Genomic DNA, 56,089 nt, shown 5'->3' with positions numbered 1-56,089 from the left:
ACGGCTTTCGTCTTCAAGATTCAGGCCAATATGGACCCCAATCACCGCGACCGCATCGCCTTTGCCCGTATCTGCTCCGGCAAGCTGGAGCGTGGCATGAAGGCGCGCCTGTCGCGCACCGGCAAGCAGATGGGACTCACCGCGCCGCAATTCTTCTTCGCCTCGCAGCGCCAGCTGGCTGATACGGCCTTTGCGGGTGATGTGGTCGGCATTCCCAACCACGGCACGCTGCGCATTGGTGATACGCTGACCGAGGGTGAAAACCTCGTCTTCCAGGGCGTTCCGAACTTCTCGCCGGAAATCCTGCGCCGCGTGCGGCTGGAAGATGCGATGAAAGCGAAGAAGCTGAAGGAGGCCCTGCAGCAGATGGCGGAAGAGGGCGTCGTACAGCTCTTCTCGCCGGAAGACGGCTCGCCGGCTATCGTCGGTGTCGTTGGCGCGCTTCAGCTTGATGTGTTGAAGGAACGGCTGATGGGCGAATACGGCCTGCCGGTCTCCTTCGAAATGTCGCGCTTTTCCGTCTGCCGCTGGATTTCCTCCGATCAGCCAGCGGAAATGGACAAGTTCCTCAACGTCAAGCGCGGCGATATCGCCCGCGATCTGGATGGCGATCCGGTGTTTCTGGCGCAGGACGCCTTCTCATTGCGCTATGAGTCCGAGCGTTTTCCGGCGATCAAGATGGTCGCGATCAAGGAATATCACGTCGCCAAGGCGGCGTGATATCAGCCGGATTGCACTTTGAATGCCAAGGGCTTAGTTTCCCGGTGAAACGGGAAACTGGTCCGGCATCATGACGCTTTCAGGCAAACATATTCTCCTCATCATCTCCGGCGGCATCGCGGCCTATAAGAGCCTCGATCTTATCCGCCGCCTGAAAGAGCGCGGCGCGAAGGTGACGCCGGTCATGACGAAGGGCGCGCAGGAGTTCGTCACGCCGCTGGCCGTTGGCGTGCTGTCGGCCACCCACGTTTTCACGGAGCTTTTTTCCAGACAGGACGAGCAGGATGTCGGCCATATCAGGCTGGCGCGTGACTGCGACATCGTGCTGGTCGCGCCCGCCACTGCCGATTTGATGGCCAAGATGGCGCATGGCCTGGCAGACGATCTTGCCTCCACCATTCTTCTTGCGACGGATCGCAAGGTGTTGGTGGCTCCGGCAATGAACCCGAAAATGTGGACGGCGAAACCGACGCTGCGTAATGTCGAAACGCTGAAAAAAGACGGCGTGTGTTTCATAGGCCCCATGGCTGGTGAGATGGCGGAGAAGGGTGAGGCAGGTTTTGGCCGTATGGCCGAGCCATTGCAGATCGTCGAAGCCGTTGCCGCACTGCTGGATGAGGGGCCAAAGCCGCTGAAGGGCAGAACGGCCATCGTGACCTCCGGTCCCACGCATGAACCGATTGACCCGGTGCGCTACATCGCCAACCGCTCCTCGGGCAAGCAGGGCCATGCCATTGCGGCGGCTCTGGCTGAGCTGGGGGCAGAGGTCACGCTGGTCTCAGGGCCTGTCACCATCGCCGATCCCGCCGGGGTCACGACGATCCATGTCGAGCGCGCCGAAGAGATGCGCGATGCGGTAATTTCGCGGCTTCCGGTGGATATCGCCGTTATGGTCGCCGCCGTCGCCGACTGGCGGGTGACAGGTTCATCGCAACAGAAGATCAAGAAGCAGCCTGGCGATGCGCCGCCCGCGCTGCAATTGACGGAAAACCCCGATATTCTCAAAACCGTTGGTCACCACGAAAAGCGCCCGAAGATTGTGGTGGGCTTCGCCGCTGAAACGCAGGATGTCGAGAAGAACGGCCGGGCCAAGCTGGAGCGCAAGGGCGCTGATTATATTGTCGCCAATGATGTCTCGGCTGAAACCGGCATCATGGGTGGAGACCGCAACAGCGTGAAGATCATCTCGGCGGAGGGCGTCGAGGCCTGGCCGGATCTCGACAAGGCCGACGTCGCCAAACGTCTGGCTGCCCTTATCGCGGAGAAGCTCGCATGAGCCTGTTTGATCGCAAGACCTTTGACAAGGTACTCGGTGGTTGGCCGGGCGTACGTTTTGTCGATCAATGGGACTCTCACGTCGCCAAGGTGGGCGACAAGGTCTTTGCCGTGCTGGGTGAGCGGGAGGACTGGCGTCTGGTGGTGAAATGTTCGGAGGAAAGCTTCGAAATCCTCACCTCGCTGGAAGGCATCCGTCAGGCGCCTTATTTCGCCAAACGCAAATGGATATCGATCGGTGACCACTCACCGCTCGAGCGAGAGGAGCTGGAGCATTATGTGCGTCGCTCCTATGAACTTGTTGCGGCCGGCCTGACAAAGAAACTGCGCGCTGAACTAGGCATATTCTTCGACTAGAGCATTCTCGCGTTTCGGAGAAAAGCGGAAATGCTCCAACGTCACATGCCGGGCGTTTCGCCTGAATCGCCTTTCGTGTTTCGACCGATGATCTGGCGAACGCCCTCCTTGGTGAAGGGCTGAAAAAGCTGGGGCAGAAAGCCCTTCGCAATTTGCCCCTTGATGCCGATATTGGTGGAGGATGGGCGATCGGGATTGAAATAGCTGCCGAACAGCTGGTCGAATATGACGAGATTCTCGCCGTAATTGGTGTTTCCCTCGGGAAGCTCCTTGGAATGGTGCCAGCGGTGCAGCCGCGGTGTGCTGAACACATAGTCCAGCGGGCCGGTTTTCATATCGACATTGCAATGGGTCAGAATGCCGATGAAGGCGGTAACGGCGCCAAGCCACCAGAAAACGTGCAAGGGTGCGCCCATCAAATAGAGCGGAAGCTGACTGAGCGCGATCTTGAAGAGCGAGTCCGCCACATGAAAACGGCCGGTATTGACCACCCATAGCCGGACAACGCTGTGATGCAGGGCATGGAAACGCCAGAAGAACACGGTCTCATGCGCGATACGGTGCGCCCAGTAGAGGCCGAATTCAGCGATGGTGACCGCAAGTGCGACCTGAATGATCATCGGCAGATCGGAAGGCCACAGATTGAAGCGCATGGCTGCAAGCGGTTGCAGCACGTTGGCGGTCAACATCGGAAAGATTGCTCCCGCAACGGCGGCAAGCTGGACAAGGCCCTTGGTCAACAGGGTGTGGCCAATGCTGGTCGCGGTTTCACCATCGCCCTGAAGCCACTGAACCTCATAGGGGATATAACGTTCCAGGAGAAACAGGCTTAACACCGCGCCCGCATAGACGCAGAGGAACGCCATGATGGGGTGGCTGCTGTTGAAGGCGAAATAGGAGCCGGCAAGGCCGAAGAAAAACACCATGGGCCACGAACAATAGGAAAGGGCCTGTTTTACTGCCTGAGTTTTTGCCATGAATTTCAGTTCCCGTCCGGCAATCATCTATCATTCAACCAGCGACGCAACTCTCCGCAGGATCGCGGTTGCCCGTCGCTGATGCGCCCGTCCCTGCATGGATCGGTGCGCAGGGGCCGCATAGGCCGATAATAATCCCATTCCCTGCGACCATATCTGTCGCTGCGTCGCAATTCCCGTTTCAGCTCGTCGCAACTGCGCGGTATGCCATCGTTTATGCTGCCGTCCGTGCAGGGGTCGTAGACCCTGTGTTGCGCCATTGCTTCCGGCACTGCGACCGGTTGAAGACTGAAGAATAGCGAACCAACCAGAAGTGTTAACAATCGCATCGGCCACCTGTTTCGTTTAGAAGATCAGGCCACTATTCTTCATTAGATTGCATGAGCATGGCATGCGGTCGTCACGTCGGCTTAATAGGCGTTTTTTGGTAACTGAGGCGCCTAGCCGTGACGCCGGGTACCTCCATTGCGGATATGTCTTAGCTGATTCGGATGGCAATATAGAGAAGCGTCAGCGCAATCACCCAGAGCGCAATCCGCCCCCATTTGGTATGGCGCGCTTCCGCCTTGCCGATAGCTTCGGCTGTCTGGGCATCGAAACGCAGGCCGTTCTCGCTCATATACATCAGCTCTGAATGCAGCTTTTCCGTCTTGGCGGCGATCTCAGGTGCCGCTTCAGCAAGCTTTAGAGCAGCCTTCATGCCGTCTTTCAGATCGGTGACGATGCGCTTCGGACCGAGATTGTCCCTGATCCAGCCGCCGACGACCGGATCGGCCGCCTTCCACATGTTGAAGCGCGGGTTGAGCATGCGTGATACGCCTTCCACCACCACCATGGTCTTTTGCAGCATGACCAGTTCCGGCCGCGTTTCCATATCGAAAAGCTCGGTCACTTCGAACAGCAGGGTCAACAGCTTGCCCATGGAGATCGTCTCGGCCGGCTGGCCATGGATCGGCTCGCCAATGGCGCGGATCGCCTGCGCGAAGCTCGCTTTATCGTGATGGCCCGGCACATAACCGGCCTCGAAATGCACCTCCGCCACCCGCATGTAATCGCGCGTGATAAAGCCGTAGAGGATTTCGGCGAGGAAGCGGCGTTCCTTTTTGCCGAGGCGTCCGGCAATGCCCATATCCACGGCGACGATCATGCCCTTGTCATCGACGAAGAGATTGCCGGGATGCATGTCGGCATGGAAAAAGCCGTCGCGCAGCGTATGCCGCAGGAAGGACTGGATCAGCGTATCGGCAAGCTCGTTCAGGTCGTGTCCCGCGGCCTTCAACCCTTCGATATCCGACATCTTGACGCCGTCGATCCACTCCATGGTGACGACATCGCGCCCGGTGCGTTCCCAGTCGACTTCCGGAACACGGAAGCCGGGGTCGTCCCTGGTGTTTTCGGCAAGTTCGGAAAGGGCTGCCGCCTCGAGCCGCAGATCCATCTCGATCTTGGTTGTCTGCTCCAGCGTGCGTGTCACCTCGACGGGCCGCAGACGGCGGGCTGAACGGACAAAGCGCTGCTGCAGGTCGGCGATCAGATACATCGCCTCCAGATCGTTCTGGAAACGCTGGCGCACGCCGGGACGAATGACCTTGACGGCCACCTTGCGTGGTCCCTTCGGCGTATCCACCATTGCCGGATGAACCTGGGCGATGGAGGCAGCCGCGATCGGATCGCCGAATTCCCTATAGAGGTCAGAAACCGTGCGTCCGAGCGAACCTTCGATATTTGCCTTCGCCGCTGCGGCCGGGAAAAACGCCATGCGATCCTGAAGGCTTGCAAGATCGTCGGCGAAATCGGCGCCCACCACATCCGGGCGGGTAGCCAGAAACTGGCCCATCTTCACATAAGACGGTCCAAGCCGCTCGACGGCCGTTGCCAGCCGGTCGCTACGCTGCGCCCGTTTGGCCTTGCTGCGGGCGAAGGGCTTCAGGAGTGCCTTCAGCGCCTGCGCCGGGGCAGGCAGATCGTCGGACGGCAGCGCCAGCACGACGCCTTCGCGCACGAGAACCCAGCCAACCCTTGCGAGGCGGAAATATGCGCCCAGAGTGCTCATGCTTATGCCTGTCTCCTGCTTCTGCTGGCCATGCTCTTAAAGCTTCCAGCCGGAATGCAGGGCGGCGATGCCGCCGGTGTAGTTGGTGTAGGACACACGGGAGAAGCCGGCGGTGCGGATCATCGCCGCGAAATCCTCCTGATTGGGGAATTTGCGGATCGACTCGACCAGATATTGATAGGGTTCGGCGTCGCCGGTGATCATCTTGCCGAACTGCGGAATGGCATTGAACGACCAGGCGTCATAGACGCGATCGAGCAGCGGCATTTCGACTTCTGAAAATTCCAGTACCAGCAACCGTCCGCCGCGTTTCAGCACGCGATGGGCTTCCTTCAGCGCGACATCGATGCGCGGCACATTGCGAATGCCGAATGCGACCGTATAGGCGTCGAATGTATTCGCCTCGAAGGGCAGTTCTTCGGCATTGGCCTCAACGAAGGTCAGATTGTCGGAAAGCTTCTTTTTTGCCGCGCGTTCCTCGCCGACCGCCAGCATCGAGCCGTTGATGTCGAGAACGGTGGCGTGCGCCAGACGGTTGGAGGCCTCCACAATGCGAAACGCGATGTCGCCGGTGCCACCCGCCACGTCCAGAACCCTGTAGGAGGCATCCTTGCGCGGCGAAAGCGAAGAGACCATAGCGTCCTTCCACAGCCGGTGCAGGCCCGCCGACATCACGTCGTTCATGATGTCATAGCGCTTGGCCACCTTGTGGAAGACCTCGTTGACCAGCCCCTGCTTTTTGCCTTCGTCCACCTTGTGGAAGCCATAGGACGTTTCCATGCCGCCTTCTGCGGTCGTACGGGCGTCGGTCATCGTCTGTCTCCATATTATTGCGTGGCGGACCATAGCGGAAACGCCATGGCGACGCTATCTGTTGCCGCATCGCCTGGGCGCGACATTTCGCGTGCATTGTATAGACCACATGGTCCTAACGATAAACTGCCGGATAAGCCAGATGCCAGAATTGCCAGAAGTCGAAACTGTCAGACGCGGCCTCGCCCCCGCCATGGAAGGGGCAAGGGTTCGCAAACTCCACCTTGGCCGCCCCGATCTGCGTTTTCCGTTCCCCGAGGATTTCGCGGCGCTGATCGAAGGCAAAGCGATCATATCGCTTGGACGCCGGGCGAAATATCTTTTGATCGAACTGGAGGACGGGCTGACGATCATCGCCCATCTCGGCATGTCCGGCTCGTTCCGTATCGAGGCGGAGGCGGATGAGGCCGGCAATACACCCGGCGCGTTTCATCATGCCCGCTCAAAGGATGGCAAGCACGACCATGTCGTCTTTCATCTGGATAAAGGAGAAGAGCGCGTCTGCGTCATCTATAATGATCCGCGCCGTTTCGGCTTCATGCATCTGGTGGAGCGCAACAAGCTCGATCTCTATCCGGCTTTTGCGGAGCTTGGGCCGGAGCCAACAGGCAATGCATTGAGCGCCGATTATCTGGCGAGCCGGTTTGAGGGCAAGAGCCAACCCTTGAAAGGCACGCTGCTGGATCAGAAGGTCATTGCCGGCCTCGGCAATATCTATGTCTGTGAGGCGCTGTGGCGCGCTCATCTTTCTCCTTTGCGGGCAGCGGGAACGCTGGTGACGACATCAGGCAAACCCAAAGCGCAGCTCACCGATCTCACGGAAAAAATCCGTGACGTGATCGCGGATGCGATCGCCGCCGGCGGCTCCTCACTGCGCGACCATATACAGACGGACGGAACACTCGGTTATTTCCAGCATTCCTTTTCGGTTTACGATCAGGAAGGCCAGCCTTGCCGGACACCCGGCTGCGGGGGTACGGTTGAGAGAGTGGTACAGGCCGGTCGTTCGACCTTTTATTGCGCCGCCTGCCAGAAGTGACTGAGCCAAGAGTAATGGGCCGGAATAACGGAGAAGGGGAGATTGCCGTGGATTATGAAACGATACTGGTCGAAAAGCGTGATGAGGTGGGAGTCATCACGCTCAACCGCCCCAAGGCGCTCAACGCCCTTAACTCGGTGCTCCTGAAAGAGCTGCGGCACATTCTCTCTTCATTCTCCACCGATGATTCCATCGGTGCGATCATCATTACCGGCTCGGAAAAGGCATTTGCCGCAGGCGCCGACATCAAGGAGATGCAGGGGCTGGATTTTGTCGACGCCTATGTCGGTGATTTTCTCGGTGGCTGGGACGAGGTCGCGTCGACGAGGAAGCCGGTCATCGCCGCCGTTTCCGGTTTTGCGCTCGGTGGCGGCTGCGAGCTGGCGATGATGTGCGATTTCATCATCGCTTCGGAAACGGCGAAGTTCGGCCAGCCGGAGATCACCCTCGGCGTCATTCCGGGCATGGGTGGCTCCCAGCGGCTGACGCGGGCGGTGGGCAAGGCAAAGGCCATGGATCTGGTTCTGACCGGCCGCATGATGGATGCGGCAGAGGCCGAGCGTGCCGGCCTCGTCTCGCGCATCGTGCCCTCCGCAAATCTGATGGAGGAGGCGGTAGAGGCTGCGACCCGCATCGCCTCGCTGTCGCGTGCCTCGGTTCTTATGGCCAAGGAAAGCGTCAATCGCTCCTTCGAGGTGTCGCTCGCGGAAGGCCTGAGATATGAAAGGCGCTCATTTCAGTCTCTCTTTGCAACGGCGGATCAGAAGGAGGGCATGGCGGCCTTCATCGAAAAACGCAAACCGGTTTTCCGGAATCGCTAGGGGCATCGGACCGAAAAGTGTAACGCGGTTTTCGGATCATCCGATGCCTGAATAAAAATTAGAGCGGCGGAAGGATTACGTTTTTGTCTCCGCGGCTCTAAGGAGTCGGAATATCGGCGTTTTCCGCCATTTGCGCGTTGACGGGCGTGCGCTTTAGCGGTATATGCCCGCCCACGGTTAAGGAAAGCCATCCGGCTTGTCCGAAATTACTCCCGCATTCTTGGGTTAAGTGAGGTCGTCGAACGACCCGATCCTCTGGTTGCGGAATTTGGTTTGAATTCGAAGAGAGGCATACATGGCCAATACAACTTCGGCGAAAAAGGCGACCCGCAAGATCGCTCGCCGTACCGCAGTCAACAAGGCTCGCCGTTCGCGCGTTCGCGGCTTCATTCGCAAGGTCGAGGAAGCAATCGCTTCCGGCGATCTGGCTGTTGCCACCGAAGCTCTGAAGGCTGCTCAGCCCGAGATCCAGCGCGCAGCAACCCGCGGCGTTCTGCACGGCAACACCGCATCCCGCAAGGTGTCGCGTCTCGCTCAGCGCGTTAAGGCTCTTTCGGCCTAATCCGGCTAATCACAAATAACTATTCAAAAAGCCTGGTCTTTTGACCGGGCTTTTTGTGATTCTAACCGCCTGTTAATCATTCCTGCCGTAACGTGACAAACGCGTGTCAGATGGACGACAGGAAATATTAAATAAAAACAATGGCTTGCCGGAGGTCTCTCGGAAAATGGGAAGCTTTCTCTACGGAAGTCGTGACGAGTTTTGAGTCAAGAAGATTTTTATTTTTTTGCCAAAACAGGCTCTCTAAAATTGCCAAAATTGAATCTCATTGATTCATAAGCGATTCTGCTTCGGGCCTTGCCCGTGATGCAAAACGGCCTTTGTGAGTCAATGGCCGATCTGAGTTTTTGCAGAAAAAACGCCATTGATCTCTCCCCACGATCCTGCCTAAATGCATTCCAACAAGGGGTGCGGATCTCAGTCCACAGATTATCTCGATGATCGTATCGACGATATTCACCTTCTTGCTGGCGGGTCTTTCGAGGTCCGTTTTCTCAGGTCATGGAGCTTTTTGCGCCGTTTCGGTCTCGGAACGGGCAGGGGTTTTTTGTCCTCAAGCATACGCCTTAGGGTTGTGGCGAAAGGAGCGTCTTTAGCGTGTCGCAGGCCTCTCCATGAGGGGGAGGGAAATGGGATAACCGGCTCGCAAACAAGTAGTAGCCTTTGATGCTCTTTCGAGGGGAGCGCTGAAGGCAGGAATAATACGAGGGGGATCTCTGGCGATCGATTTTTGATCGTCAGGCTATGATTGGCAATTTGAAAGGCGGCAATATGCAATTGAATTTGGCGATGGGTGCGGTGGCTGATGGGGACCGCGCACCGAAGGCATGTGATGCAGCTTGCTCTGATGCGGCAGGGGACAAATCGGCAATGAAGCACGATGCGCTGTTTGAGCGTTTTAGCGCGCGGCTCAAGGCACAGGTTGGTCCGGAAGTCTATGCAAGCTGGTTTGCACGGCTCAAACTCCATACCGTTTCGAAAAGCGTCGTCCGTTTTACCGTTCCGACGACCTTTCTGAAGTCCTGGATCAACAACCGTTACATGGATCTGATCACCAACCTCGTCCAGAGCGAGGATCCGGATGTGTTGAAGGTGGAGATTCTTGTCCGCTCGGCCAGCCGTCCGGTTCGACCGGCACAGGCTGACGAACGGGTGCAGCCCGCACCTGAAGTCGGTGCGGCGCCGCGCAACAAGTCCTTCATTCCGTCGCAGCCCGCGACAGCACCTGCCGTACAGCCTGCGGCAGCGCAGGCGACCCTGCGTCAGGGCGGTTCCGGGCCGTTGTTCGGTTCGCCGCTGGATACGCGCTTCACCTTCGATACGTTTGTCGAAGGCTCTTCCAACCGTGTCGCGCTTGCGGCGGCAAAGACGATCGCCGAAGCCGGCGCCGGCGCCGTGCGCTTCAACCCGCTGTTTATCCACGCGGGTGTTGGTCTCGGCAAGACGCATCTTCTGCAGGCCATTGCCAATGCCGCCATCGACAGCCCGCGCAATCCGCGCGTGGTCTATCTGACGGCTGAATATTTCATGTGGCGTTTTGCGACTGCGATCCGCGACAATGATGCGCTGACGCTGAAAGACACGTTGCGTAATATCGATCTGCTCGTCATCGACGACATGCAGTTCCTGCAGGGCAAGATGATCCAGCACGAATTCTGCCACCTGCTGAACATGCTGCTCGACAGCGCCAAGCAGGTCGTGGTTGCGGCTGATCGCGCGCCGTGGGAGCTGGAATCGCTCGATCCCCGTGTGCGGTCCCGTCTTCAGGGCGGCATGGCCATCGAGATCGAAGGTCCCGATTACGACATGCGGTATGAAATGCTCAACCGTCGTATGGGTTCGGCGCGCCAGGACGATCCGTCTTTCGAGATTTCGGACGAAATCCTGACCCACGTGGCCAAAAGCGTGACGGCAAGCGGACGCGAGCTTGAAGGTGCCTTCAACCAGCTGATGTTCCGGCGCTCTTTTGAGCCGAACCTCTCGGTTGACCGTGTTGACGAGCTGCTGTCGCACCTCGTCGGAAGCGGTGAAACCAAGCGCGTGCGCATCGAGGATATTCAGCGCATCGTCGCCAGACACTATAATGTGTCGCGACAGGAGCTGGTTTCAAACCGCCGCACCCGCGTCATCGTCAAGCCGCGCCAGATCGCCATGTATCTCGCCAAGATGCTGACGCCGCGCTCCTTCCCCGAGATCGGTCGCCGTTTTGGCGGTCGCGACCACACCACGGTTCTCCACGCGGTGCGCAAGATCGAGGAACTGATTTCCGGCGATACCAAGCTCGGCCACGAGGTTGAGCTGCTGAAACGCCTGATCAACGAAAACAACGCATGAAAAAAGCGGCCTCCGGGCCGCTTTTTTATTGGCTTCTCAATTCTTGATTGGTTGAGGGCAGGCCGTGCTGCCGGTCAGCACGCGAGATCGGCGACCACGGCATCCAGAATAAGCATGCCCGAAGGCGTGCAGCGCAGGCGCGAATTGCCGAGCCTTTCCACGAAACCGTGCTGCAGAAGGAATTCCTCCTTCTCCGGGTCGAGATCGCGGCCGGAAAGATCGCTCCAGCGGGCCAGATCGATGCCCTCGCGCAGACGAAGCCCCATCAGCAGCAACTCGTCGGCCTGCTCGTCGACGCCCAGCATTTCCTGATCGACCATGCCATGGCCTTCTCGCTCGACAGTCTCGAGCCAGGTCTCGGGGTGCCGCTCGGTGGCGGTGGCGAGCTTGGAGGCACCTCTGGTCAAACGCCCATGCGCGCCGGGGCCGATGCCGGCATAATCGCCATAACGCCAGTAGGTGAGGTTATGGCGGCTTTCGGCGCCGGGGCGGGCATGGTTGGAAACCTCATAGGCCGGCATGCCGTAACGCTCGGTGATTTCCTGCGTCGCCTCATAAAGCACGGCTGAATGCTCACCGTCAGGCACGATGAGCTTGCCGGCCTTGTGCAGCCCATAAAAGGGCGTGCCTTCCTCGATGGTCAGCTGGTAGAGCGACAAATGGTCGACCGCATAGGAAACCGCCTCTTTCAGTTCGGCATCCCATTCGGCCACCGTCTGCTTCGGGCGTGCATAGATCAGATCGAAGGACATGCGCGGAAAGATTTCCCGCGCCAGCCGGATGGCTTTCAGGGCATCGGCGACATCATGCAGGCGGCCGAGGAACTTCAGGTCCCGGTCGTTCAGTGCCTGCACGCCAAGCGAGACGCGGTTGACGCCCGCCGCGCGATAACCGCGAAACCGTTCCGCCTCGACGCTGGAAGGGTTGGCTTCCATGGTAATCTCGATACCATCGGGGACATGCCAGAAACGTGCAACGCCATCCAGAATGGCTGCAACCGTCTGCGGGTCCATCAGCGATGGCGTGCCGCCGCCCATGAAAATGCTGGTGACGACCCGCGGACCGCTGAGTGCCCGCATATGCTCCATTTCGCGCAGGAAGGCTGCGGTAAACCGCTCCTGATCCACCGGCCGGTGGCGGACGTGGCTGTTGAAATCGCAATAGGGACATTTGGCCGCGCAGAAGGGCCAATGCAGATAGATCCCGAAACCGGGATCGCCCGTATCCGGCAGAAGCGATGCGCCGGGGGCAGAAAAATGATGCTCCCCGACCATCGGGTTCATGCCTCCAGGCAGGTTTCTACGAATTTTTTAAAGGCGCGCGCGCGGTGCGACAGCGCAAACGCGTCACCATGTTTCCAGCCATGTTTCGCATCGGCCGTCATCTCGCCGAATGTGGTGTCATAACCTTCCGGTTTGAAGATCGGATCGTAACCGAAACCGCTCGTTCCGCGCGGCGGCCACACCACGGTGCCTTCCACCTCGCCACGGAAATACTCGACATGACCGTCCGGCCAGGCAAGGCACAATACGCTGACGAAGCGGCCCGTGCGATCCTCGGCTTTCGATGCGCCGCGTTCGGCAAGCGCATCTTCAACCTTTTGCATTGCCATGGAAAAATCGCGCGTGCCGTCGGCCGTCTCTGCCCAATTGGCGGTGTAGACACCCGGTGCGCCGTCCAGCGCGTCGACGACAAGACCGGAATCGTCGGACAGGGCCGGCAGGCCGGATGCCTTGGCGGAGGCAAGCGCCTTGATGGCGGCATTGTCCTCAAAGGTCGTGCCCGTCTCATCCGGCTCTGCGAAATTCAGCTCGGCGGCCGATTTGGCGGAAAAGCCGAAAGGTCCGATCAGATCGGCGATTTCGGCGATCTTGCCCTTGTTGTGGCTGGCGACGACGATCGTTCTGGTATCGAGCTTGCGCATCATGGTTTCCTGTCGGCTCAGGCGATTGCCTGCTTCTGAAGGGCGACCAGCTCGCTGCAGCCTGCCTTGGCAAGGCCAAGCAGCGTCAGGAATTCTTCTTCGGAGAAGGGCGCGCCTTCCGCCGTTCCCTGAACTTCAACGATACCGCCGGAGCCGGTGATGACAAAATTCGCATCGGTCTCGGCGGAAGAGTCTTCCAGATAGTCGAGATCGATCACCGGCTGCTTGGCGAAGATGCCGCAGGAGATCGCGGCGATATGGTCTTTCAGAACCTTCTCGACCTTGATCATGTTGCGGGTTTCCATCCACTTCAGGCAATCATGCAGGGCAATCCATGCGCCGGTGATGGAGGCGGTGCGTGTGCCGCCGTCCGCCTGGATGACGTCACAGTCGATGCTGATCTGGCGCTCCCCGAGCGCCTGCAGATCAACGACGGCGCGGAGCGAGCGGCCGATGAGGCGCTGGATTTCCTGCGTGCGTCCACCCTGCTTGCCAGCGGCTGCTTCGCGCTTCATGCGCTCATGGGTAGAGCGCGGCAGCATGCCGTATTCGGCGGTGACCCAGCCCTTGCCACTGTTGCGCAGCCACGGCGGCGTCTTTTCTTCAAGGCTTGCGGTGACGAGCACATGCGTGTCGCCGAATTTGACCAGACAGGAGCCTTCGGCGTGCTTCGAGAAATTGCGCTCGAAGGAAACCTTGCGCATCTGATCGGTTTTTCTGCCTGAAGGCCGCATATGATCCACTCTCCATGTTGGTTCCTGCCTTCTAAGGTGCGCTCCGGGCTTTTGCAAAGCCAATTTCCATTTTGCCGCAGCGGCGCGACGCATTATATTGGCCCAGAGTAGATTTGGGTGACAAAGAACGGACGAGATGGGTTTTTCAGCACCGCTTTCAAAAGATCAGGCATCGCTGCTGGATGAACGGTCGCGGGAAATTTTCCGGCGCATCGTCGAAGGCTATCTCGACACTGGCGAACCCCTGGGATCGCGCAGCCTGTCGCGGCTGCTGCCGATGTCGCTTTCGCCGGCTTCCGTGCGTAACGTCATGAGCGATCTCGAGGAACTGGGCCTCATCTATTCGCCACATATCAGCGCCGGGCGCCTGCCCACCCAGACGGGGCTGCGTTTCTTTGTCGACGCTTTCATGCAGGTGGGCGATCTGCCTGCCGACGAGCGGGCGAATATCGACCGGCAGATCGGCCCGGTCGCCGGCCACGAACAATCGCTGGAAGGGCTGCTGACGGAAGCGAGCCGCATGCTGTCGGGCATGTCGCGCGGCGCCGGCCTCGTGCTGACGGCCAAGAACGATGTCATCCTCAAACATGTCGAGTTCATTCGGCTGGAACCCACCAAGGCGCTTGCGGTGCTGGTGGGCGACCACAATCAGGTCGAAAACCGTATCATCGAATTGCCGGCCGGTATTTCCTCGTCGCAATTGACCGAGGCGGCCAATTTCATCAATGCCCATCTCTCCGGCCAGACGTTGCAGGAATTGCGTGGCCAGTTTCAGACGCAGCGGGCGGAGCTGCAATCGGAACTCGGCACGCTGGCGCAGGATCTCATCGAACGCGGCCTTGCCGTCTGGGCGGGTGACAATGAGGAGGGCAAGCTCGGCCGCCTCATCGTTCGCGGACGTTCCAACCTGCTCGAAGGGCTGGCCGGCGAAGAAGACATTGATCGTGTACGCCTGCTGTTCGACGATCTGGAGCGCAAGGAAAATCTCATCGAAATCCTCAACCTTGCGGAAAGCGGCTCGGGTGTGAGGATTTTCATTGGCTCGGAAAACAAGCTCTTTTCGCTGTCCGGTTCATCGCTCATCGTTGCGCCCTATCGCGATGATGACAACCGTGTCGTGGGTGCGGTCGGTGTCATTGGGCCGACGCGGCTGAATTACGCCCGTATCGTTCCCATGGTCGATTATACCGCCCAGATCATGGCCCGCCTTTCCCGGAAGCAAAGATAGGACAAGCCCGCAAGGTCATAGAATGCGGCAAGCTTTTCGCCGCAAGCCTTGATTTTTGCCCGCCAAAGCTCGATATCGGGCGCAACCAACAATACTCAAATTTGGAGAACGTCATGACCGACGATACAAAAAAGCCCGGACCTGACGCGGACATCGCCGAAGAGTTTCTCGATCCCGCGCTCGCCGGCGAAGAGCCGACTGATGCCGCCGAACCCGATCCGGTCGAGCTGCTGAAGGCTGAAAATGCCGATCTGCGCGACAAGTTTCTGCGCCTTGCCGCCGAAATGGACAATCTTCGCCGCCGCACCGAGCGCGACGTCAAGGACGCCAAGGCCTATTCGCTGGCCGGCTTTGCGCGCGACATGCTCGCCGTTTCCGACAATCTTCGCCGCGCGCTTGAGGCTATTCCCGATGAGCTCAAGACCAATGGCGAAGCCGGTCTCAATGGCCTGATCGAAGGCGTCGAGATGACCGAACGTTCGATGTTGTCGACGCTCGAGCGCCATGGCGTCAAGAAGATCGACGCCGAGGGCCAGAAGTTCGATCCGAACTTCCACCAGGCCATGTTCGAAATTCCCAACCCGGCGGTTCCGAACAACACTGTGCTTCAGGTTATTCAGGCCGGTTTCACCATCGGTGACCGCGTCCTACGCCCCGCCATGGTCGGCGTCGCCAAGGGTGGCCCGAAGGCGGAAACCGCCGCATCGGCAGAGCCCGGCACGGCCTCTCTCAATGAAAAGGATGCCTGAGGCATTCCTTCCCCCAATAAAAAACGCGCCCCGGAGGCGCGTTTTTTATTGTCATGAAAACCTGAGATCAGTGGCGACGGATCAGGCCGCCGTCGCCTGTTCCTGGTTGAGGAAAGCATAGATTGCCGTGTCGGAATCGGTGGCGCGCAGCTTGGCCACCAGTTCAGGGTCGCGCAGGGCGCGCGCAATTCGAGACAGTGCCTTCAGGTGATCCGCACCGGCGCCCTCAGGCGCAAGCAAAAGGAAAACTAGATCGACCGGCTGGTCGTCCAGCGCTTCGAAATCGACCGGCATTTCAAGACGCGCGAAGACGCCCGTGATCTGATGAATGCTGGCGAGCTTGCCATGCGGAATGGCGATGCCATGGCCGACGCCAGTGGAGCCGAGCTTTTCACGCTGGAGGATGACGTCGAAAACTTCCCGTTCCGAGACTCCGGTAATTCTGGCTGCCTTTGCGGCCAGCTCCTGAAGCAATTGCTTTTTGGAATTCACCTTGAGGGCGGGAATAATCGCATCTTGTTGCAGCAAATCTGCCAACGCCATTCTCTTTTTCCTTCATGCCATCGAGACGATGCAGGAGGCAGAGACGCTTTCACGTTCTGCCTCCCACGTCTTGTCAGACTGTTCAGCTCTTGATCGTTTCCGCGTCGATCCAGCCAATATTGCCGTCATGACGTCGGTAGACGATGTTGAGATATTCCTTGCCCGGGCTGCGGAATAGCAGAACCGGTTCGTCCGTCATGTCGAGCGCCATCACGGCGCTGGCAACGGACATTGTCTTTATCTGTTTCGAACTCTCCGCGACGATGGTGGGTGCGTAATCCTCGGGAACCTCATGGTCCTCATCGGGAACAGCATCCATCACCGTATAGGCGATTTCCTGCGACACGCCATTCGAACCGTTGTGATGGTCCTTCAGCTTGCGCTTGTAGCGACGCAGGCGCTTCTCGATCCGCTCTGCGGCGGCATCGAAGCTTGCCTGCGGATCATTTGCCTGACCCGCCGCATGCAATACAATGCCCGTATCGAGATGCAGCTTGCAGTCGGCGGCAAAACGCGATCCCGACTTCTCCACGGTTACCTGGCCTGAATACCCCCCATCGAAGTATTTGGTAACTGCCAGACCTATATTGTCCTCAATCCGCTGACGGAAAGATTCACCGATCTCCATATGTTTACCAGATACACGCACACTCATGGAAATTTTCCTTTTTGTAGTGATTTGCGAGTACCAGCTTACGTCAAGCCGCGCGCGCATCCAAGCGTTTCGAAGACCTTAAAAAGCCTCCATTCGAATTTTACGCCCATGGACGGTGGAGATGAATCCGTTACAAATGACCTTGCTTACGTGTGCGGCGGGCTTCTAGCCCCTGGCGTGATAAGAGTCAATGGTGCGGCAAAAAAGCGCTCCAAACGTGATCACGCGCACCGCTCAGAAGACTGACAACCTGGCGAGCGCCTTCTTTTCGCGGCGTCTCTGGACGGAGGAAGGGATGTTCATCGCCTCACGATATTTGGCGACAGTGCGGCGGGCGAGATCAACCCCGCTCTTTTTCAGATTGTCGACGATGTCGTCATCGGAAAGCACCGCCTCGGCGGCCTCCTGTGCGATCATGGTCTTGATGCGGTGACGCACCGCTTCCGCCGAATGGCTGTCGCCGCCTTCAACCGCGCTGATCGAGACGCTGAAGAAATATTTGAGCTCGAACAGCCCGCGCGGCGTCAGCATGTATTTCTTCGATGTCACCCGGCTGACGGTGGATTCGTGCATCTTGATGGCGTCGGCCACCGTCTTGAGGTTCAGCGGGCGCAGATGATCGACACCATTGATGAGAAAGGCGTCCTGCTGGCGCACGATCTCGGTCGCTACCTTCATGATCGTCCGGGCGCGCTGGTCGAGGCTGCGGGTCAGCCAGTGAGCTGTCTGCATGCATTCGGAGAGGAAATCCTGGTCCTCTCCTGCGCGCGCCTTGTGTTTCGAAACCTCGGCAAAGTAGCTCTGGTTGATGAGCACGCGCGGCAGGGTTTCGGGATTTATCTCCACAAGCCAGCCGCCGGATGAGGAGGCTCGAACGATGATATCAGGGACGATCGTCTCCGAAACGGTCGAATCATAACCCGCGCCGGGGCGCGGATTGAGCGTCCGGATTTCCGCCAGCATATCGAGAAGGTCCTCTTCATCGACCCCGCAGAGTTTTTTCAGGGACGCGAAGTCGCGCTTGGCCAGAAGCTCCAGATTGTCGATCAAGGCCCGCATTGCCGGATCGAGCCGATCCCTCTGGGCGAGCTGGATTGCCAGACATTCGCTCAAGGAACGGGAAAACACGCCCGGAGGATCGAAGCCCTGAAGCGTCTTTAAAACATGCTCCACCGCCGTCGGCGCCGTTCCCAGCCGTTCGGCGACATCATCGACGGCATCCGCTGCGATATATCCGGTTTCGTCGAGCTGGCCGATCAGCGCATCGGCGATCATGCGGTCCTCGGTGGAGGATATGGCCAGCGGTAATTGCTGACTGAGATGGTCACCAAGGCTCTGTTTCGCGGCGACGAAATCGTCAAGATCATAGCTTTCGCCGGATTCCTGCCCGGGCATGGATTTCCACTGGCTTGCCAGTTCGGGCGCATCGGCCTTTCTGGGCTCGGCATCATCAGGGAAGACATTTTCGAAGCTGGTATCGAGTTGTTCGCCGAGATTTGCGGCGCGGTCGCCGTACCAGTCGTCGCTGTCGGCCGTTACCGTAGGGTTTTTATCCGAAGCTTCGCCGTCGGCATCGCCGAAATTATCCGCAGTATCAGGGATGTCACTGCCCAAATCGCCGTCGTTTGCCGCAATTTCCAGCAGCGGATTACGCTCCACCTCCTGCGCAATAAACTGCGTCAGCTCGAAATGCGTCATCTGAAGCAGCTGGATGGACTGCATCAGTTGCGGTGTCATGACGAGAGACTGGTTTTGACGCAGCAAAAGGCTGGCAGACAATGCCATGGCGGACGCGAAACTCCCCTTACAGCTTCTCCATTGCCACAGTTTTCATAAATTTTGAGAAGGCAAAGAAACTTGGCCCAAAAATTGCTTTTTTATCTTGTTTGGTCAAGCGTCGGCGCGGGGCGCGATGAAGAATCTTTCGCGCCCGCAAGCTTAAAGGCTGAAATTATTGCCGAGGTAGAGCCGGCGCACGTCCGGATTGTTGACGATATCGTCCGCGCGACCGTGGGTCAGAACCTCACCGGCATGGATGATATAGGCACGGTCGATGAGGCCGAGCGTTTCGCGGACATTGTGGTCGGTGATGAGAACACCAATCCCGCGTGCGGTCAGATGTCTGACGAGATTCTGGATGTCGCTGACCGAAATCGGATCAACACCGGCAAAAGGCTCGTCCAGCAGCATGAAAGTCGGATCGGTCGCCAGAGCGCGGGCGATCTCAAGGCGACGGCGTTCACCGCCCGACAGAGCGACTGCCGGCGACTTTCGCAGCTGGGCAATGTGGAACTCTTCCAGCAGCTCATCGAGCTTGCGGTTCCGTTTGACACTGTCCGGTTCATGGACTTCAAGCACGGCGCGGATGTTTTCCTCGACCGTCAGCCCGCGAAAAATCGAGGCTTCCTGCGGCAGATATCCGACGCCGAGGCGCGCACGCCTGTACATCGGCATGCCCGTCACATCGTTGCCGTTGATGGCGATCTTGCCGCTATCGACGGGCACGAGGCCCGTGATCATGTAAAAACAGGTTGTCTTGCCGGCGCCATTCGGACCCAGAAGCCCCACGGCTTCGCCGCGGCGCACGACAAGCGACACGCCGTTGACCACCCGGCGCGTATTATAGGTCTTCGTCAGACCATGCGCGATCAGCGTGCCTTCATAACGGGCCTTGTCGGCCTGTGATGCCGCTTCCACGGATGGATTGCGCCCACCGCCAAACATTTTTGAGATCGAAGGTATCTTCACGAGGTGAGACTACTGTTTTTTCTGCGATTTCGGATCGAGCATGATCCGAACGGGGCCGCCGCAGCTTTCAAGCTTCGCTTGTCCCGAATTCATCAAGACAGTGAGCTTGCAGCCGGTGAAGACATTCGTGCCCTCGGACAGAACGACCTGCTTGCCCGTAAGGATAAAGGTCTGCGCCGCCATGTCGAATTCGCCGTGATCGGCCGTGGCCTTCTGGGTCTCGGACGTCAGATAGACATTATTATCGACGAAGATTTTTTCGATATTGGCGTCACCGCTGGTGAGCGAGGAACCCTCGCCCTTGTAGTTGACCGTCATCTTGCCGGCCTGAAGGGTGGTCGTGCCCTGCACAACTTTCACGTTTCCGGTGAAGTAGGCCTTGCGCTCCTGATCCCGGATTTCGAGCTGGTCGCTTTCAATCGCGATCGGCTGGTCGCTGGAGAGCTTTACACCCTGCATATTGCTGGTGGTGCTCTGGGCGAAAGCCACGGTTGCGAGACAGGAGAAAACAAGACCTGCGGCTGCAACGCCTGCGGATCTGCCAAGGGAAACGGGACGGGAAACTTGCATCATCTGGACCGGGCTCTCACTTGGCTTCATTTTTGATATTGGATGCAGCGATACGTGCCCGTACCTGCCCCGAAAATGTAATCGTTTTGCCATTATCGGCGATATCAATCGATTGCGCAACAATGGCACCGTCGTTTGTTTTGATCGAAACGGGCTCTTTGCTGCTCATTTTTCCGGCCTTCAAATCAACATCCGCAGACTGGAACTTTGCTTGTATGCCATTGCTGAGATTGATGTCAAAAGGTGCCGTCATCTTCAGCGTATTGGTGGCCCGGTCGAAAATGCCTTCCTTGGCGATCACCTGTGCGACGCTGTCATTGACAGGCACTGCGGCCAGAACTTTCTCCAGCGTCATCAGGTTGGGATTGGCGATATCCTGCAACGCACGGTCGGCGTTCATGGAATAATCGATCCCCTTCTCGTTGCGGCCGGCAACGGCAGGTTTTTCCATCACGATCTTGCCGTCTTCGATCCTTGCGCTTTCCAGCGAAACCTCGTCGGGCGCCCAGGTGCGGATGAGCGAAACGGCGATGAAGGCGAGCGAAATCACCGCTGCGCTGAGCGGCAGGATGATTTTCAACCGCTTCACGCGCGCGGAATGTCGCAGAGCGCGCTCATAAGCGCCGTTCTGGTCATTGGGCAGCGGAAATGCTGGCGCGGGTTCGCGGAGTCGTTCAAGCATAAGAGTGGGTCCGGAAACTTCTTGGGCGCCATTTTTGGCGCGCAATTGAAGCTTGTATGTTTATCTTAATGTGTTTGGCACGAGTGCTTTGTCCTGCCAATATGGTTTTTGTCTGGAAAGGTGCAAGGGAAATGCGAATTTTATCGTAATTCTGGTTTCCTTATTGTTTCCTTGCGGCTTCGCGCTAGAAGAACCATATGGCCGTGAAGCACACGTGGCGTCAAAGGCCGGATGGCAGAGGTTTTCGATGGATAATATGGCGATAGCGGATCGCAGGCGATTGCGCCGCAAGCTGACTTTCTGGCGGATTGCCGCTGTTTTGCTGTTTGTCGTCGGTATTTTCGGCCTTTACCGGTTTTTCTGGACCGAGCCGCAGCAAAGCGCCAAGCCCCATATCGCCCGCGTCGAGATTTCCGGCCTGATCCAGGACAATACAGAACTCCTGGAACGGCTCGACAAGATCGCCAAGAGCGACAATGTCAAAGGGCTGATCGTGTCGATATCCTCGCCGGGCGGCACCACCTATGGCGGTGAGCGCATCTTCAAGGCTATTCGCGGCGTTGCGGAAAAGAAGCCGGTCGTTTCCGACGTCCGCACTCTGGCCGCCTCCGCCGGTTACATGATCGCTTCGGCCGGCGATGTCATCGTCGCGGGGGAAACCTCAATCACCGGATCGATCGGCGTGATTTTTCAATATCCCCAGGTCGGCCAGCTGATGGACAAGCTCGGGGTCTCGCTGCAGGAAATCAAGTCCTCCCCGTTGAAGGCGGAACCTTCGCCGTTCCACGAGGCGCCTGAAGAGGCAAAGACCATGATCCGCGCCATGGTGATGGACAGCTATGGCTGGTTTGTCGACCTTGTGGCCGATCGTCGCAAGCTGCCGCGTGAGGATGTGCTGAAACTGGCGGATGGATCGATTTTCACCGGCAGGCAGGCGCTCGCCAACAAGCTGGTTGATACGCTCGGTGGCGAAAAGGAAATCCGCGGCTATCTCGAAACACACGGTGTCGCCAAGGATTTGCCGATCGTCGAATGGCGCGCGCCGTCGTCCCGCTCGCCTTTTTCGTTTTTCAGTGTTGCGCAAATAGCGAAGTTTCTGGGATATGACGATTTAATTCCCTTTGCGGGACCCGGCCAGCTCGGTGCGGACAAGTTGTTTCTTGACGGTCTTGTTTCCGTTTGGCAGGTTGGGCCACGTTAAAAATCCAATTCTTTCAGGGGGCAACCGTGATCAAATCTGAACTGGTGCAGATCGTTGCTGCGCGTAACCCGCACCTTTATCACCGTGACGTGGAAAACATCGTCAATGCGGTGCTGGATGAAATCACCGATGCCCTGGCGGGTGGAAATCGTGTCGAGCTTCGTGGTTTCGGCGCATTTTCGGTGAAAAACCGACCTTCACGTTCGGGGCGGAACCCGCGCACGGGCGAATCGGTTTTCGTCGAGGAAAAATGGGTGCCTTTCTTCAAGACGGGCAAGGAGCTGCGTGAGCGCCTGAACCCCGGAATGGGTGACGAAGAAGAGGACGATTGATCGTCCCGGACGCAGGATGCCGGAAACGGAGCCGGCGGAACCCCGCAGCGATGGAGTAATGTCGGATGTCGAAAAAAATCATCAACCTCATCATCCTGCTTCCGCTGGCGATTATCCTCGTCATCCTGTGCGTGGCCAACCGTCAGGCCGTGACGCTCGCACTCAATCCCTTCCGTCCGGATGACGGCGTTCTGTCCTTCACCGCGCCGTTCTTCGTATTCCTGTTTCTGGCCGTCATTGCTGGCGTGCTGTTGGGATCGGCAGCCACATGGTTCGCGCAGGGCAAACATCGCAAACGCGCCCGTATCGAAGCCAGGGAAGCCGTTCGCTGGCATGACGAGGCGAACCGCCAGAAGGCGACTGCAGCCGCGCAGCTTCCGAATGCGGGGCAACTCCCGGCAAAGTGATATAGCCGACAGTCGTTCCGGCTCTAGTCGAGCGGCGTGCGGAATGCTATTTGCTGCGCCATAAGACGCGGGCAGAAGCGGAAAGATTTCCATTGAAGAAAAAAGACAGCCGGCCGGGCAATCGTGCACGGGCCGGGAGCGAGAAAAAACAGGTTCATGCCGCAAGGCCGGCGCGACGCGCGGAAGCAGCATCGAAAAAGCGCGAACCCGACGCGGTTCGCAGCGTGCCGAAACCTGAACCGAAGGAAAAGGTTGCTGCCGCACCGGCGATTGAGCAGGCACCTGCACGGCCGCTCAAGCAGCGCACCGGTGAACGTCCTGCAGAACGGGTTCCGGTCATTCTGGAATCGAGCGGTGCGGGCGATTTTCACCTGATCGACAGCGGCAATGGCCTGAAGCTCGAACAATATGGCGACTACCGCGTCGTCCGTCCCGAGGCGCAGGCCTTGTGGCAACCGTCGGTTCCTGACCGGGTGTGGCAGAATGCCGACGCCATTTTCAGCGGCGATACGGATGAGGACGGCATGGGCCGTTGGCGCTTTCCGAAGACGGCGCTCGGCGAAACCTGGCCCTTGTCCCTGCTCGGCGTTGAATTTTTGGGCCGCTTCACGGCCTTCCGTCACGTCGGCGTCTTCCCGGAACAGATCGTCCATTGGGAATGGCTGAAGCGTGCCGTCGAGACGGCCGACCGGCCGCTGAAAGTGCTGAACCTGTTCGGTTACACCGGCGTCGCCTCGCTGGTTGCGGCCTCTGCGGGGGCTGAAGTCACCCATGTCGATGCCTCCAAGAAAGCGATTGGCTGGGCCAAGGAAAATCAGGCGCTTGCCGGGCTTGAACAGGCGCCGATCCGCTGGATTTGCGAAGATGCGATGAAGTTCATCCAGCGTGAGGAGCGTCGCGGCAGCACCTATGACATCATTCTCACCGACCCGCCGAAATTCGGCCGCGGCACCCATGGCGAGGTCTGGCAATTGTTCGACCATCTGCCGCTGATGCTGGATATCTGCCGGGAAATCCTCTCACCCAAGGCGCTCGGCCTGGTGCTGACGGCCTATTCCATCAGGGCCAGTTTTTATTCGATGCACGAGTTGATGCGCGAGACCATGCGCGGCGCCGGTGGCGTCGTAGCGTCAGGGGAACTCGTCATTCGTGAGGCAGGGCTTGACGGCAAGACGCCGGGCCGGGTGCTTTCCACATCGCTGTTCAGTCGCTGGGAGCCGAAATGATGAAGGATATGCGCGAAAACACGACGCGCCGGGTTGGCCAGGTCAAGGAAGTGACCAGCCTTGCCAATCCCATCATCAAGGATATCAAGGCGCTCACCCAGAAAAAGGGCAGGGAAGAGACCGGTACCTTCATGGCGGAAGGCCTGAAGCTGGTCATCGATGCCCTCGAACTGGGCTGGACGATCAAGACGCTGGTTTATGCCAAGGCCGCCAAGGGCAAGCCGCTGGTGGAGCAGGCCGCGGTAAAGACCGTCGCGTCCGGTGGTCTGGTACTCGAGGTCAGCGAAAAGGTCATCGCCTCGATCACCCGCCGCGACAATCCGCAGATGGTCGTCGGCATTTTCGAACAGAAATGGGCCTCGCTCAGGGATATTCGCCCGGAAAAGGGTGAGACCTATATCGCGCTCGACCGAGTGCGTGATCCCGGCAATCTCGGCACCATCATCCGCACCGCCGATGCGGCTGGCGCCTCGGGCGTCATTCTGGTCGGCGACTGCACCGATCCCTTCTCGCTGGAAACAGTTCGCGCCACCATGGGTTCGGTTTTCGCCATGCCGGTGGCCCGCGCCTCGGTTGAAGAATTCCTGTCCTGGAAGAAATCGGCGCAGGTCAGCGTCGTCGCCACCCATCTCTCGGGTTCCGTGGATTATCGAAAGATCGACTATGCCGGCAAGCCGGTCGTGCTTTTGATGGGTAACGAGCAATCCGGCCTGCCGCCGGAACTGGCTGGCAAGGCGGATCAATTGGCGCGCATCCCCCAGCAGGGCCGTGCCGACAGCCTCAATCTCGCCATCGCAACCGCCGTGATGCTTTTCGAAGCACGGCGACATCTCCTCGAACTGGCACCGGTGAAGTAATGGCCAAAGCGGCACTGTTTTCGAAATTCGGCCCGGCTTTCGCGCTGATCGTCGCCGCGCTGGTGCTGGACCAGATCGTCAAACAACTGGTTGAAGCCTATCTGCCATTGCAGGAGATGGTGCCAGTCATTCCGTTTCTGGCGCTTTACCGCACCTATAATCTCGGCGTCGCATTTTCGATGCTGTCGGACATGCAGGGCTGGTTCATCGTCAGCATGCGGCTCGTTATCGTTGTTTTCGTGCTGTGGCTATGGCGCAAGACGGCAGCGGACCGCACCTTCGCCCATCTCGGCTTTGCCTTCATCATCGCGGGTGCTGCCGGCAATCTTCTCGACCGTTTTCTCTATGGACACGTCATCGACTACATCCTGTTTCATACGCAGACATGGTCCTTCGCCGTTTTCAATCTGGCTGACAGTTTCATAACCATTGGTGCGGCCTGCGTCATTCTTGATGAATTTCTGCACGCCCGGGCGGCTAAAAAGTAAAATTTTAGGGTTTCCACCAAACATATCAAAACCGCTGCCGTGGTAGCGGTTGGATATGAGCGAACTGGCAAAACTTCGGGAAAAAGTTTCAGACGGCCTCGGGCTGGCGCCTGTAGCGGTGCAGCCGGGGGATCGTATCGACGCAACAAGGCAGCATGCCGGCGCGGAGCACGAGATCGGCTCAGGGCCGATTTCCCTGTACGTTGCCATTTCGTTGTCAGTCGGTGCCTTTGCCGCTGCGCTGATTGCGCTTGCAGTGCCCTATGCGGTCACCGTTGCCCTGGCATCCTTCTTTGGCGTCGTGCTCGTCGGTGTCCTTTTCTACGCGCTGTTCGGCAAAACTGCCCCAGGTAAAGTTGCGCTGGCCGACGATTTGGATGTTCGTCTGCGGCAGACGCAGAACCGCTCGCTGATCGCCGAGATGCAGGAATCCATGGGAGATATCGTCGTCATCCGCAATCTGGATCGGCGCATCGTCGAAGCAAACAGGATTTTTCGCGAAATGACGGGATGCTCGGCCCCTGAAGGGTTGAGTTGTGAGGAAATCGGCATTGCCTTCCGTCCGGGCGACAAGGTTCACGCCTATGACGTGGAGATCGCCACCCCTTTCGGACAGCGCATCTTCTCCTGGCACGATGCGGTAACCCGCGATCTGGCCAGCAGCCGTCTTCTCATCAGCAGCATCGCCAGAGACGTGACGGAAGAGCGGCTTGCGCTTGCCGAAAGGGAAGACGCCCGCTTACGCGCCGAAAAGGCCGATGCGGAAAAGGCGAGGCTGCTTGCCACGGTAAGCCATGAAATCCGCCTGCCGCTTTCCGGCATGCTCGGCATGAATCATCTGCTGTCACAAACGAAGATCAACGAAGAGCAGCGTAATTATCTTGACGGCATGAAGCAGTCCGGCCAGTCGCTGGTGCAGCTCGTTGAGGATCTGCTGGATTATTCGACCATGGAGGCGGGCCGCTTCAAGCTCAATCCGCGAGCGGAAAACCTGCGGCGGTTGATCGAGAGCATTGTCGAGATGCTGGCGCACCGCGCCCACGAAAAAGGGATTGAAATCACCTCCTTCGTCAGCCCTGACGTGCCCGATTATCTCGATTTCGATCCGGCAAGACTGCGTCAGGTTCTGTTCAACCTTCTCGGAAACGCCGTCAAATTCACCCGAGAGGGTGGGGTTGTCATCCGGGCGCGCATGGTCGAGGGCGAATTGCAGATGACGGTTGAGGATACCGGTCCGGGCATGAGCGAGAGAGAACAGGCCCGTATCTTCGGTGAATTTGAGCAGGCAGGGCCGATGTCGCAGCGAAGCGCCGGCACGGGCCTCGGGCTTGCGATTTCCGCCCGCATCGTGCGGGAATTCGGCGGCAGCCTCACGGTTTCGAGCCACAGGGGCAGGGGCAGCATCTTCACGCTTTCGTTCCGTCCGGGCGGCGCGCCTGCTGCAATGCCGGATCCGGGCCGGCGCCACTGCCTGCAACACACGAATGTCCTGCTCATTGCGCCAAAGGGTGTGGCCGCAGCGGTGACGATGGAGGCAATAGAGGCCTTTGGCGGTAAATGTGTTCTCGTCCATCAGCCGGAAGATTTGCAAAGGCTGCAGGATGGGGCAGCTGACCTCGGCGCCGATCTCACCGATATTATCGTCGACCGGCGCGTTTCACTCCTGTTCAGGGATGCCCTGAAGGACTGGCCGCAGCAGAATATTCGTCGTACGCTGCTGGTAAGCCCGGAGGAGCGGCCTTCGACCATGCATGTCTCCTTCGACGCCTGGCTGATCCGGCCGCTGCGCGAAAAATCACTGATCGACGTCCTCTGTGGCCGCCTGCGCGGCATAGAGCGCCGTGACGCGCTGAACGACAACCACCCCGATGTGGGCTTTTCATCTCGGCTGAAGGAAGGGGCAAGTGGCGTCGATATTCTCGTGGCAGAGGATGATGCCGTCAATGCGCGCATCATCCGGGCGGTCCTGGAGAAGAGCGGCTATATCGTTCGTGCCGTCGATGATTTTCAGGCGCTGCGTCAGTCTTTGGCGCCGGGTGCTGCCCGTTTGCCGCACCTCATCATCTCGGATCTCAATATGCCAGGTGGCGAGGGGCTTGAGGTACTGCCGGAACTTCTCGGCACGTTGGAGGGTGAGAGAAATATTCCCGTCATCGTGCTCAGTGGCGATGCACGTGCTGACACGGCCGAAATCCTGCTAAAAGCCGGTGCGGCCAAGGTTTTGGCCAAGCCAACCGACCCAAGACAGCTGGTCGAGGAAATCCGTCGTATGCTGGAGGCGAAACGCCTTTCCCCATAATAGCTTGACAGACTCGCGCTGGCTTCATTTTGTCACTATTCTGTCGTCAATTAGTGATTTATGACAGGAAAATTCTTTGGTGGCGGAGCGATTCCCCATGGTTGCCGAAATCTTCAATCACGACATTTGTGAAAACAATGTTGTCATTCCCCCACGTCCTGAGTCGACTCAGGGTAATGAGGGTCTTTTCGGTCGTATCGGTACATTGGAAACCCGGCTCGCGAGAAATGAGCGCGAGATCGATGCCGCGCAATCCGTGCGTTACAAGGTTTTCGTTGAGGAAATGAATGCGCGCCTTCCCGCGGACGCGATGCGGCGCAAGCGCGACATCGACGCCTGGGACAGTGTCTGCGACCACCTGCTCGTACTGGACAAGGCGATCGAAGGTGACAGCGAGGACCAGATCGTCGGCACCTACCGTCTGCTGCGCCAGGAAACGGCGCTCGCCAATAATGGTTTTTATTCCGCCAGCGAATTCGACATTGCCGGGCTGGTTGCGCGCCATCCGGGCAAACGTTTCATGGAGCTTGGCCGCTCCTGCGTGCTGCCCGAATATCGCACCAAGCGCACGGTCGAGCTTCTGTGGCAGGGTAATTGGGCCTATGCGGTAAAACATCGCATGGATGCCATGATCGGCTGCGCCTCCTTCCCCGGCGTGCAGCCGGAAACCCATGCGCTGGCGCTCTCCTTCCTGCATCATAATTGCGTTGCAAAGGGCGAGTGGGAGGCTTCTGCGCTTCCCGAGCTTTACCGCGAGATGGACCTGATGCCGGCGGAAGCGTTGAATACCCGCAAGGCGCTGAATGCCATGCCGCCGCTGATCAAGGGTTATATGCGTCTGGGCGCCATGTTCGGTGCCGGCGCGGTGGTGGACCATGCCTTCAATACGACAGACGTCCTGGTGGTTCTGCCTGTCACGTCCATTGCCGGTCGCTATATCAGCTATTACGGCGGCGAGGCCGAGCGCATCAACGGCTGACCGGCTTTTTGCCGGATGTTCCTGTGGGCAGCGGGCCTGCGCGTGTTGTCTTGGGGCGGACATTCCCGCTAGTGTCGGCGCTCGTTTTCCGCAACACGATATGACATCGGCAGGCCATTGACGGACGTTCTGACAACCGCTTCCCTGATCACGGAGGAGAGCCGCGCTTCGGCCACTCCGATGATGGAACAATATATCGAGATCAAGGCGAACAATCCGGGTTCGCTGCTGTTTTACCGCATGGGCGATTTTTACGAATTGTTCTTTGACGATGCGGTCGAAGCCTCCCGTTCTCTGGGCATCACGCTGACGAAACGCGGCCAGCATATGGGATACGATATTCCCATGTGCGGCGTTCCCGTGCATGCGGCGGATGATTATCTCCAGAAACTCATCCTGCGCGGTTATCGTGTCGCCGTCTGCGAGCAGGTGGAAGATCCGGCGGAAGCGAAAAAGCGCGGATCGAAATCGGTGGTTCGGCGTGATGTGGTGCGGCTTGTCACGCCCGGCACGCTGACCGAAGAAAAGTTGCTGTCGCCGACGGAATCCAACTATCTGATGGCGCTTGCCCGTATTCGCGGCAGTGCCGAGGCGCAGTTTGCGCTGGCCTGGATCGATATTTCCACCGGCGTCTTCCGTCTGGCGGAAACCACGCTGACGCAGCTTCTCGCCGATATCTGGCGTATCGACCCGCGCGAGCTGATCGTTGCCGACAGCCTGTTCCATGACGAGGAACTGCGGCCCGTCTTCGATGTACTTGGCCGCGTGGCTGTGCCGCAGCCCGCAATCCTCTTCGACAGCGCCACGGCGGAAGGGCGCATCGCCCGTTATTTCAACGTCTCGACGCTCGATGGTTTCGGCACCTTTTCGCGGGTGGAAATGGCCGCTGCCGCTGCTGCCGTCGCCTATGTCGAAAAGACCCAGATTGCAGAACGCCCGCCGCTGGGTGCGCCGGAACGTGAAAGTGCGGCCTCCACCCTTTTCATCGATCCCGCCACCCGCGCCAATCTGGAACTGGTGAAGACGCTATCGGGCGAAAGGGACGGTTCGCTGCTGCATGCCTTGAACCGCACGGTCACGGGCGGCGGCGCGCGGCTTCTGGCCGAGCGGCTGATGTCGCCGCTCACTGACCCGGACAAGATCAATGCCCGCCTTGATGCGGTGGCCTATCTCATCGATGACGTCTCTCTCTGCGATGACTTGCGCGATGCCCTGAAACATGTCGCGGATATGCCGCGCGCACTATCCCGCCTTGCGCTGGAGCGCGGCGGCCCGCGCGATCTCGGCGCCATCAGGCAGGGACTGGTTTCGGCTGAAAAAATCGCGACTATTCTCGATGGCGGGTTGCTGCCGGATGAACTGGCGACGGCTCTCAAGGATCTGAAAGCCTTGCCGGGCGGGCTGGAAGCCATGCTCGGCTCGATGCTCGCCGATGATCTGCCGCTTCTGAAACGCGACGGTGGTTTCCTGCGTGACGGCGCCAATCCCGAACTCGATGAGGTGCGGGCGCTGCGCGACCAGTCGCGCCGGGTGATCGCCGGTCTGCAGCTGAAATATGCCGATGAGACCGGCATCAAGTCACTCAAGATAAAGCACAATAACGTTCTCGGTTATTTCATCGAGGTGACGGCGGGCAATGCGGATGTGATGATGGCGACGGATGAGGCCAAGGCGCGCTTCATCCATCGCCAGACCATGGCCGGCGCCATGCGTTTCACCACCACCGAGCTTGCCGATCTGGAAAGCCGCATTGCCAATGCCGCAGCGCAGGCTCTGACAATGGAGCTGGAAGCCTTCGCCCGCATGGTCGAGGCCGTGGTGCAGCAGGCGGAAGCGATCAAGGCCGGTGCTTTCGCACTCGCTGTCATCGACGTTGCCTCAAGCCTTGCGTATCTGGCTACAGAACAAGCCTATTGCCGCCCGATCGTCGATGCTTCCATGACCTTTGCGATCAAGGGCGGACGGCATCCGGTGGTGGAGCAGGCGTTGCGGCGGCAGTCTGCTGGACCTTTCATCGCCAATAATTGTGACCTTTCGGCCTTCAATGACGGCAAGAACGGTGCAATCTGGCTGCTCACCGGCCCCAACATGGGCGGTAAATCGACTTTCCTGCGCCAGAATGCTTTGATCGCCATTCTAGCGCAGATCGGCTCCTTCGTTCCGGCGGAAGCCGCCCATATCGGCGTGGTCGACCGGCTGTTTTCCCGCGTCGGCGCTTCCGACGATCTGGCGCGCGGCCGCTCGACCTTCATGGTGGAAATGGTGGAAACCGCTGCCATCCTCAATCAGGCAACGGACCGTTCGTTGGTCATTCTGGACGAGATCGGCCGGGGTACTGCAACCTTTGACGGTCTTTCGATCGCCTGGGCAGCGGTGGAGCATCTGCATGAGGTCAATCGCTGCCGTGGCCTCTTCGCCACCCATTTTCACGAGCTGACGGTGCTGTCGGAAAAACTCGGCCGCCTCTCCAATGCCACGATGCGGGTGAAGGAGTGGGAAGGCGACGTTATCTTCCTGCACGAAGTCGGACCAGGTGCAGCGGATCGTTCCTACGGTATTCAGGTGGCGCGGCTTGCAGGGCTGCCTGCATCGGTGGTGGAGCGAGCGCGCGAGGTGCTGACGAAACTGGAAGATGCCGACCGCAAGAACCCGGCCAGCCAGCTGATCGACGATCTGCCGCTGTTCCAGATCGCGGTTCGCCGCGAGGAAACTCGCAAGGCCGGACCATCGAAAGTTGAAGAATCATTGAAGGGGATCAATCCCGACGAAATGACGCCACGTGAGGCATTGGACGCGCTCTATGCGTTGAAGAAAGAACTTGGCAAGGCTTGAACTTTCTTGCGCATCGAATTTTCCGAAAACCGCTGACACTTTTGGGTTCCATGCGGAGACTGCCTGTCCATCGCCTTTAAAACTCGCTATAGGACAATCCCATCGCAAGCGGTGGGATTTCCCACAGGACATGGATACCGGCATAGATGGCCATCAAGGACCTGGATTTTTCCGAAATTCTCGATGTCTCGGCGCTGAAGCGCGACTGTGACATCATCTTCAAGGAAGATGGCAAGCGCATCGCCGATGTCAGGTCCGATCTGCTGCCGCTGTTTCGCAAGGCCAGCACCGAAGGCCGGGAAAAGGTCCGCGAACTGCTGAAAGCCGATGGCAGCGGCATTGATTGCGCCCGCCGCATTTCCTGGCTTCAGGACCGTCTGATCGAGACGCTTTATGATCTTGCCTGCCAATATGCCTATCCAAAGGATGCCCCGCAGATCGCGGTGGCGGCAGTCGGCGGTTACGGCCGCGGCACGCTGGCGCCGGGATCGGATATCGACCTGCTGTTTCTGCTGCCGGCCAAGAACACGCCCGACATGCACAAGGCTGTCGAGTTCGTGCTCTATCTCCTTTGGGATCTCGGCTTCAAGGTCGGCCATGCCACCCGCACAGTGGATGAGTGCATCCGCCTGTCCAAATCCGATATGACCATCCGAACCGCCATTCTGGAAGTGCGGGCGATCTGCGGTAAGAAATCCCTGACCGACGATCTGGAAAAGCGCTTCGAGGCGGAAGTCGTCACCGGCACCGGCCCGGAATTCATCGCCGCCAAGCTTGCCGAGCGTGACCAGCGTCACCGCAAGGCGGGCGACACGCGCTATCTGGTGGAACCGAACGTCAAGGAAGGCAAGGGCGGGTTGCGCGACCTGCATACGCTGTTCTGGATCGCCAAATATTATTACCACGTCCGCGATACCGCCGATCTCGTCAAACTCGGCGTCCTGTCAAAGTCCGAACTCAAGCTGTTCGAAAAGGCCGATGATTTTCTCTGGGCCGTCCGCTGCCAGATGCATTTCATCACCAATAAAGCGGAAGAGCGCCTTTCCTTCGATATTCAGCGTGAGATCGCCGATGCGCTGAACTACCAGCCGCGCCCTGGCCTTTCCGCCGTCGAACGCTTCATGAAGCATTATTTCCTTGTGGCAAAGGATGTGGGTGATCTGACCCGCATCGTCTGCGCTGCGCTTGAAGACCGGCAGGCGAAGGATGTGCCGGGTCTTTCGGGCGTTCTCAGCCGCTTCGCCCACCGCGTCCGCAAGATTCCGGGGTCGGTGGAATTTGTCGAGGACCGGGGGCGCATCGCGCTGGCCAAGCCTGACGTCTTCAAGAACGACCCGGTCAACCTCATCCGGCTTTTCCATATTGCCGATATCAACAACCTCGAACTGCATCCGGATGCTTTGCGTGTCGTCACGCGCTCGCTGTCGCTCATCAATGAAGAGCTGCGGGAAAACGAGGAGGCGAACCGGCTGTTTCTTTCGATCCTCACCTCGCGGCGCGATCCTGCATTGACGCTCCGGCGCATGAATGAGGCAGGCGTTCTCGGCAAATTCATTCCGGAATTCGGCAAGATCGTCGCGATGATGCAGTTCAACATGTATCATCATTATACCGTGGACGAGCACCTTATCCGCTCGGTCGGCGTATTGTCGGAGGTGGATAAGGGGACGGCTGTGGATGCCCATCCGCTTGCCAACCAGCTGATGCCGGGCGTTGAGGAACGCGAGGCGCTTTATGTCGCCGTGCTGCTGCACGATGTGGCAAAGGGCCGGCAGGAGGACCACTCGATTGCCGGCGCTCGCGTCGCCCGCAAGCTCTGCCAGCGTTTCCGCCTCACCGGCAAGCAGACCGAAACCGTCGTCTGGCTCATTGAGCAGCATCTCCTGATGTCCATGGTCGCCCAGACACGCGACCTGCACGACCGCAAGACCATCACCGATTTTGCCGACAAGGTGCAATCGATGGAGCGGCTGAAGATGCTGCTCATCCTGACGGTCTGCGATATCCGCGCGGTCGGCCCGGGCGTCTGGAACGGCTGGAAGGGGCAATTGCTTCGCTCGCTGTATTATGAGACCGAACTGCTTCTCTCCGGCGGTTTTTCGGAAGTTTCCCGCAAGGAGCGTGCGCAGATCGCCCGCCAGGCGCTATACGACGCCCTCGACGACTGGGGTCAGAAGGCGCGGCGCAAATATACCAAGCTGCATTACGAGCCCTATCTGCTGACGGTGGCGCTGGAAGACCAGGTGCGCCACACCCGCTTCATCCGTGAGGCCGACAAGCAGGAAAAGGCGCTGTCGACCATGGTGCGCACGCATTCCTTCCACGCCATCACCGAAATCACCGTGCTGGCGCCCGACCATCCGCGCCTTTTGTCGATCATCACCGGTGCCTGCGCTGCGGCCGGCGCCAACATTGCCGATGCGCAAATCTTCACCACATCGGATGGACGGGCGCTCGATACGATCCTCATCAATCGCGAATTCCCGATCGACGAGGATGAGACGCGGCGCGGCAACAATGTCGGCAAGCTCATCGAGGAGGTTCTATCCGGCAAACAACGCCTGCCGGAAATGATCGCTACCCGCACAAAAAGCCGCAAGAAGAAAAGCGCCTTCATCATTCCGCCGTCGGTCATCATTTCCAACGGGCTGTCGAACAAGTTCACCGTCATCGAGGTCGAGTGCCTCGACCGGCCGGGCCTGCTGGCGGATATGACGGCTGTCATCGCCGATCTGTCGCTCGATATTCATTCCGCCCGCATCACCACCTTTGGCGAAAAGGTCATCGACACCTTCTATGTGACTGATCTCTTCGGGCAAAAGGTGACGAACGATAATCGGCAGGCCAGCATCGCCACGCGCCTGAAGGCTGTGATGAGCGAGCAGGAAGACGAATTGCGCGACCGCATGCCGAACGGCATCATCGCCCATCCCGACGTGGCGGCACTGCCGGCCGCGCGCACGGCAAAGGCTTGAAGCGCCCATGAGTCTGATCGGCAAGTTCGCCACCGTCGGCACCGCCACGCTGGGCAGCCGCATTTTCGGCTTCCTCCGAGAAACCCTGATGGCTGCCGCCGTCGGCACCGGCCCAGTGGCCGATGCCTTCAACGCCGCTTTCCGTTTTCCGAACACTTTCCGGCGACTTTTTGCCGAAGGCGCGTTCAACTCGGCTTTCGTGCCTCTGTTCGCCAAGGAAATTGAGGCGAACGGCATGGAGGGCGCAAGGCGCTTTTCCGAGGAAGTCTTCGGCGTCCTGTTCACCGTGCTTCTGGCCCTGACAATTCTGATGGAATTGTCGATGCCGTTCATCGTGCGCACCGTGATTGCGCCGGGCTTCCTCGAAGACCCGGTGAAGTTCGATAACACCGTCCATCTTGCCACCATCATGTTCCCTTATCTGGCCTGCATGTCGCTGGCGGCGATGATGGGTGGCATGTTGAACTCGCTGCACCGTTATTTCGCAGCCGCGATTGCTCCGGTTTTCCTGAATATCATCCTCATCGGCGTGCTCGCCTGGGCATGGTGGAAGAATTACGATCCCCTGCAGGTCGGTTATGCGCTCTCCTGGGGGGTGATGGTGGCGGGTCTGGTGCAGCTTGCCATCGTCTGGATCGCCGTGCGCAATGCCGGCATGCGCATCGGCTTCCGCAGGCCGCGGCTGACCAAGAATGTCCAGCGCCTTCTGGTCCTTGCCCTGCCGGCGGCAATCACCGGCGGCATCACCCAGATCAACCTGCTCATCAACACCAATATCGCCTCCGCCGGCGAAGGGGTGATCTCCTCGCTTGCCTATGCGGACCGGATTTACCAGCTGCCGCTCGGCGTGGTCGGTATCGCCGTCGCCACCGTGCTTCTGCCGGAACTGGCGCGCGCCTTGCGTGGCGGCCATATGGTCGAGGCGGGCAGCCTGCAGAACCGTTCGGTCGAATTCGTACTCTTCCTGACCTTGCCCGCTGCCGCTGCCCTTCTCGTCATGGCGGAACCGATTGTCCGTTTTCTCTATGAGCGCGGCAATTTCTCGCCGTCCGCCACCATCACTGTTGCGCAGATCCTCGGCATCTACGGTCTCGGCCTGCCGGCTTTCGTGCTGATAAAGGCTTTCATTCCTGGCTTCTTCGCCCGTGAAGACACCCGCACACCGATGATTTTCGCAGCAATTTCCGTGGTGGTGAACGTCTCCCTGGCGCTGACGCTGTTTCCGCGTCTCGGTGGTCCGGGCATCGCCATTGCCGAGATCACCGCCGGGTGGGTGAATGCCGCGTTGCTTTTCGCCATGCTTTTGTGGCGCGGCCACTGGCAGGTGGATATTCCGCTGTTCACCCGCATTCCGCGACTGCTCCTGGCTGCCGCCCTCATGGCGGGCTTCGTCCACTATGTGCTGACCTGGCTGAGTTTCGAACTGTCCTCCGCCTCGTCCATTTTCGTGCGGGCCGGCACCATCATGGCTCTCGTTTTCGCGGCCATGCTGGTTTATTTCATGCTCGCTTTCGTTTCGGGCGGCGCTGATATCGGCATGGTCAAGCGAGCCATCCGCAAGCGCGGCAAAAAGAACGTCGAGACGGAGGCAGGCTGATGTCCTTTGCTGAGAACCGCCGCGTGGCGCTCGTCACGCTTGTCGTGGATGATTACGACCGGGCGAAGGCGTTTTATTGCGAGGTTCTCGGGTTCGAATGCCTTTCCGATCAGCCTCTCGGCGATGGCAAAAGATGGTTGGTTGTGAAGCCGCAAGGCGCTGATGGCTGCGCTGTTCTGCTTGCCCAGGCTGATGGCGAACCGCAGCGGTTTGCCATCGGCAACCAGACCGGCGGGCGTGTCGGGTTTTTCCTGCATACGGACGATTTTCAAAGAGACTATGAGACCATGCTCGCCCGCGGCGTGCGCTTTCTGGAGGAACCGCGCCACGAGGTTTACGGCTCCGTCGTGGTCTTTGCCGATCCTTATGGAAATCGCTGGGATCTTCTTCAGCCGCGCGGCTGACATGCCCTGAAACCGCTTGATTGCGAGGGGCTGCGGGTGCATAAGCGCGTGCAATTCAAATCACGGGGCGGGGCCCTCCACAAGCCTTTTCGAGGACGACAATGAACGTATTCAAGCCGCTGGTTTTCTCGGGCGTCCAGCCGACCGGCAATCTGCATCTCGGCAATTATCTCGGCGCTATCCGCAAGTTCGTGGCTTTGCAGGAAGATAACGACTGCATCTATTGCGTCGTCGACATGCATGCCATCACTGCCCAGCTCGTTCATTCCGACCTGAAGGCGCAGACCCGCTCGATTGCGGCCGCCTTCATCGCCTCGGGCATCGACCCCGTAAAGCACATCGTCTTCAACCAGTCGGCCGTGCCGCAGCATGCGGAACTGGCATGGGTGTTCAACTGCGTGGCGCGCATCGGCTGGATGGAGCGCATGACGCAGTTCAAGGACAAGTCCGGCAAGAATGCCGAACAGGTCTCGCTCGGTCTGCTTGCTTATCCGAGCCTGATGGCTGCCGACATTCTCGTTTACCGCGCCACCCACGTACCTGTTGGTGATGACCAGAAGCAGCATCTGGAACTGGCCCGCGATATCGCCCAGAAATTCAACATCGATTTCGGCGACCATATTCGCAACGCCGGTCTTGGCCTCGATATCAAGGTGGGCGACGAGCCGGTGCATGCCTATTTCCCGATGGTGGAGCCGCTGATCGGCGGCCCGGCGCCGCGCGTCATGTCCCTGAAGGACGGCACCAAAAAGATGTCGAAGTCCGACCCGTCCGACCTGTCGCGCATCAACCTGATGGACGACGTCGACGCGATTTCGAAGAAGATCAAGAAGGCGAAGACCGATCCTGACGCGCTGCCGAGCGAAGTGGAAGGTCTGAAGGGCCGCCCCGAGGCGGAAAACCTCGTCGGTATCTATGCCGCTCTCTCCGACAAGACGAAGGCGGACGTTCTTGCGGAATTCGGCGGACAGCAATTCTCGGCCTTCAAGCCGGCGCTCGTCGAACTTGCCGTCAATGTGCTCGCTCCGGTCAATAACGAGATGCGCCGCCTTCTCGATGACCCGACCCATATCGACGCCATCCTCAAAGAGGGCGGTGAACGAGCGCGCGCCATTGCCGAAAAGACGATGAACGAGGTGCGCGACATCATCGGCTTCCTGCGCTGAGAGGTCGCTGCCGCGCTGATGCGGCGGGCGGTTTGCGCCTGCCGTGATTTGATATAATCTCCGCCCGAACCGTCGGGCGGTTTCTCGGATCACGGCGGATTGAGGGAGTGCGGAATGGTTTCAACACGGCTGTCGCGTCTGGAAGGGCATCGTCGCAAATTTCTCGCTGTTATCGATGACACACCGGAATGCGAAAGGGCCGTGCATTATGCCGGTCGTCGCGCCAAGAATTCCAATGGCGGGCTGGTGCTGCTCTACATGATCCCGGAAGGCGATTTCCAGCAATGGCTGGGCGTCGAGCAGATCATGCGGGCCGAGGCCCGCGAGGAGGCGGAAGCCACCCTCGCCAAGATCGCCCAGAAGGTGCGTGAGACAATCGGCATCGAGCCTGAAGCGGTGATCCGCGAAGGCAGCGCCACCGAGCAGATCCACGGGCTGATCGAGGAGGACCGCGATATCGCCATTCTTGTGCTGGCGGCGGGATCGACAAAGGAAGGGCCGGGGCCGCTCGTTTCTTCCATCGCCGGGCGAGGGGCAGCCTTCCCCATTCCCGTCACTGTCCTGCCGGATACGCTGACGGATGAGGAAATCGACGCGCTCTGCTGATCCGGGTTTCGGACAAGATTTAGGGGCTGACGATTTCTTGAATGTAATTATCATGTCAGGGCTTGAAGTGAAGCTTCGCCGGGCGTATTTTGGAAGAATTCTAAATTACGGGGCGTGAACCGCGACCTCGAAGGAGACGATGATGTTCATTCAGACGGAAGCCACGCCCAACCCCGCCACGCTGAAGTTTCTGCCCGGCAAGGTGGTGCTGGAAAGCGGGACAGCTGAGTTTCTCAATCCTTCGCAGGCGCAGGCTTCTCCGCTGGCAGAGCGTCTCTTTACGATTCCCGGCGTCACCGGCGTGTATTTCGGCTTCGATTTCATAACCGTCACCAAAGACGATGCGGAATGGCAGCACCTGAAGCCCGCCATTCTCGGTTCGATCATGGAACACTTCATGTCCGGCCGCCCGATCATGGGTACGGCGATTGCGGCGGAAGTATCGGACGAAGAGGACGAATTTTTCGAAGAGGGTGACGAGACAATCGTCGCCACCATCAAGGAACTGCTGGAAACCCGCGTGCGGCCCGCAGTTGCACAGGATGGCGGCGACATCACGTTCCGCGGTTTCCGTGATGGCACCGTGTTCCTGAACATGAAGGGCGCCTGCTCCGGCTGCCCGTCCTCCACCGCCACGCTGAAGCACGGCGTTCAGAACCTGCTTCGCCATTTCGTGCCGGAAGTGCGCGAAGTCGAAGCGGTATGACATCGTAAGCCAGGTCCCGACATGATTGTTCTCGCACTCGACACCTCAGGTGTGGATTGTTCCGCCTGCGTCTATGACAGCGCCTCCGACAGGGTGCTCGGCGAGGTGTGCGAAATGATCGGAAAGGGTCATGCCGAAAGGCTGATGGCCGTGATCGATGGCGCCCTGCAGCAGGCACAGCTTCCGCTCCAGAAGGTTGAGCGCATCGCCGTGACCATCGGTCCGGGGTCCTTCACTGGCATCCGTGTCGGTGTTGCCGCCGCGCGTGGCTTTGCCCTGTCGCTAGGCGTCGAGGCCGTCGGTGTCACCACACTTGAAACGCTCGCGCTGCATCATCTTCTGACAAATCCCGGCCGGCCCGTGGCCGTCGGGCTGGATGCCAAGCGCAACGAAGCCTATCTCCAGACTTTCGCGGCGGATGGATCGCCGCTCGCTGAGGCGATGCTTTTGTCTCTGGATGACGCCAGGGGCGTTCTTTCCGGTTTCGACGGTGCCGTGATTGGTTCGGCCGCGCCGCTGTTTGCAGGAGAGGAAATCGGCTCGGGGCCGGACCATTTCCCGATTGCCTCGGTTGCACGCTCGGCGGCGCGCAAGCAGGCGGGTCAACCGAAACCTGCGCCGCTTTATCTGCGCGGTCCGGATGCCCGTCCGCAAACCGGTTTTGCGCTGGCACGCCAGGACGTTGCCTGATAGGGCATTGCCCGTGAATGATTCCTGTAATGCCCGATTCTTGTGATGCCAGATTCCTATTATGTTTGACGAATATCTGAGCTGGAAACCCTATTTCGAGATCGTGCCGATGCAGCATGAGGATTGCGCCGCGGTGGCGGAACTGCATGCGCTGCGTTTTCCGCGCGCCTGGAATGACGGGGAGTTTTCCGGGCTGTTGACGCAAGGTTCGGTTTTCGGTGCCGTCGCGCGTCAGACCAACGCGTTCTTCAGCAGGCCGCTCGGGGGGTTCGTACTCGCAAGGGAAGTTGCAGGCGAGGCGGAAATCCTGACGGTTGCCGTGGCTGACAAGTTCGGACGCACCGGTCTTGGCTGGCGCCTGATGCAGTCGGCGGTGCGCGAAGCGATGATGCGCGGCGCTGAAACCATGTTTCTCGAGGTGGACGACGGCAACACCTCCGCTCTCGGGCTTTATAAAAAGCTCGGCTTCAAGACGGTTGCGGAGCGCAAGGCCTATTACACCTCCAGGGATGGAACCAAGTCGACGGCGCTTGTCATGCGCCGCGATCTTCGCTAGTTCCCTGCGACAGGCATTTTTTCGGCGAAAGCCGCAAAATTCAACCGGAATACTCAAAAGGCCAGAAGACGTGATAGACCTTTCGAAAACGCTGGAGGAGCTTTGTGCCGAGCGCGGCATGCGGATGACGGACCAGCGCCGCGTCATTGCCCGTGTCCTGCAGGAATCGGCCGACCATCCCGATGTCGAGGAACTGTACCGCCGTTCCTCCGCCGTGGATCCGCGCATCTCGATTTCCACCGTCTACAGAACGGTGAAGCTGTTCGAAGACGCCGGTATCATCGAACGTCACGATTTTCGCGATGGCCGTTCGCGTTATGAGACCGTGCCTGAAGAGCACCACGATCATCTGATCGATCTGAAGAACAGCGTGGTCATCGAGTTTCATTCGCCGGAAATCGAAGCGCTTCAGGAAAAGATCGCCCGCGAGCATGGCTTCAAGCTGGTGGATCACCGGCTGGAGCTTTACGGCGTGCCGCTGAAGCCCGACGAACGCTGAGACGCCGGTGAACAAGCGGGCGTTTCACTCATGATGTGGCTGCGCACAGCCTATATCGCGATCGTTCTCCTGATCGTCACGCTCATCCTGCTGCCGCTGCAACTGCTGGGCCTCGCCTTCGACTGGCGGTTGCGCCGCCGTATTCCGCGCCTCTGGCATCGCATCGCCTGCCATGTTCTCGGCATTCGTGTGCATGTTCACGGAGAGGTGGAGCGGGCAAAGCCGCTAATGCTGGCGGTCAACCACGCCTCGTGGAAGGACATTCTCGTTCTCGGCAGCATTGCCGACGTGGTGTTCATCGCCAAGACGGAAGTGCGGGACTGGCCGGTTTTCGGCTGGCTCGCCCGGCTGCAGAAAAGCATCTTCGTTCAGCGTGAGCAGAAGCGCAGCACCGGCGCGCAGGTCAGCGAAATCGCTGCCCGCATGGCTGATGGCGAGATTGTCGTGTTGTTCCCCGAAGGCACCACTTCGGATGGGAACCGAATGCTGGCGGTGAAATCCTCGTTGTTCGGTGCCGCCTCCACCGCCGCTGAACAGGTGCCGGGCAAGCTGGTTTATGTGCAGCCGGTTGCGATTGCCTATACGCGGGTGCATGGGATGGCCATGGGCCGTTATCACCGCGTCATTGCCGCCTGGCCGGGCAGCATAACACTGGTGCCGCATCTGCTTGGCATCATCAAGGCCGGCGCCATTGATGTGGACGTGACCTTCGGCGAGAGCGTTCCATTTCACAGCACGGATAACCGCAAACGACTTTCGATCGATATCGCTGCTTCCATCCGTTCCATGCTGGCCTTCAGCCTGCGCGGCGGCTGGCGGAAATAGCGGTGTCGTCGCTCTTTCCGGGATTTTTTTGTTTAATCTGGCTAGGAAAAACACTAAATAGCGGCCATGACCCAGGAAACGCTTGGCCTTGACGCCCAACACATGATCGACCGCGAAGGCTCTAACAGCCGCAAAGTCTTTATCAAGACCTATGGCTGTCAGATGAACGTCTACGATTCCGTCCGCATGAGCGATGCGCTGGCGAAGGATGGTTACGTTCAGACCGAGGATATGGGTGAGGCGGATCTGGTTCTCTTGAACACCTGTCATATCCGCGAAAAGGCAGCTGAAAAGGTCTATTCGGCGCTTGGCCGTCTGCGCGACATGAAAAAATCGCGGCAAGAGCAGGGCCGCGAATTCATGATCGGCGTTGCCGGCTGTGTGGCGCAGGCGGAAGGCGAGGAAATCCTTCGTCGTGCACCTGCCGTTGATGTCGTCATTGGCCCGCAGACCTACCACCGCCTGCCGGACGCTCTGAAGCGGGTACGCGGCGGTGAACGCGTCATCGAGACCGAATATGCGGTCGAGGACAAGTTCGAACATTTGCCGGTAGCTGAAAAGGCGACGTTGCGCACCCGCGGCGTCACCGCTTTTCTGACCGTGCAGGAAGGCTGCGACAAGTTCTGTACCTTCTGCGTCGTGCCCTATACCCGTGGCTCGGAAGTCTCCCGTCCCGTGCGTCAGATCGTCGATGAGGCGATGAAACTGGTGGATGCCGGCGTGCGCGAGATCACGCTGCTTGGCCAGAACGTCAACGCCTGGCAGGGCGAAGGCTCGAAAGGCGAGAAATGGGGCCTTGCCGAACTGCTTTACCGGTTGGCGGACATTCCGGGTCTTGCCCGGCTTCGCTACACCACCAGTCATCCGCGCGACATGGATGATCGCCTGATCGGCGCCCATCGCGATCTGCGTATCCTGATGCCCTACCTGCATCTGCCGGTGCAGTCAGGATCGGATAACATTCTGAAAGCCATGAACCGTCGCCATACGGGCGAGGAATATATCCAGCTTATCGAAAAAATCCGCGCCGCCCGCCCTGATATCGCCATGTCGGGGGACTTTATTGTCGGCTTCCCCGGTGAGACGGATCGCGACTTCGAAGACACGATGGCGATGGTCGAGCAGGTGAAATACGCGCAGGCCTTCTCCTTCAAATATTCCACCCGTCCCGGTACGCCGGGCGCCGATCTCACGGATCAGGTTGCGGAAGAGGTGAAGGCCGAGCGGCTGGAGAGATTGCAGGCCCTGTTGCTGCGGCAACAGAAGGAATTTGCGGAATCGCTGGTCGGAAAGACCATGGATGTGTTGCTGGAAAAGCCCGGCCGCATGCCTGAACAGTTGATAGGTCGCTCTCCCTGGCTGCAATCCGTGAATCTTGATGCAAAGACTTTGAAAATCGGTGACATTGTTAATGTACGAATCACCGCAACGGGTCCAAACAGCTTGTTTGCCGAGGTGGCAGAGAGTTAGAGTGAGGAGCCGACACTGATTGGGACAGGAGCCTGACCGCTTGAACGCACATGAATTGGTATCACCTTCATCGCGCCAGCCACGCCAAGCCGCGACCGACGCCAATCACTTCGTCCTCACGTTCGAGAATAACAGGATAGCTGGAGAGCTATTCGGTCAGTTCGATCAGAACCTGAAATTGCTGGAACAGCGCCTCAACATCGATGCGCGCCCGCGCGGCAATTCCGTCGCCATCACCGGTGATGTCGTCGCCACCAATCAGGCTCGCAGGGCGCTGGATTTCCTTTACGAACGGCTGCTCAAGGGCGGAACCGCCGAGGTTTCCGATGTGGAAGGCGCGATCCGCATGGCGATGGCCGCGGATGATCAACTGACCTTGCCGACGATGGAGCGCAAGGCGAAGATTTCCATGGCGCAGATTTCCACCCGCAAGAAGACCATCGCTGCCCGCACGCCGACGCAGGATGTCTATATGCGGGCGCTGGAGCAATCCGAACTGGTTTTCGGCGTCGGCCCCGCCGGCACCGGCAAGACCTATTTGGCCGTTGCGCACGCTGCACAGCTTCTGGAGCGCGGCGCGGTTGACCGTATCATCCTGTCGCGTCCTGCCGTCGAAGCGGGTGAGCGCCTGGGCTTCCTGCCGGGAGACATGAAGGAAAAGGTCGATCCCTATCTTCGTCCGCTTTATGATGCGCTTTATGACATGATGCCGGGTGACAAGGTGGAGCGCGCCATTCAGGCGGGTGTCATCGAAATTGCGCCGCTCGCCTTCATGCGCGGCCGCACCCTTGCCAACGCCGCCGTTATTCTGGACGAAGCCCAGAACACCACGACCATGCAGATGAAGATGTTCCTCACCCGTCTCGGCGAAAACGGCCGTATGATCGTGACCGGCGACCCGAGCCAGGTGGATTTGCCGCGCGGGGTGAAATCCGGCCTTGTCGAGGCCCTGCAAATCCTGGGCGATGTCGAAGGCGTGTCGGTCGTGCGCTTCAAGGATGTCGACGTCGTGCGTCATCCGATGGTGGCGCGCATCGTCAGGGCCTATGAATCCCACACGGCAGTGCCGGATGAAAGCCTCGTGAAGGGCAACTGACGTAAAGACAATGACAGCTCTGGATATTCAAATCAGCGTCGAGGCCGAAGGCTGGTCCTCGGAAGAGGACTTGGCTGTCTTCGCAACCAAAGTGTTGGATGCAGCGGTTGATTTCCTGAAGCGGGAAGAGGAGCAGCCCTTCCCGAAAATGCCGGTGGAACTGTCGCTGGTCTTTACCGATGATGAAAATATTCGGGAAATCAATGCCGAGTGGCGCGACAAGGACAAGGCGACCAATGTCTTGTCTTTCCCCGCTTTTCCGCTGGAACCGGGTGGTATGCCCGGCCCGATGCTGGGCGATATTGTCATCGCGCGCGAGACGGTTGAGCGCGAGGCCCTTGAACTTGACAAGAGTTTCGAGGATCATCTGACCCATCTGCTCGTTCATGGGTTCCTGCATTTGTTTGGTTATGACCACATGGACGAGGAGGAAGCGGAAGAAATGGAGTCGCTTGAGACTCGCATTTTGGCGGTGCTTGGCCTATCTGATCCATACGCGGGTCAGGAACCGCTTTGAATATTGTCTGGAGCCATGAACGAACATTCTGCACGACCTGCCAATGAGGGCAGAGAAAACGGCGAGCAGTCCTCTTCGGAGGAAGGCAGTAGTCATTTACGTCAAGACTACAATGCAAAGCCAAGATCGACGATCTGGTCGCGTATCGCACGGTTGCTAAGACCGTCTCAGGGCGAGCGCCTGCGCGAGGATTTGACCGACGCGCTGATGGACGACACCGAAATTGGCGCCGCCTTTTCGCCCGAAGAACGGGCGATGCTGAACAATATCCTCCGTTTCCGCGAGATCAGGGTCGAAGATATCATGATCCCGCGGGTCGATATTGACGGTCTCGACCAGAACATGACCATTGGCGAGGCGCTGATCCTCTTTGAGGAAACCGGACGCTCCCGTATGCCGGTCTATGATGAGACGCTGGATGATCCGAAGGGCATGATCCACATTCGTGACCTGCTGGCCTATGTCGCCAAGCAGGCGCGCAACAAGCGCCGGGCGGGATCACGCAGCGTCGCTTATGGTGAAGTAAAGGCGCCGCGTTCGCCGCGACCGAACTTCGACCTGGCACGGGTCGATCTCGAACAGACGGTTGCCGATGCCGGGCTCGTGCGGAAAATTCTGTTCGCGCCGCCCTCCATGCTGGCCTCCGATCTCTTGAAGACGATGCAGGCCCAGAGAACCCAGCTCGCGCTCGTGATCGATGAATATGGTGGCACGGACGGTCTCGTCAGCCACGAGGATATCGTCGAGATGGTCGTGGGCGACATCGATGACGAGCACGACAAGGACGAGGCGATGTTTTCGCGCCTGTCCCCGGACGTGCTCGTGGCCGATGCCCGTGCCGAACTTACGGAACTTGCCGAGGCGATCGGGCCGGAATTCGATGTTCGCGAACATCTGGAGGAAATCGATACGCTCGGCGGCCTCATCTTCTTCGCACTCGGCCGTATTCCGGCCAAGGGCGAGGTGGTCAGGGCCGTTCCCGGTTTCGAGTTCCAGATTCTCGATGCGGATACACGGCGCATCAAGGGCGTCCGCATTGTCCGTGATCACGGCTCGGAAGGGCAGGATGATCGCGCGCCAGGCGATGCCCGCACGAACGAGGTGATTGCGCTACCCGCGCCGGATGTGCGCCTTATCACTCACCAGCAGAATGCCGACTGAACAGGACCGACGGGGTAATACCCGTCGGTTCGCTGGTTCAATATGGATTCGCCCGCTTTGAATGTTCCTGTGGGCTGATGAAATGTGCGGCGGATCATCAGGGCTTTCTCCACTCCTGTGGACTGCGAATCTTTTTTCCGTTACTCCGGGTTTGAGGGAAAATTCCGCGGCGCGGCCTTGCCGGGAGCGGTCTTTTCCGGACGCGCATAAACGGAGATGGCATGGAGCGTCTTGCAGGCAGGGTAATGCTGGCCGGTGGCAAAAGCCGCGCAGTGATGGCGATTGCCGCAGGCGCGGTTGGTGCGCTGGCTTTGCCTCCATTCGGTTTCTTCGCGGCGCTGTTTTTCTCCTTCACCCTGCTTGTCTGGCTGGTGGACGGCTGCACCGGTAAGCCGGGCGGCGGCATATTCAGCCGCATCCTGCCGGCTTTTGGCATCGGTTGGTGTTTCGGCTTCGGCTATTTCGTGGCGGGTCTTTGGTGGTTGGGCAATGCCCTGTTGCTGGAGGCAGACGAATTCGCCTGGGCGCTGCCGCTCGCCATCATCGGCCTCCCGGCTCTTCTTGCGCTGTTTTATGGTTTTGCAGTCGCTGCGGCCAACATCGTCTGGTCGGATGGTCTCGGCCGTATCGCCGCCCTTGCCGCCGCATTCGGCTTGTTTGAATGGCTGCGCAGTTTTCTTGCGACTGGATTTCCCTGGAACGCCATCGGCTACGGCATCATGCCCATTCCGGTCATGATGCAGTCCGCGCACCTGCTTGGACTTTTCAGCGTTACCACGCTTGCGGTTTTTATCTTCGCCGCTCCCGCTTTGATTGGCACAAAAAAAAGCATGGGGCCGGGCCTCGCTCTGGCGGGTCTGCTGCTGGCCGGCCATTTCGGTTACGGCTTCTACCGCTTTCAGGCACCGGTTGAGACACCGGCGGACGCGCTGACCGTCAGGATCGTACAGCCCTCCATCGATCAGTCCCGTAAAATGCTGAACGCCGACCGGGCAGAGATCTTTGGCGAACATCTGCGGTTGACGGCGCTGCCTCCCGGCGAAGGGAAAAAGCGCCCTGATATCGTCGTATGGCCGGAAACCTCCGTACCTTTCATCCTGACGCAGAACCCCGACGCTCTGGTGGAAATCGCAAAAACCCTGGAGGACGGGCAAATCCTGTTCACCGGCGCTGTCAGAATGGAAGACCAGGGTGCCGGTCGGCCGCCGCGTTATTACAATTCGGTCTACGCGATCGACAGCCAGGGCGAAATCATCGCGGCAAGCGACAAGGTTCACCTGACGCCGTTTGGGGAATATGTTCCCTTCGAAGGCGTTTTGCGGGAGTTCGGCATCGATAATGTCATCAGTCTGCCGGGTGGTTTCTCGGCCGCCTCGTCGCGCACGCCATTGACGCTTCCTTCCGGCAAGACCTTCTATCCCCTGATCTGTTACGAGATCATTTTCCCCGGTGAGATGACGCCAGGTCTGGCGGGTTCGGCGGCAATTCTGAACGTGACAAATGACGGCTGGTTTGGCGACACGCCTGGCCCTTACCAGCATTTTCTTCAGGCGAGAGTCCGGGCTGTTGAAACCGGCGTGCCGGTGATTCGCGGCGCCAATACCGGAATTTCCGCCGTCATAGACCCCTATGGGCGCATTATCGCCGGGTTGGATTACGGTCGGGTTGGCATTGTTGACGCCACTTTGAGTGGTGGGTCCAACGACGCATTTACTTACGACACACATCGGACGTATTTCTGGTTGATTTTTTCAATCATGCTGATCGTTGCGGTATTTCCTGCCTGGAGTTTTGCTCGGCGTCAGAATTGACCGGGAACTCCCACAATTGCATAGTGAATACGTCAGTCGTAAAACAAGTTTAGACGCTGTCGAAATGCCGGCTCATTTCTTCGAATAGTAATGAAGCGAGATATCAACCCTTTCCGAGTGTCAGGACCGCATGATGACCGAGAATAAGAAAAAGCCTAATCCCATCGACATTCATGTCGGAAGCCGAATTCGTCTTCGCAGAACCATGCTGGGCATGAGCCAGGAAAAGCTGGGCGAAAGCCTTGGAATTACCTTTCAGCAAATCCAGAAATATGAAAAGGGCACGAACCGCGTCGGTGCGAGCCGCCTTCAGAATATTTCCGCGATCCTCAACGTTCCGGTGTCCTTCTTTTTCGAAGATGCTCCCGGCGATCAGGTTGGCGGCGCGACCGGTATGGCGGAAGCCTCCAGCTCCAACTACGTGGTTGACTTCCTGTCCTCGGCTGAAGGTCTGCAGCTGAACCGCGCTTTTGTGAAGATCGCCGATCCCAAGGTCCGCCGTCGTCTCGTTGATCTCGTCAAGGCGCTCGCCGCCGAAGGAGACGCGGAGTAAGTCTCCACAGATGATGCCCATAATTTCCGGCAGGGCGCCGGACACTCAACGGTCCGCAAGGACCGTTTTTTTGTGCCAGATTAGAAAGGAATTCTCACATAAAGATATATTTATGTGGTTGTGTCCTTGTCTTTCATGGCCGAAATGACTAACAAACTCGAAGACCGTTCTTTGAGGGGAATCCCGCATGCGTGCCAATTACCTGTTCACCAGCGAGTCCGTGGCCGAAGGTCATCCGGACAAGGTTTGTGACCGTATTTCCGATGAAATCGTAGATCTCATTTATCGTGAAGCGTCCAAGACGGGTGTTGACCCATGGACCGTGCGCATCGCATGCGAAACGCTTGCGACGACCAACCGCGTCGTTATCGCCGGTGAGGTTCGGGTTCCCGATACCCTGCTGAAGAAGGACAAGGACGGCAAGGTCGTCAAGGACGCCTCTGGCCATCCGGTCATCAATCCTTCCAAGTTCAAGTCCGCGGCCCGCAAGGCAATCCGCGACATCGGCTACGAGCAGGATGGTTTCCACTGGAAGACGGCCAAGATCGACGTTCTCCTGCATCCGCAGTCGGCAGACATCGCGCAGGGCGTCGACAATGCTTCCGACAAGCAGGGCGACGAGGGTGCCGGCGACCAGGGCATTATGTTCGGTTATGCCTGCAAGGAAACGCCAGATCTGATGCCGGCCCCGATCTATTATTCGCACCGTATCCTGCAACTGCTCGCCACCGCCCGTAAAAGCGGCGAAGGCGAAGCGGCAAAACTCGGACCCGACGCCAAGAGCCAGGTGACCGTTCGTTATATCGATGGCAAGGCCGCCGAGGCCGTTTCCATCGTTCTGTCCACGCAGCATCTCGATGCAAGCTGGGATTCGAAGAAGGTTCGCGCCGTTGTCGAGCCCTATATCCGCGAAGCTCTGGGCGACCTGAAGATCGCTGATGATTGCCAGTGGTATATCAACCCGACGGGCAAGTTCGTCATCGGTGGGCCCGATGGCGATGCCGGCCTGACCGGCCGCAAGATCATCGTCGACACCTATGGCGGTGCCGCCCCCCATGGCGGTGGCGCATTCTCCGGCAAGGACACAACCAAGGTCGACCGTTCGGCTGCCTATGCCGCCCGCTATCTCGCAAAGAATGTTGTTGCCGCTGGTTTTGCCGAGCGCTGCACCATTCAGATCTCCTACGCGATCGGCGTTGCCCAGCCTCTGTCGGTCTATGTCGATTTGCACGGCACGGGCAAGGTCAGCGAAGACCAGATCGAAGGCGCGATCCGCAAGGTCATGGACCTGTCGCCGTCGGGTATCCGTCGTCACCTCGATCTTAACAAGCCGATCTACGCCAAGACCTCGTCCTATGGCCACTTTGGTCGCAAGGCCGGCCGTGACGGCTCCTTCTCCTGGGAGAAGCTTGATCTGGTGAAGCCGCTCAAGGAAGCCTTGAGCGCATAAGCCTTGTCATTCGACGGCGATTGAGAGATACCGTCTGCATCTTTGTAACCCGCATAGTGCCATTCATCTGGCGCTGTGCGGGTTAAATCTATTTGTTCTTGAGAGTATGACATGACGGAAGAACGGCGTTCGCGCGCAACGGAAGCGTTTTTTGGCAGACGCAAGGGCAAGCCTTTGCGCAACCAGCAAATCGACACGATCGAAAATCTGCTGCCTTTGCTGAAAATCGATCTGGAGAGCGCACCACCGCAAAATCTGGTGGCTCTCTTTCCCGCGGATGTAAGATCGGTCCGTCTGGAGATCGGTTTCGGCGGCGGCGAGCACCTTGCCCATCGCGCGGTTGAAAACCCCGAGACAGGCTTTATCGGCGTCGAGCCCTTCGTCAATTCAATGGCCAAGCTGCTCGCAACAGTGCGTGAACGCGAGCTGATGAATATCCGTCTTTACGATGATGATGCGACGCAATTGCTGGACTGGCTGCCGGAGGCTTCGATCGATCACATTGACCTTCTTTATCCCGATCCCTGGCCGAAGAAAAAGCACTGGAAGCGCCGTTTCGTCTCCGACGTCAATCTGGCCCGTTTCCACCGGGTGCTGAAACCCGGCGGCAAGTTCTGCTTCGCGTCGGATATCGATACCTACGTTAACTGGACGCTGCAGCATTGCGCCCGTCACGGTGGTTTCGAATGGACGGCGGCGACCGCTGACGACTGGCGCACGCCGTATGCCAACTGGCCGGGTACGCGTTATGAGAACAAGGCGAAAAGAGAAGGCCGCAGCTCGGCCTATCTCACTTTTATTCGTCGCTGAGCGGCTGAAGTCTCAGATATTCGCATCCACTTCCGCCGCAAGCGGAATGGAGGGCTGGGCGCCGGCGCGAGTGCAGGCGAGCGAACCTGCGACGGCTGCACGCTTCAGCGCCTTTTCGAAATCCATGCCCTGATCGAGGCTGGCGGCGAGATAACCGCAGAAGGTATCGCCTGCGCCAACCGTATCGACCGGCACGATCTTCAGACCGGCCGCCCGGTAAAGCTTGCTGTTGCGAATGGCGATCACGCCGTCCGCTCCGAGCGTGACGATCAATGTCTGGCCGGTTTTTTCATGTAAGACCTTGAGTTCGTTTTCCCGTTCCGAACCGGAAAGCCCGTTTTTGCCGATCAGCAGCTCGAACTCGGTTTCATTGGCAATGACGATATCGGCAAGGCCGGCAAGGCGTGGCCCGTCGGCGGTCAACGGGGCAGTATTGATGACGGTGGTGATACGTTTCGCCTTCGCGGCCGTCAGCGCCGCTTCGATGGCGGGCGCGGGTATTTCGAACTGCAGCATCAGAATATCGCCCGCCGACATCTCCGTCACGACCTTGGCGGCGTCGGATGCCGACACTTCGCCATTGGCAGCGGGAATGACCGAGATCATGTTCTCTCCGCCTTCACCGATCAGGATCATCGCCGTACCGGTCGGGCCCGGCGCGGTCTTGACGAGCGAGAGGTCGGTGCCGGCATCACGCAACAATGTCAGCGCCGGTGCGGCAAACGTATCGTCGCCCGCAGCGCCCGCCATTTTGACCGTGGCGCCCGCCCGCTTTGCGGCAAGCGCCTGATTGGCTCCCTTTCCGCCCGCCGCGGTGGAGAAGCTCTCTCCCGTCACGGTTTCACCGGGTTTGGGAAGGCGTTTTGCGGTGGCGATGAGATCCATGTTGATGGAGCCGAAAACAGTAATCATGGGCGGCATGTCCGTATGAAATTCAAGCAAGACGGCGACTTTGCCCGAGACGATCACTCGTCGTCAACTACCCGCAATTTGGCCGCACCGGCTCTGTTATCCGCAAAGCGACGGGCTTGCTCGATTTCCCCATGCGCAGCTTCTTTTTCCGTCGGCAAAAAATCGAGGCCCTCAATTTTTTGGCCGCGCGCCAAGACCTTGTCGGAGGAAATCAGCATCATGTCGACGTCCTTCTGCGCCAGCCCAAAATGGGCTTGCAGCTTGCGTGTTCGGTCGTCCAGCCGCCGCACATCGTCCATAAGCAGCGCCACTTCGCCTTGAATGAGATGCGCCTGCTCGCGCATGCGCTGATCTTTCAGCACCGACTGGATGACCTGCACCGACAGCATTAGAAGTGACGGCGATACGATGACGACGCGAGCCCGATGGGCGCGCTGCACCAGATATTCGAAATGCTGGTGAATATCGGCAAAGATCGATTCCGACGGCACAAAGATGAAGGCCGTATCCTGCGTCTCGCCGCGGATGAGGTACTTTTCGGCCACATCGCGAATATGTACTTCCATATCGCGCCGGAACTGCTGGGTGGCGGCGCGTTTGGCGTCAGGCGATTCATCTGCTTTCAGTGCGTTCCACGCTTCCAGCGGAAACTTGGCGTCGATGACAAGCGGCGGCGCGTTATTCGGCATCTTGATCGTACAGTCCGGCCGGTAACCGTTCGAAAGTGTGGGCTGAAGCTGGAACGCACCTGCGGGAAGTGCATCGGCGATCAGCGCCTCCATGCGCGCCTGTCCGAAGGCCCCACGCGTCTGTTTGTTGGAAAGGATCGCCTGTAGCCCGACCACATCTTTGGCCAGATCCTGAATATTGCCCTGTGCAGCATCGATGACCGCCAAGCGCTCCTGAAGACGGCTCAGATTCTCATGCGTCGACCGGGTTTGTTCCGTGAGCGTTTCGCCCAGTCGTTGCGACATGCCGTCGAGGCGCTGGTTAAGCGTCTGGCTCATCTCGGTCTGGCGTGTGCCAAGCGTCTCCGCCATGGCGGCAATCCGGCCGTGCAGTTCGGACTGGGTTTTCAGGAGGTCGGAAATTTCACCGTCGGCTCCCGCTTTTTTCACGCGGTTCGTCGTGACCAGCCATGTGATCGCGAGAGCGAAAACCAGAGCCGCGAGCAGCGCGCCGAAGCTGATATTGACGGAACCGGCCCGCAATGCTGGATCGAGGAGAACGGATAAATCTATGCTCATGATTAAATCTAGCAGATTTCTTGTGATTCGTAAGATCAAAACAAGAACATTCCTGCGGCGGAAATGAGTCCGGGAGAGCGGAAGCCCGGCGCGGTTTGACCGCTCGTGTTTTTTATTTCCTCCGCGCAAGAGATACGTTATGGGAAGCCATGACTATCAAACCGCTTATCATTTTGCCCGATCCCGTGCTGCGCCAGCAATCGAAACCCATCGAACAGGTGGATGCCGAAGTGCTGCGCCTTGCCGACGACATGCTGGAAACCATGTATGATGCGCCGGGCATTGGCCTTGCCGCCATCCAGGTCGGCGTAGCGCGGCGAATGCTGGTGATTGACGTTGCGCGTGAGGGCGAGGAAAAGACCCCAGTCGTCTTCATCAACCCGGAAATCCTCAAGGTGTCGGACGATATTTCGACCTATGAGGAAGGCTGCCTCTCCATTCCCGACTATTACGCCGAAGTCGAGCGTCCCGCCTCTTTGACGGTGCAATATGTCGGCCGTGACGGCAAGCAGCAGACCGTGGAGGCAGACGGGCTTCTCGCCACGTGCCTGCAACACGAGATCGACCACCTGAACGGTGTTCTGTTCATCGACCATATTTCGCGACTGAAGCGCGACATGGTCATCAAGAAATTCACCAAGGCGGCCCGCGCAAAGGTCTGATCCGTCCTCTTTAGCCAGAGACCGACCAGCAGAAAGGGCAGGGGGCGACGATGGCTCTTCGCATCATCTTCATGGGCACGCCGGATTTTTCCGTTCCCACCTTGCGTGCATTGGTGGAAGCGGGTCACGAGGTCGTTGCCGTTTATACCCAGCCGCCGCGCCCCGGCGGTCGTCGTGGCCTTGATCTGCAGAAGTCTCCCGTGCATCAGGCGGCCGAACTTTTGGGCCTGCCCGTGCTGACGCCCGTAAACTTTAAGGCCGAGGAAGATCGCCAGCAGTTTCAGGCCTTCAACGCAGATGTGGCGGTCGTCGTGGCTTACGGGCTGCTGTTGCCTGAAGCGATCCTCACTGGCACGCGCCTTGGCTGTTATAATGGCCACGCCTCCTTGCTGCCGCGCTGGCGGGGTGCGGCCCCCATCCAGCGTGCGATTATGGCCGGCGATGCCGAGACCGGCATGATGGTCATGAAAATGGAAAAGGGGCTCGATACTGGCCCCGTCGCGCTGACCGCAAAGGTCGCGATCGGCGAGAATATGACCGCCGGCGAATTGCACGACAGTCTCATGCTCGCAGGCGCGCGGCTGATGCGGCAAGCGATGCACAGACTGGAAGCAGACGACCTGCCCCTCGTCACACAGGCCGAAGAGGGTGTTGTTTACGCTTCAAAGATCGATAAGGGTGAGACCCGCATCGATTTCTCTCGCCCTGCACAGGATGTCCATAACCATATTCGCGGCCTTTCGCCTTTTCCCGGTGCATGGCTGGAAATGGATATTGGCGGCAAGGCGGAGCGTGTGAAGGTTCTGGCCTCTGAGCTGGCGAGCGGCATGGGAGAAGCGGGCACCGTGCTGGACGACGCCCTCACCATCGCCTGCGGCAGCGATGCCGTTCGGCTCACCCGCCTGCAAAAGGCGGGCGGCAAACCGATGTCGGCCGCCGATTTTGTTCGCGGCACCCCCGTTCCCGTCACAACGAGGCTCGGCTGATGCCACGCTTCCGCATGACCGTCGAATATGACGGTTCACCCTATTTCGGCTGGCAGAGACAGGATAACGGCCCCTCGGTTCAAGGCGCGCTGGAAGCTGCGGTCCGGTCGCTGACAGGGGAAAACGTTTCCATTCGCGGTGCGGGCCGTACGGACTCCGGCGTGCATGCCGTCGGGCAGGTGGCCCATGCCGATCTTTCTCGCGATTGGCAGCCTTACAAGCTTCGCAATGCGTTGAACGCCCATCTGGCAATGGCCAAGGAGGCCGTCTCGGTTCTTGACGTCGCAGCCGTAACGGAAGATTTCGACGCCCGTTTTTCCGCCACCCGCCGCCATTATCTCTATCGCATCATTTGCCGGAAATCGCGGCTGGCGCTGGAACACAAGCGCGCATGGTGGGTGTCGAAAGACATGGATCATGAGCTTATGCACGCGGCAGCGCAGATGCTCGTCGGTCGGCATGATTTCACGACCTTTCGCTCGGTTCATTGTCAGGCGAACAGCCCGATCCGGACACTCGACCGGCTGGATGTGACGCGCAACGGCGACCTCATCGAAATCCGCGCGACGGCGCAGAGTTTCCTGCATAACCAGATACGCTCTTTCGCCGGTACGCTGAAAATGGCCGGTGAAGGCGCCATGACGCCGGAGGATGTGCGTGCGGCACTGGAGGCGCGGGATCGCAAAGCCTGCGGCCCCGTTGCCCCGCCGGACGGTCTTTATTTCATGCAGGTCGATTATCCCGACGTAATTGAGCCTAGGCGCCTGCGCATGGAGATGAGCAATGACGGTGACGATCTATCATAATCCCGCCTGTGGAACTTCGCGCAACACGCTTGCGATGATCCGGGCCTCCGGTGTTGAGCCCGTGGTGATAGAATATCTGAAAACGCCGCCTGCACGAGAAGAGATACGTGATCTTGCCACACGCATCGGGCTTCCGCTCAGGGCCCTGCTGCGCGAAAAGGGAACGCCCTATGCGGAGCTGGGGCTGCAGGATGAGACCATTCCGGATGATGCGCTGCTGGATGCTATCGAAGCCCACCCGATCCTGCTCAACCGCCCGATCGTGGTGACGCCCAGGGGTGTGCGGCTTTGCCGGCCTTCAGAGGTCGTGCTGGAAATTCTGCCCAACCCGGACATAGGTGAATTCGTGAAGGAAGACGGAGAGGTCGTCCGCTCCGGCTCGTGAAGCGTTTCGCAAAGGCTAGGCGGGGTAGACGCCAAGAAAACGCTGCAGCGCCTCCGAGAGAAGCATGCCCGGCACCAGCAGCGTCATGACGATGGCCGTGACGAGCAGCGACTGGTCACGGATGAAGAACCGCACGATCCGCGAAAAAGCGAAGACCAGCGACAGGAGCAGTGCCAGCCACAGAATGGCGATCAGCCCCTGCAGGGGCGGCAGGAAGAACGCGATCAGGATCAGAGCCGCATAGGCGTAAGAAAATGGCAGCGACAGCCAGTTCATGGTGGTGACCAGTGGCGCGAATTTTTCGCGTGCGCCGAAAGCGAAGAGTAGAATTCCGATCAACAGCAGCGGCACGATCCAGCAGATGGCTTCGACCATTGCCAGACGGAAAAAGAAGATCAGCCCGGTTCCGGTGCCCGGCGGATAGCCGGCAAGGAAGGCCGCGCGCAGCCACAGCCAGGACACCAGCATGGCGGGCAGGCACCAGAGGGCGGAATAGAAGGAGCGCCACATGCCACGCTCGGAGAGGTCCAGATAGCGCGCACCGGTATGGTCGCCGAGCAGCAGCAGCCACAGGCCCTTCAGATAAAGCCTTATCTCACTTGCCGTCGGCATGGGCGAACCAGCGTTCGATAAAGGTTTCGTAGATACGCGTCAGTGTCTCGAGATCGGCAACCGCCACGCGCTCATCGACCATATGCATCGTTTGTCCGACGAGACCGAACTCCACCACCGGGCAATAATCCTTGATGAAGCGGGCATCCGAGGTGCCGCCGGTGGTCGAGAGCTTGGGTTCC

At 59.0% G+C, this 56,089-nt stretch carries 56 protein-coding genes (2 of these 56 cut by a window edge); 40 read left to right on the top strand and 16 right to left on the bottom strand.

The genetic code is table 11. From position 1 onward, the window contains the following. From ACQZ5F_RS11805 to ACQZ5F_RS11795, 3 genes are all read left to right on the top strand, one after another. Positions 1–720 carry the 3' portion of a peptide chain release factor 3 gene (locus ACQZ5F_RS11805; RefSeq protein WP_052820301.1) on the top strand. It extends 864 nt beyond the left edge of the window, so 720 of the gene's 1,584 nt are visible here — the last part of the coding sequence; its start codon lies beyond the left edge, outside the window; it ends in the stop codon at positions 718–720. Between the two features lie 70 nt (positions 721–790). Further along, positions 791–1,996 (top strand): bifunctional phosphopantothenoylcysteine decarboxylase/phosphopantothenate--cysteine ligase CoaBC, encoded by a 1,206-nt coding sequence (gene coaBC, locus ACQZ5F_RS11800; protein WP_225339533.1) that lies wholly within the window; start codon positions 791–793, stop codon positions 1,994–1,996. Then, positions 1,993–2,352: an MmcQ/YjbR family DNA-binding protein gene (locus ACQZ5F_RS11795; protein ID WP_046799310.1), complete on the top strand. Its 360-nt coding sequence runs from the start codon at positions 1,993–1,995 to the stop codon at positions 2,350–2,352. Before coaBC ends, ACQZ5F_RS11795 begins: the two co-directional genes overlap by 4 nt. A gap of 41 nt (positions 2,353–2,393) precedes the next feature. Here ACQZ5F_RS11795 and olsE read toward each other — a convergent pair whose 3' ends face one another. The 3 genes from olsE to ubiE all read right to left on the bottom strand — a co-directional run bounded on the left by olsE (position 2,394) and on the right by ubiE (position 6,195). Continuing rightward, on the bottom strand, positions 2,394–3,329 hold the full coding sequence (gene olsE / locus ACQZ5F_RS11790; RefSeq protein ID WP_046799449.1) for an ornithine lipid hydroxylase OlsE: 936 nt from the start codon (positions 3,327–3,329) through the stop codon (positions 2,394–2,396). Positions 3,330–3,807: 478 nt separating this feature from the next. Continuing rightward, the gene (ubiB, locus tag ACQZ5F_RS11785) at positions 3,808–5,382 is read right to left on the bottom strand and encodes a 2-polyprenylphenol 6-hydroxylase (RefSeq protein WP_046799311.1); all 1,575 of its coding nucleotides are present in this window, start codon (positions 5,380–5,382) and stop codon (positions 3,808–3,810) included. 36 nt (positions 5,383–5,418) lie between these two features. Next, a complete protein-coding gene (ubiE, locus tag ACQZ5F_RS11780) occupies positions 5,419–6,195 on the bottom strand; it encodes a bifunctional demethylmenaquinone methyltransferase/2-methoxy-6-polyprenyl-1,4-benzoquinol methylase UbiE (protein WP_046799312.1) in 777 nt (258 codons plus the stop codon). 142 nt (positions 6,196–6,337) lie between these two features. Here ubiE and mutM point away from each other — a divergent pair, with 142 nt between their 5' ends. From mutM to dnaA, 4 genes are all read left to right on the top strand, one after another. Further along, complete coding sequence (gene mutM / locus ACQZ5F_RS11775) at positions 6,338–7,234, top strand: bifunctional DNA-formamidopyrimidine glycosylase/DNA-(apurinic or apyrimidinic site) lyase (RefSeq protein WP_052820299.1); 897 nt, start codon at positions 6,338–6,340, stop codon at positions 7,232–7,234. 47 nt (positions 7,235–7,281) lie between these two features. Continuing rightward, positions 7,282–8,055 (top strand): enoyl-CoA hydratase, encoded by a 774-nt coding sequence (locus ACQZ5F_RS11770; RefSeq protein ID WP_225245095.1) that lies wholly within the window; start codon positions 7,282–7,284, stop codon positions 8,053–8,055. A gap of 295 nt (positions 8,056–8,350) precedes the next feature. Continuing rightward, a complete protein-coding gene (gene rpsT / locus ACQZ5F_RS11765; RefSeq protein WP_003493474.1) occupies positions 8,351–8,617 on the top strand; it encodes a 30S ribosomal protein S20 in 267 nt (88 codons plus the stop codon). An 870-nt stretch (positions 8,618–9,487) separates the two neighbouring features. Then, positions 9,488–10,951, top strand: coding sequence for a chromosomal replication initiator protein DnaA (gene dnaA / locus ACQZ5F_RS11760; protein WP_225339532.1), 1,464 nt, complete (start codon positions 9,488–9,490; stop codon positions 10,949–10,951). Between the two features lie 74 nt (positions 10,952–11,025). Here dnaA and hemW read toward each other — a convergent pair whose 3' ends face one another. Genes hemW through rph form a run of 3 tightly spaced genes read right to left on the bottom strand, consistent with a single transcriptional unit; the run spans position 11,026 to position 13,609 of the window. Continuing rightward, positions 11,026–12,225: a radical SAM family heme chaperone HemW gene (gene hemW, locus ACQZ5F_RS11755; RefSeq protein ID WP_046799451.1), complete on the bottom strand. Its 1,200-nt coding sequence runs from the start codon at positions 12,223–12,225 to the stop codon at positions 11,026–11,028. Between the two features lie 5 nt (positions 12,226–12,230). Next, positions 12,231–12,875 (bottom strand): RdgB/HAM1 family non-canonical purine NTP pyrophosphatase, encoded by a 645-nt coding sequence (gene rdgB, locus ACQZ5F_RS11750; protein ID WP_225339531.1) that lies wholly within the window; start codon positions 12,873–12,875, stop codon positions 12,231–12,233. 17 nt (positions 12,876–12,892) lie between these two features. Continuing rightward, on the bottom strand, positions 12,893–13,609 hold the full coding sequence (rph, locus tag ACQZ5F_RS11745; RefSeq protein WP_046799315.1) for a ribonuclease PH: 717 nt from the start codon (positions 13,607–13,609) through the stop codon (positions 12,893–12,895). A 136-nt stretch (positions 13,610–13,745) separates the two neighbouring features. Between rph and hrcA the strand changes: the two genes are divergently transcribed. Then, a complete protein-coding gene (gene hrcA / locus ACQZ5F_RS11740) occupies positions 13,746–14,837 on the top strand; it encodes a heat-inducible transcriptional repressor HrcA (RefSeq protein WP_052820296.1) in 1,092 nt (363 codons plus the stop codon). 113 nt (positions 14,838–14,950) lie between these two features. Beyond that, positions 14,951–15,586 carry a nucleotide exchange factor GrpE gene (gene grpE, locus ACQZ5F_RS11735; protein WP_046799317.1) on the top strand — a complete coding sequence of 212 codons (636 nt, stop codon included), beginning with the start codon at positions 14,951–14,953 and terminating at the stop codon, positions 15,584–15,586. A gap of 81 nt (positions 15,587–15,667) precedes the next feature. Here the strand turns inward: grpE and ptsN are convergent, their stop codons facing one another. The 6 genes from ptsN to lptC all read right to left on the bottom strand — a co-directional run bounded on the left by ptsN (position 15,668) and on the right by lptC (position 20,784). Beyond that, the gene (gene ptsN / locus ACQZ5F_RS11730; protein WP_225339530.1) at positions 15,668–16,129 is read right to left on the bottom strand and encodes a PTS IIA-like nitrogen regulatory protein PtsN; all 462 of its coding nucleotides are present in this window, start codon (positions 16,127–16,129) and stop codon (positions 15,668–15,670) included. A gap of 82 nt (positions 16,130–16,211) precedes the next feature. After that, on the bottom strand, positions 16,212–16,784 hold the full coding sequence (gene hpf / locus ACQZ5F_RS11725) for a ribosome hibernation-promoting factor, HPF/YfiA family (protein WP_052820295.1): 573 nt from the start codon (positions 16,782–16,784) through the stop codon (positions 16,212–16,214). Between the two features lie 234 nt (positions 16,785–17,018). Next, the gene (rpoN, locus tag ACQZ5F_RS11720; RefSeq protein ID WP_225339529.1) at positions 17,019–18,569 is read right to left on the bottom strand and encodes an RNA polymerase factor sigma-54; all 1,551 of its coding nucleotides are present in this window, start codon (positions 18,567–18,569) and stop codon (positions 17,019–17,021) included. A gap of 153 nt (positions 18,570–18,722) precedes the next feature. Further along, entirely contained in the window at positions 18,723–19,508 is a 786-nt protein-coding gene (lptB, locus tag ACQZ5F_RS11715; RefSeq protein WP_046799321.1) for an LPS export ABC transporter ATP-binding protein, read from the bottom strand. Between the two features lie 33 nt (positions 19,509–19,541). Further along, the gene (locus ACQZ5F_RS11710; RefSeq protein ID WP_046799322.1) at positions 19,542–20,105 is read right to left on the bottom strand and encodes an LptA/OstA family protein; all 564 of its coding nucleotides are present in this window, start codon (positions 20,103–20,105) and stop codon (positions 19,542–19,544) included. Between the two features lie 13 nt (positions 20,106–20,118). Further along, positions 20,119–20,784: an LPS export ABC transporter periplasmic protein LptC gene (gene lptC / locus ACQZ5F_RS11705; RefSeq protein ID WP_046799323.1), complete on the bottom strand. Its 666-nt coding sequence runs from the start codon at positions 20,782–20,784 to the stop codon at positions 20,119–20,121. 247 nt (positions 20,785–21,031) lie between these two features. Between lptC and sppA the strand changes: the two genes are divergently transcribed. The 27 genes from sppA to trmB all read left to right on the top strand — a co-directional run bounded on the left by sppA (position 21,032) and on the right by trmB (position 50,297). Further along, positions 21,032–21,985: a signal peptide peptidase SppA gene (gene sppA / locus ACQZ5F_RS11700; RefSeq protein ID WP_046799324.1), complete on the top strand. Its 954-nt coding sequence runs from the start codon at positions 21,032–21,034 to the stop codon at positions 21,983–21,985. 2 nt (positions 21,986–21,987) lie between these two features. Further along, positions 21,988–22,317, top strand: coding sequence for an integration host factor subunit beta (locus tag ACQZ5F_RS11695; protein ID WP_225245141.1), 330 nt, complete (start codon positions 21,988–21,990; stop codon positions 22,315–22,317). 65 nt (positions 22,318–22,382) lie between these two features. Beyond that, positions 22,383–22,724, top strand: coding sequence for a LapA family protein (locus tag ACQZ5F_RS11690; protein WP_046799326.1), 342 nt, complete (start codon positions 22,383–22,385; stop codon positions 22,722–22,724). Positions 22,725–22,816: 92 nt separating this feature from the next. After that, positions 22,817–23,950: a class I SAM-dependent methyltransferase gene (locus ACQZ5F_RS11685; RefSeq protein WP_448730458.1), complete on the top strand. Its 1,134-nt coding sequence runs from the start codon at positions 22,817–22,819 to the stop codon at positions 23,948–23,950. Beyond that, a complete protein-coding gene (locus tag ACQZ5F_RS11680; RefSeq protein ID WP_046799328.1) occupies positions 23,947–24,807 on the top strand; it encodes a TrmH family RNA methyltransferase in 861 nt (286 codons plus the stop codon). The genes ACQZ5F_RS11685 and ACQZ5F_RS11680 overlap by 4 nt, the downstream gene beginning before the upstream one ends. Continuing rightward, positions 24,807–25,295, top strand: coding sequence for a signal peptidase II (gene lspA, locus ACQZ5F_RS11675; RefSeq protein ID WP_046799329.1), 489 nt, complete (start codon positions 24,807–24,809; stop codon positions 25,293–25,295). The genes ACQZ5F_RS11680 and lspA overlap by 1 nt, the downstream gene beginning before the upstream one ends. A gap of 55 nt (positions 25,296–25,350) precedes the next feature. After that, positions 25,351–27,594, top strand: a complete 2,244-nt coding sequence (locus tag ACQZ5F_RS11670; protein ID WP_448730459.1) for an ATP-binding response regulator — start codon at positions 25,351–25,353, stop codon at positions 27,592–27,594. A 97-nt stretch (positions 27,595–27,691) separates the two neighbouring features. Further along, entirely contained in the window at positions 27,692–28,573 is an 882-nt protein-coding gene (gene olsB / locus ACQZ5F_RS11665; protein ID WP_046799331.1) for a l-ornithine N(alpha)-acyltransferase, read from the top strand. A 180-nt stretch (positions 28,574–28,753) separates the two neighbouring features. Continuing rightward, entirely contained in the window at positions 28,754–31,405 is a 2,652-nt protein-coding gene (gene mutS, locus ACQZ5F_RS11660) for a DNA mismatch repair protein MutS (RefSeq protein ID WP_225339652.1), read from the top strand. Between the two features lie 146 nt (positions 31,406–31,551). Continuing rightward, positions 31,552–34,380: a [protein-PII] uridylyltransferase gene (locus ACQZ5F_RS11655; RefSeq protein WP_052820290.1), complete on the top strand. Its 2,829-nt coding sequence runs from the start codon at positions 31,552–31,554 to the stop codon at positions 34,378–34,380. A 7-nt stretch (positions 34,381–34,387) separates the two neighbouring features. Then, positions 34,388–35,977: a murein biosynthesis integral membrane protein MurJ gene (gene murJ, locus ACQZ5F_RS11650; RefSeq protein ID WP_448730460.1), complete on the top strand. Its 1,590-nt coding sequence runs from the start codon at positions 34,388–34,390 to the stop codon at positions 35,975–35,977. Next, positions 35,977–36,381 carry a VOC family protein gene (locus ACQZ5F_RS11645; RefSeq protein WP_046799335.1) on the top strand — a complete coding sequence of 135 codons (405 nt, stop codon included), beginning with the start codon at positions 35,977–35,979 and terminating at the stop codon, positions 36,379–36,381. The genes murJ and ACQZ5F_RS11645 overlap by 1 nt, the downstream gene beginning before the upstream one ends. 101 nt (positions 36,382–36,482) lie before the next feature. Next, positions 36,483–37,547, top strand: coding sequence for a tryptophan--tRNA ligase (gene trpS, locus ACQZ5F_RS11640; RefSeq protein WP_046799336.1), 1,065 nt, complete (start codon positions 36,483–36,485; stop codon positions 37,545–37,547). 114 nt (positions 37,548–37,661) lie between these two features. Then, the gene (locus ACQZ5F_RS11635) at positions 37,662–38,153 is read left to right on the top strand and encodes a universal stress protein (protein WP_046799337.1); all 492 of its coding nucleotides are present in this window, start codon (positions 37,662–37,664) and stop codon (positions 38,151–38,153) included. 142 nt (positions 38,154–38,295) lie between these two features. Continuing rightward, on the top strand, positions 38,296–38,859 hold the full coding sequence (locus ACQZ5F_RS11630) for a NifU family protein (RefSeq protein ID WP_052820288.1): 564 nt from the start codon (positions 38,296–38,298) through the stop codon (positions 38,857–38,859). A gap of 21 nt (positions 38,860–38,880) precedes the next feature. Beyond that, positions 38,881–39,549: a tRNA (adenosine(37)-N6)-threonylcarbamoyltransferase complex dimerization subunit type 1 TsaB gene (tsaB, locus tag ACQZ5F_RS11625; RefSeq protein ID WP_046799339.1), complete on the top strand. Its 669-nt coding sequence runs from the start codon at positions 38,881–38,883 to the stop codon at positions 39,547–39,549. 61 nt (positions 39,550–39,610) lie between these two features. Continuing rightward, a complete protein-coding gene (locus ACQZ5F_RS11620; protein WP_225339526.1) occupies positions 39,611–40,105 on the top strand; it encodes a GNAT family N-acetyltransferase in 495 nt (164 codons plus the stop codon). A gap of 70 nt (positions 40,106–40,175) precedes the next feature. Then, the gene (locus tag ACQZ5F_RS11615) at positions 40,176–40,604 is read left to right on the top strand and encodes a Fur family transcriptional regulator (protein WP_046799341.1); all 429 of its coding nucleotides are present in this window, start codon (positions 40,176–40,178) and stop codon (positions 40,602–40,604) included. Between the two features lie 30 nt (positions 40,605–40,634). Then, entirely contained in the window at positions 40,635–41,429 is a 795-nt protein-coding gene (gene olsA, locus ACQZ5F_RS11610; RefSeq protein ID WP_052820285.1) for a lyso-ornithine lipid O-acyltransferase, read from the top strand. A 66-nt stretch (positions 41,430–41,495) separates the two neighbouring features. Next, positions 41,496–42,899, top strand: a complete 1,404-nt coding sequence (gene miaB, locus ACQZ5F_RS11605) for a tRNA (N6-isopentenyl adenosine(37)-C2)-methylthiotransferase MiaB (RefSeq protein WP_225339525.1) — start codon at positions 41,496–41,498, stop codon at positions 42,897–42,899. A 40-nt stretch (positions 42,900–42,939) separates the two neighbouring features. Next, a complete protein-coding gene (locus tag ACQZ5F_RS11600; protein WP_046799344.1) occupies positions 42,940–43,995 on the top strand; it encodes a PhoH family protein in 1,056 nt (351 codons plus the stop codon). A 10-nt stretch (positions 43,996–44,005) separates the two neighbouring features. Beyond that, the gene (ybeY, locus tag ACQZ5F_RS11595) at positions 44,006–44,512 is read left to right on the top strand and encodes an rRNA maturation RNase YbeY (protein ID WP_046799345.1); all 507 of its coding nucleotides are present in this window, start codon (positions 44,006–44,008) and stop codon (positions 44,510–44,512) included. A gap of 15 nt (positions 44,513–44,527) precedes the next feature. Next, positions 44,528–45,673, top strand: coding sequence for a hemolysin family protein (locus tag ACQZ5F_RS11590; RefSeq protein ID WP_137083330.1), 1,146 nt, complete (start codon positions 44,528–44,530; stop codon positions 45,671–45,673). A gap of 221 nt (positions 45,674–45,894) precedes the next feature. Next, positions 45,895–47,484: an apolipoprotein N-acyltransferase gene (gene lnt / locus ACQZ5F_RS11585; RefSeq protein WP_225339524.1), complete on the top strand. Its 1,590-nt coding sequence runs from the start codon at positions 45,895–45,897 to the stop codon at positions 47,482–47,484. A gap of 133 nt (positions 47,485–47,617) precedes the next feature. Then, positions 47,618–48,037 (top strand): helix-turn-helix domain-containing protein, encoded by a 420-nt coding sequence (locus tag ACQZ5F_RS11580; protein ID WP_046799453.1) that lies wholly within the window; start codon positions 47,618–47,620, stop codon positions 48,035–48,037. 187 nt (positions 48,038–48,224) lie between these two features. Continuing rightward, positions 48,225–49,487, top strand: a complete 1,263-nt coding sequence (gene metK / locus ACQZ5F_RS11575) for a methionine adenosyltransferase (RefSeq protein WP_046799348.1) — start codon at positions 48,225–48,227, stop codon at positions 49,485–49,487. Between the two features lie 111 nt (positions 49,488–49,598). Next, the gene (gene trmB / locus ACQZ5F_RS11570) at positions 49,599–50,297 is read left to right on the top strand and encodes a tRNA (guanosine(46)-N7)-methyltransferase TrmB (protein WP_046799349.1); all 699 of its coding nucleotides are present in this window, start codon (positions 49,599–49,601) and stop codon (positions 50,295–50,297) included. Between the two features lie 12 nt (positions 50,298–50,309). On the opposite strand, the gene ACQZ5F_RS11565 is transcribed toward trmB, so the two are convergent. Then, positions 50,310–51,209 carry a ribokinase gene (locus ACQZ5F_RS11565; protein ID WP_448730461.1) on the bottom strand — a complete coding sequence of 300 codons (900 nt, stop codon included), beginning with the start codon at positions 51,207–51,209 and terminating at the stop codon, positions 50,310–50,312. A 53-nt stretch (positions 51,210–51,262) separates the two neighbouring features. Next, the gene (locus ACQZ5F_RS11560) at positions 51,263–52,456 is read right to left on the bottom strand and encodes a DNA recombination protein RmuC (protein WP_448730462.1); all 1,194 of its coding nucleotides are present in this window, start codon (positions 52,454–52,456) and stop codon (positions 51,263–51,265) included. 149 nt (positions 52,457–52,605) lie between these two features. On the opposite strand from ACQZ5F_RS11560, the gene def reads away from it, so the two are divergent. The 4 genes from def to arsC are packed head-to-tail and all read left to right on the top strand — an operon-like array spanning position 52,606 to position 55,295. After that, a complete protein-coding gene (gene def / locus ACQZ5F_RS11555; protein ID WP_137083340.1) occupies positions 52,606–53,118 on the top strand; it encodes a peptide deformylase in 513 nt (170 codons plus the stop codon). A 50-nt stretch (positions 53,119–53,168) separates the two neighbouring features. After that, complete coding sequence (gene fmt / locus ACQZ5F_RS11550) at positions 53,169–54,104, top strand: methionyl-tRNA formyltransferase (RefSeq protein ID WP_225339523.1); 936 nt, start codon at positions 53,169–53,171, stop codon at positions 54,102–54,104. Next, positions 54,104–54,910: a tRNA pseudouridine(38-40) synthase TruA gene (truA, locus tag ACQZ5F_RS11545; protein ID WP_137083344.1), complete on the top strand. Its 807-nt coding sequence runs from the start codon at positions 54,104–54,106 to the stop codon at positions 54,908–54,910. The genes fmt and truA overlap by 1 nt, the downstream gene beginning before the upstream one ends. Continuing rightward, positions 54,888–55,295, top strand: a complete 408-nt coding sequence (arsC, locus tag ACQZ5F_RS11540; protein ID WP_052820279.1) for an arsenate reductase (glutaredoxin) — start codon at positions 54,888–54,890, stop codon at positions 55,293–55,295. Before truA ends, arsC begins: the two co-directional genes overlap by 23 nt. A 15-nt stretch (positions 55,296–55,310) precedes the next feature. Here arsC and ACQZ5F_RS11535 read toward each other — a convergent pair whose 3' ends face one another. Together ACQZ5F_RS11535 and dapE are read right to left on the bottom strand one after the other, a co-directional pair. Further along, entirely contained in the window at positions 55,311–55,907 is a 597-nt protein-coding gene (locus ACQZ5F_RS11535) for a hypothetical protein (RefSeq protein WP_225339522.1), read from the bottom strand. Further along, positions 55,891–56,089 carry the 3' end of a succinyl-diaminopimelate desuccinylase gene (gene dapE, locus ACQZ5F_RS11530; protein ID WP_225339521.1) on the bottom strand. The gene runs 998 nt beyond the window's last position, so only the last 199 of its 1,197 coding nucleotides appear in the window; its start codon lies beyond the right edge, outside the window — the gene reads right to left on this strand; it ends in the stop codon at positions 55,891–55,893. The genes ACQZ5F_RS11535 and dapE overlap by 17 nt, the downstream gene beginning before the upstream one ends.

Source organism: Agrobacterium sp. 22-210-1 (genome assembly GCF_053522525.1).
Note: the sequence above shows the minus strand (reverse complement) of the source record. Positions and strands in the feature narration are given on the sequence as shown.

Excerpts from the sequence above, each read along its gene's own strand:
- dnaA (WP_225339532.1), top strand. The coding sequence starts at position 9,488 with ATGAAGCACGATGCGCTGTTTGAGCGTTTTAGCGCGCGGCTCAAGGCA.
- hpf (WP_052820295.1), bottom strand. The coding sequence starts at position 16,784 with ATGAGTGTGCGTGTATCTGGTAAACATATGGAGATCGGTGAATCTTTC.
- miaB (WP_225339525.1), top strand. The coding sequence starts at position 41,496 with ATGACCCAGGAAACGCTTGGCCTTGACGCCCAACACATGATCGACCGC.
- truA (WP_137083344.1), top strand. The coding sequence starts at position 54,104 with ATGCCACGCTTCCGCATGACCGTCGAATATGACGGTTCACCCTATTTC.
- hrcA (WP_052820296.1), top strand. The coding sequence starts at position 13,746 with ATGGGTTTTTCAGCACCGCTTTCAAAAGATCAGGCATCGCTGCTGGAT.
- ACQZ5F_RS11690 (WP_046799326.1), top strand. The coding sequence starts at position 22,383 with ATGTCGAAAAAAATCATCAACCTCATCATCCTGCTTCCGCTGGCGATT.
- tsaB (WP_046799339.1), top strand. The coding sequence starts at position 38,881 with ATGATTGTTCTCGCACTCGACACCTCAGGTGTGGATTGTTCCGCCTGC.
- lptC (WP_046799323.1), bottom strand. The coding sequence starts at position 20,784 with ATGCTTGAACGACTCCGCGAACCCGCGCCAGCATTTCCGCTGCCCAAT.
- lptB (WP_046799321.1), bottom strand. The coding sequence starts at position 19,508 with ATGTTTGGCGGTGGGCGCAATCCATCCGTGGAAGCGGCATCACAGGCC.
- ACQZ5F_RS11635 (WP_046799337.1), top strand. The coding sequence starts at position 37,662 with ATGGTTTCAACACGGCTGTCGCGTCTGGAAGGGCATCGTCGCAAATTT.
- ACQZ5F_RS11560 (WP_448730462.1), bottom strand. The coding sequence starts at position 52,456 with ATGAGCATAGATTTATCCGTTCTCCTCGATCCAGCATTGCGGGCCGGT.
- metK (WP_046799348.1), top strand. The coding sequence starts at position 48,225 with ATGCGTGCCAATTACCTGTTCACCAGCGAGTCCGTGGCCGAAGGTCAT.
- rdgB (WP_225339531.1), bottom strand. The coding sequence starts at position 12,875 with ATGCGCAAGCTCGATACCAGAACGATCGTCGTCGCCAGCCACAACAAG.
- lspA (WP_046799329.1), top strand. The coding sequence starts at position 24,807 with ATGGCCAAAGCGGCACTGTTTTCGAAATTCGGCCCGGCTTTCGCGCTG.
- ACQZ5F_RS11620 (WP_225339526.1), top strand. The coding sequence starts at position 39,611 with ATGTTTGACGAATATCTGAGCTGGAAACCCTATTTCGAGATCGTGCCG.
- olsE (WP_046799449.1), bottom strand. The coding sequence starts at position 3,329 with ATGGCAAAAACTCAGGCAGTAAAACAGGCCCTTTCCTATTGTTCGTGG.
- ACQZ5F_RS11590 (WP_137083330.1), top strand. The coding sequence starts at position 44,528 with ATGAACGAACATTCTGCACGACCTGCCAATGAGGGCAGAGAAAACGGC.
- rpoN (WP_225339529.1), bottom strand. The coding sequence starts at position 18,569 with ATGGCATTGTCTGCCAGCCTTTTGCTGCGTCAAAACCAGTCTCTCGTC.
- grpE (WP_046799317.1), top strand. The coding sequence starts at position 14,951 with ATGACCGACGATACAAAAAAGCCCGGACCTGACGCGGACATCGCCGAA.
- ubiB (WP_046799311.1), bottom strand. The coding sequence starts at position 5,382 with ATGAGCACTCTGGGCGCATATTTCCGCCTCGCAAGGGTTGGCTGGGTT.
- sppA (WP_046799324.1), top strand. The coding sequence starts at position 21,032 with ATGGATAATATGGCGATAGCGGATCGCAGGCGATTGCGCCGCAAGCTG.
- ACQZ5F_RS11670 (WP_448730459.1), top strand. The coding sequence starts at position 25,351 with ATGAGCGAACTGGCAAAACTTCGGGAAAAAGTTTCAGACGGCCTCGGG.
- olsA (WP_052820285.1), top strand. The coding sequence starts at position 40,635 with ATGATGTGGCTGCGCACAGCCTATATCGCGATCGTTCTCCTGATCGTC.
- def (WP_137083340.1), top strand. The coding sequence starts at position 52,606 with ATGACTATCAAACCGCTTATCATTTTGCCCGATCCCGTGCTGCGCCAG.
- ybeY (WP_046799345.1), top strand. The coding sequence starts at position 44,006 with ATGACAGCTCTGGATATTCAAATCAGCGTCGAGGCCGAAGGCTGGTCC.
- ACQZ5F_RS11655 (WP_052820290.1), top strand. The coding sequence starts at position 31,552 with ATGGCCATCAAGGACCTGGATTTTTCCGAAATTCTCGATGTCTCGGCG.
- ACQZ5F_RS11535 (WP_225339522.1), bottom strand. The coding sequence starts at position 55,907 with ATGCCGACGGCAAGTGAGATAAGGCTTTATCTGAAGGGCCTGTGGCTG.
- trpS (WP_046799336.1), top strand. The coding sequence starts at position 36,483 with ATGAACGTATTCAAGCCGCTGGTTTTCTCGGGCGTCCAGCCGACCGGC.
- coaBC (WP_225339533.1), top strand. The coding sequence starts at position 791 with ATGACGCTTTCAGGCAAACATATTCTCCTCATCATCTCCGGCGGCATC.
- ACQZ5F_RS11710 (WP_046799322.1), bottom strand. The coding sequence starts at position 20,105 with ATGATGCAAGTTTCCCGTCCCGTTTCCCTTGGCAGATCCGCAGGCGTT.
- ACQZ5F_RS11645 (WP_046799335.1), top strand. The coding sequence starts at position 35,977 with ATGTCCTTTGCTGAGAACCGCCGCGTGGCGCTCGTCACGCTTGTCGTG.
- ACQZ5F_RS11580 (WP_046799453.1), top strand. The coding sequence starts at position 47,618 with ATGACCGAGAATAAGAAAAAGCCTAATCCCATCGACATTCATGTCGGA.
- hemW (WP_046799451.1), bottom strand. The coding sequence starts at position 12,225 with ATGGTCGGGGAGCATCATTTTTCTGCCCCCGGCGCATCGCTTCTGCCG.
- fmt (WP_225339523.1), top strand. The coding sequence starts at position 53,169 with ATGGCTCTTCGCATCATCTTCATGGGCACGCCGGATTTTTCCGTTCCC.
- olsB (WP_046799331.1), top strand. The coding sequence starts at position 27,692 with ATGGTTGCCGAAATCTTCAATCACGACATTTGTGAAAACAATGTTGTC.
- murJ (WP_448730460.1), top strand. The coding sequence starts at position 34,388 with ATGAGTCTGATCGGCAAGTTCGCCACCGTCGGCACCGCCACGCTGGGC.
- ACQZ5F_RS11680 (WP_046799328.1), top strand. The coding sequence starts at position 23,947 with ATGATGAAGGATATGCGCGAAAACACGACGCGCCGGGTTGGCCAGGTC.
- mutS (WP_225339652.1), top strand. The coding sequence starts at position 28,754 with ATGATGGAACAATATATCGAGATCAAGGCGAACAATCCGGGTTCGCTG.
- rpsT (WP_003493474.1), top strand. The coding sequence starts at position 8,351 with ATGGCCAATACAACTTCGGCGAAAAAGGCGACCCGCAAGATCGCTCGC.
- ACQZ5F_RS11795 (WP_046799310.1), top strand. The coding sequence starts at position 1,993 with ATGAGCCTGTTTGATCGCAAGACCTTTGACAAGGTACTCGGTGGTTGG.
- arsC (WP_052820279.1), top strand. The coding sequence starts at position 54,888 with ATGACGGTGACGATCTATCATAATCCCGCCTGTGGAACTTCGCGCAAC.
- ptsN (WP_225339530.1), bottom strand. The coding sequence starts at position 16,129 with ATGGCGTTGGCAGATTTGCTGCAACAAGATGCGATTATTCCCGCCCTC.
- trmB (WP_046799349.1), top strand. The coding sequence starts at position 49,599 with ATGACGGAAGAACGGCGTTCGCGCGCAACGGAAGCGTTTTTTGGCAGA.
- rph (WP_046799315.1), bottom strand. The coding sequence starts at position 13,609 with ATGCGGCCTTCAGGCAGAAAAACCGATCAGATGCGCAAGGTTTCCTTC.
- mutM (WP_052820299.1), top strand. The coding sequence starts at position 6,338 with ATGCCAGAATTGCCAGAAGTCGAAACTGTCAGACGCGGCCTCGCCCCC.
- ACQZ5F_RS11565 (WP_448730461.1), bottom strand. The coding sequence starts at position 51,209 with ATGATTACTGTTTTCGGCTCCATCAACATGGATCTCATCGCCACCGCA.
- ACQZ5F_RS11630 (WP_052820288.1), top strand. The coding sequence starts at position 38,296 with ATGTTCATTCAGACGGAAGCCACGCCCAACCCCGCCACGCTGAAGTTT.
- lnt (WP_225339524.1), top strand. The coding sequence starts at position 45,895 with ATGGAGCGTCTTGCAGGCAGGGTAATGCTGGCCGGTGGCAAAAGCCGC.
- ubiE (WP_046799312.1), bottom strand. The coding sequence starts at position 6,195 with ATGACCGACGCCCGTACGACCGCAGAAGGCGGCATGGAAACGTCCTAT.